At 60.9% G+C, this 55153-nt stretch carries 57 protein-coding genes (1 of these 57 cut by a window edge); 28 read left to right on the top strand and 29 right to left on the bottom strand.

Annotated features, from left to right (window positions below):
- Positions 1–407 carry the 5' portion of a sulfate transporter CysZ gene (cysZ, locus tag V3W40_RS29915; RefSeq protein ID WP_330216219.1) on the bottom strand. 346 nt of this gene lie to the left of the window's left edge, so only the first 407 of its 753 coding nucleotides appear in the window; it begins with the start codon at positions 405–407; the stop codon falls past the left edge of the window.
- 294 nt (positions 408–701) lie between these two features.
- On the opposite strand from cysZ, the gene trxB reads away from it, so the two are divergent.
- Positions 702–1664 carry a thioredoxin-disulfide reductase gene (gene trxB, locus V3W40_RS29910; RefSeq protein ID WP_025858049.1) on the top strand — a complete coding sequence of 321 codons (963 nt, stop codon included), beginning with the start codon at positions 702–704 and terminating at the stop codon, positions 1662–1664.
- Positions 1665–1760: 96 nt separating this feature from the next.
- Here trxB and V3W40_RS29905 read toward each other — a convergent pair whose 3' ends face one another.
- From V3W40_RS29905 to V3W40_RS29880, 6 genes are read right to left on the bottom strand one after another with little or no spacing between them, the layout of a single operon-like run.
- A complete protein-coding gene (locus V3W40_RS29905; RefSeq protein ID WP_065925976.1) occupies positions 1761–2102 on the bottom strand; it encodes a HopJ type III effector protein in 342 nt (113 codons plus the stop codon).
- The gene (locus V3W40_RS29900) at positions 2095–2391 is read right to left on the bottom strand and encodes a DUF1244 domain-containing protein (RefSeq protein WP_330216218.1); all 297 of its coding nucleotides are present in this window, start codon (positions 2389–2391) and stop codon (positions 2095–2097) included. The genes V3W40_RS29905 and V3W40_RS29900 overlap by 8 nt, the downstream gene beginning before the upstream one ends.
- A gap of 23 nt (positions 2392–2414) precedes the next feature.
- Complete coding sequence (folX, locus tag V3W40_RS29895) at positions 2415–2786, bottom strand: dihydroneopterin triphosphate 2'-epimerase (RefSeq protein WP_003194073.1); 372 nt, start codon at positions 2784–2786, stop codon at positions 2415–2417.
- Between the two features lie 2 nt (positions 2787–2788).
- Entirely contained in the window at positions 2789–3349 is a 561-nt protein-coding gene (folE, locus tag V3W40_RS29890; protein WP_025858052.1) for a GTP cyclohydrolase I FolE, read from the bottom strand.
- Between the two features lie 20 nt (positions 3350–3369).
- A complete protein-coding gene (gene folM / locus V3W40_RS29885) occupies positions 3370–4080 on the bottom strand; it encodes a dihydromonapterin reductase (protein ID WP_065925977.1) in 711 nt (236 codons plus the stop codon).
- A gap of 57 nt (positions 4081–4137) precedes the next feature.
- The gene (locus tag V3W40_RS29880; RefSeq protein ID WP_137212839.1) at positions 4138–4698 is read right to left on the bottom strand and encodes an antibiotic biosynthesis monooxygenase; all 561 of its coding nucleotides are present in this window, start codon (positions 4696–4698) and stop codon (positions 4138–4140) included.
- A gap of 214 nt (positions 4699–4912) precedes the next feature.
- Between V3W40_RS29880 and V3W40_RS29875 the strand changes: the two genes are divergently transcribed.
- Entirely contained in the window at positions 4913–5872 is a 960-nt protein-coding gene (locus V3W40_RS29875) for a MerR family transcriptional regulator (RefSeq protein WP_330216217.1), read from the top strand.
- Between the two features lie 2 nt (positions 5873–5874).
- On the opposite strand, the gene V3W40_RS29870 is transcribed toward V3W40_RS29875, so the two are convergent.
- A complete protein-coding gene (locus tag V3W40_RS29870) occupies positions 5875–6480 on the bottom strand; it encodes a hypothetical protein (RefSeq protein ID WP_065925980.1) in 606 nt (201 codons plus the stop codon).
- Between the two features lie 59 nt (positions 6481–6539).
- Positions 6540–7007 carry a PAS domain-containing protein gene (locus V3W40_RS29865; RefSeq protein ID WP_065925981.1) on the bottom strand — a complete coding sequence of 156 codons (468 nt, stop codon included), beginning with the start codon at positions 7005–7007 and terminating at the stop codon, positions 6540–6542.
- Positions 7008–7136: 129 nt separating this feature from the next.
- Between V3W40_RS29865 and V3W40_RS29860 the strand changes: the two genes are divergently transcribed.
- Complete coding sequence (locus tag V3W40_RS29860) at positions 7137–7592, top strand: flavodoxin (RefSeq protein WP_065925982.1); 456 nt, start codon at positions 7137–7139, stop codon at positions 7590–7592.
- Here the strand turns inward: V3W40_RS29860 and V3W40_RS29855 are convergent.
- On the bottom strand, positions 7573–8469 hold the full coding sequence (locus tag V3W40_RS29855; protein WP_065925983.1) for a LysR family transcriptional regulator: 897 nt from the start codon (positions 8467–8469) through the stop codon (positions 7573–7575). The genes V3W40_RS29860 and V3W40_RS29855 overlap by 20 nt on opposite strands.
- A gap of 98 nt (positions 8470–8567) precedes the next feature.
- Between V3W40_RS29855 and V3W40_RS29850 the strand changes: the two genes are divergently transcribed.
- From V3W40_RS29850 to V3W40_RS29815, 8 genes are all read left to right on the top strand, one after another.
- Positions 8568–8954: a CidA/LrgA family protein gene (locus V3W40_RS29850; RefSeq protein WP_065926023.1), complete on the top strand. Its 387-nt coding sequence runs from the start codon at positions 8568–8570 to the stop codon at positions 8952–8954.
- Entirely contained in the window at positions 8944–9630 is a 687-nt protein-coding gene (locus V3W40_RS29845; protein ID WP_065947207.1) for an LrgB family protein, read from the top strand. Before V3W40_RS29850 ends, V3W40_RS29845 begins: the two co-directional genes overlap by 11 nt.
- 153 nt (positions 9631–9783) lie before the next feature.
- Positions 9784–10566 (top strand): class II aldolase/adducin family protein, encoded by a 783-nt coding sequence (locus V3W40_RS29840; protein WP_330216216.1) that lies wholly within the window; start codon positions 9784–9786, stop codon positions 10564–10566.
- Positions 10566–11468: an alpha/beta fold hydrolase gene (locus V3W40_RS29835; protein ID WP_330216215.1), complete on the top strand. Its 903-nt coding sequence runs from the start codon at positions 10566–10568 to the stop codon at positions 11466–11468. The genes V3W40_RS29840 and V3W40_RS29835 overlap by 1 nt, the downstream gene beginning before the upstream one ends.
- Before the next feature lie 237 nt (positions 11469–11705).
- Positions 11706–12617 (top strand): SDR family oxidoreductase, encoded by a 912-nt coding sequence (locus tag V3W40_RS29830; RefSeq protein ID WP_330216214.1) that lies wholly within the window; start codon positions 11706–11708, stop codon positions 12615–12617.
- A gap of 482 nt (positions 12618–13099) precedes the next feature.
- Complete coding sequence (locus tag V3W40_RS29825; protein ID WP_315872546.1) at positions 13100–14881, top strand: DUF1302 domain-containing protein; 1782 nt, start codon at positions 13100–13102, stop codon at positions 14879–14881.
- A gap of 26 nt (positions 14882–14907) precedes the next feature.
- Positions 14908–16266: a DUF1329 domain-containing protein gene (locus V3W40_RS29820; RefSeq protein ID WP_027607629.1), complete on the top strand. Its 1359-nt coding sequence runs from the start codon at positions 14908–14910 to the stop codon at positions 16264–16266.
- Positions 16267–16509: 243 nt separating this feature from the next.
- Positions 16510–19011 (top strand): LuxR C-terminal-related transcriptional regulator, encoded by a 2502-nt coding sequence (locus tag V3W40_RS29815; protein ID WP_330216213.1) that lies wholly within the window; start codon positions 16510–16512, stop codon positions 19009–19011.
- Here the strand turns inward: V3W40_RS29815 and V3W40_RS29810 are convergent.
- A complete protein-coding gene (locus V3W40_RS29810; protein ID WP_330216212.1) occupies positions 19008–19880 on the bottom strand; it encodes an AraC family transcriptional regulator in 873 nt (290 codons plus the stop codon). The genes V3W40_RS29815 and V3W40_RS29810 overlap by 4 nt on opposite strands.
- Positions 19881–20018: 138 nt before the next feature.
- Here V3W40_RS29810 and V3W40_RS29805 point away from each other — a divergent pair, with 138 nt between their 5' ends.
- The gene (locus tag V3W40_RS29805) at positions 20019–20930 is read left to right on the top strand and encodes a DMT family transporter (RefSeq protein WP_065925991.1); all 912 of its coding nucleotides are present in this window, start codon (positions 20019–20021) and stop codon (positions 20928–20930) included.
- A gap of 66 nt (positions 20931–20996) precedes the next feature.
- Here V3W40_RS29805 and norR read toward each other — a convergent pair whose 3' ends face one another.
- Complete coding sequence (gene norR / locus V3W40_RS29800) at positions 20997–22541, bottom strand: nitric oxide reductase transcriptional regulator NorR (protein ID WP_074847595.1); 1545 nt, start codon at positions 22539–22541, stop codon at positions 20997–20999.
- 147 nt (positions 22542–22688) lie between these two features.
- Between norR and hmpA the strand changes: the two genes are divergently transcribed.
- The 9 genes from hmpA (at position 22689) to ptaA (ending at position 32198) form a co-directional block, all read left to right on the top strand.
- Positions 22689–23870 (top strand): NO-inducible flavohemoprotein, encoded by a 1182-nt coding sequence (hmpA, locus tag V3W40_RS29795; protein ID WP_141607255.1) that lies wholly within the window; start codon positions 22689–22691, stop codon positions 23868–23870.
- A 150-nt stretch (positions 23871–24020) separates the two neighbouring features.
- A complete protein-coding gene (locus V3W40_RS29790) occupies positions 24021–24527 on the top strand; it encodes a disulfide bond formation protein B (protein WP_027607623.1) in 507 nt (168 codons plus the stop codon).
- 792 nt (positions 24528–25319) lie between these two features.
- On the top strand, positions 25320–26261 hold the full coding sequence (cyoA, locus tag V3W40_RS29780) for a ubiquinol oxidase subunit II (protein WP_027607622.1): 942 nt from the start codon (positions 25320–25322) through the stop codon (positions 26259–26261).
- A gap of 3 nt (positions 26262–26264) precedes the next feature.
- Positions 26265–28283: a cytochrome o ubiquinol oxidase subunit I gene (cyoB, locus tag V3W40_RS29775; RefSeq protein ID WP_065925995.1), complete on the top strand. Its 2019-nt coding sequence runs from the start codon at positions 26265–26267 to the stop codon at positions 28281–28283.
- Between the two features lie 3 nt (positions 28284–28286).
- On the top strand, positions 28287–28913 hold the full coding sequence (locus tag V3W40_RS29770) for a cytochrome o ubiquinol oxidase subunit III (protein ID WP_010206435.1): 627 nt from the start codon (positions 28287–28289) through the stop codon (positions 28911–28913).
- Positions 28913–29254, top strand: a complete 342-nt coding sequence (gene cyoD / locus V3W40_RS29765) for a cytochrome o ubiquinol oxidase subunit IV (RefSeq protein ID WP_010206434.1) — start codon at positions 28913–28915, stop codon at positions 29252–29254. The genes V3W40_RS29770 and cyoD overlap by 1 nt, the downstream gene beginning before the upstream one ends.
- 11 nt (positions 29255–29265) lie before the next feature.
- Positions 29266–30153: a heme o synthase gene (cyoE, locus tag V3W40_RS29760; RefSeq protein WP_027607620.1), complete on the top strand. Its 888-nt coding sequence runs from the start codon at positions 29266–29268 to the stop codon at positions 30151–30153.
- Positions 30154–30257: 104 nt separating this feature from the next.
- Positions 30258–30956, top strand: coding sequence for a 7-cyano-7-deazaguanine synthase QueC (gene queC, locus V3W40_RS29755; protein WP_065925997.1), 699 nt, complete (start codon positions 30258–30260; stop codon positions 30954–30956).
- Positions 30957–31115: 159 nt separating this feature from the next.
- On the top strand, positions 31116–32198 hold the full coding sequence (gene ptaA, locus V3W40_RS29750) for a pyoverdine biosynthesis transaminase PtaA (RefSeq protein ID WP_330216211.1): 1083 nt from the start codon (positions 31116–31118) through the stop codon (positions 32196–32198).
- Between the two features lie 50 nt (positions 32199–32248).
- On the opposite strand, the gene V3W40_RS29745 is transcribed toward ptaA, so the two are convergent.
- The 6 genes from V3W40_RS29745 to V3W40_RS29720 all read right to left on the bottom strand — a co-directional run bounded on the left by V3W40_RS29745 (position 32249) and on the right by V3W40_RS29720 (position 38758).
- On the bottom strand, positions 32249–32965 hold the full coding sequence (locus V3W40_RS29745; RefSeq protein WP_065925999.1) for a hypothetical protein: 717 nt from the start codon (positions 32963–32965) through the stop codon (positions 32249–32251).
- Between the two features lie 101 nt (positions 32966–33066).
- On the bottom strand, positions 33067–34317 hold the full coding sequence (locus V3W40_RS29740; RefSeq protein ID WP_065947202.1) for a 2-aminoadipate transaminase: 1251 nt from the start codon (positions 34315–34317) through the stop codon (positions 33067–33069).
- 148 nt (positions 34318–34465) lie between these two features.
- Positions 34466–35479 (bottom strand): diguanylate cyclase domain-containing protein, encoded by a 1014-nt coding sequence (locus V3W40_RS29735; protein ID WP_330216210.1) that lies wholly within the window; start codon positions 35477–35479, stop codon positions 34466–34468.
- A 137-nt stretch (positions 35480–35616) separates the two neighbouring features.
- Positions 35617–37515 carry an alkaline phosphatase D family protein gene (locus V3W40_RS29730; RefSeq protein ID WP_330216209.1) on the bottom strand — a complete coding sequence of 633 codons (1899 nt, stop codon included), beginning with the start codon at positions 37513–37515 and terminating at the stop codon, positions 35617–35619.
- 123 nt (positions 37516–37638) lie between these two features.
- Positions 37639–37836: a hypothetical protein gene (locus V3W40_RS29725; RefSeq protein ID WP_065926003.1), complete on the bottom strand. Its 198-nt coding sequence runs from the start codon at positions 37834–37836 to the stop codon at positions 37639–37641.
- Positions 37837–37969: 133 nt separating this feature from the next.
- The gene (locus V3W40_RS29720; protein ID WP_137212829.1) at positions 37970–38758 is read right to left on the bottom strand and encodes an MlaA family lipoprotein; all 789 of its coding nucleotides are present in this window, start codon (positions 38756–38758) and stop codon (positions 37970–37972) included.
- A 164-nt stretch (positions 38759–38922) separates the two neighbouring features.
- Here V3W40_RS29720 and V3W40_RS29715 point away from each other — a divergent pair, with 164 nt between their 5' ends.
- Both V3W40_RS29715 and V3W40_RS29710 read left to right on the top strand, forming a co-directional pair.
- Positions 38923–39633, top strand: coding sequence for a response regulator (locus V3W40_RS29715; RefSeq protein ID WP_065926005.1), 711 nt, complete (start codon positions 38923–38925; stop codon positions 39631–39633).
- Positions 39630–40949, top strand: coding sequence for an ATP-binding protein (locus tag V3W40_RS29710; RefSeq protein WP_137212828.1), 1320 nt, complete (start codon positions 39630–39632; stop codon positions 40947–40949). Before V3W40_RS29715 ends, V3W40_RS29710 begins: the two co-directional genes overlap by 4 nt.
- A 22-nt stretch (positions 40950–40971) precedes the next feature.
- Here V3W40_RS29710 and V3W40_RS29705 read toward each other — a convergent pair whose 3' ends face one another.
- The 3 genes from V3W40_RS29705 to V3W40_RS29695 all read right to left on the bottom strand — a co-directional run bounded on the left by V3W40_RS29705 (position 40972) and on the right by V3W40_RS29695 (position 44403).
- On the bottom strand, positions 40972–43215 hold the full coding sequence (locus tag V3W40_RS29705; RefSeq protein ID WP_330216208.1) for an ATP-binding protein: 2244 nt from the start codon (positions 43213–43215) through the stop codon (positions 40972–40974).
- Positions 43212–43826, bottom strand: a complete 615-nt coding sequence (locus V3W40_RS29700; protein WP_065926008.1) for a biliverdin-producing heme oxygenase — start codon at positions 43824–43826, stop codon at positions 43212–43214. Before V3W40_RS29700 ends, V3W40_RS29705 begins: the two co-directional genes overlap by 4 nt.
- Before the next feature lie 196 nt (positions 43827–44022).
- A complete protein-coding gene (locus V3W40_RS29695) occupies positions 44023–44403 on the bottom strand; it encodes a response regulator (protein WP_065926009.1) in 381 nt (126 codons plus the stop codon).
- Between the two features lie 198 nt (positions 44404–44601).
- Between V3W40_RS29695 and V3W40_RS29690 the strand changes: the two genes are divergently transcribed.
- A complete protein-coding gene (locus tag V3W40_RS29690) occupies positions 44602–45144 on the top strand; it encodes a demethoxyubiquinone hydroxylase family protein (protein ID WP_323147325.1) in 543 nt (180 codons plus the stop codon).
- A gap of 42 nt (positions 45145–45186) precedes the next feature.
- Entirely contained in the window at positions 45187–45561 is a 375-nt protein-coding gene (locus tag V3W40_RS29685; RefSeq protein WP_065926010.1) for a c-type cytochrome, read from the top strand.
- Here V3W40_RS29685 and V3W40_RS29680 read toward each other — a convergent pair whose 3' ends face one another.
- From V3W40_RS29680 to V3W40_RS29660, 5 genes are read right to left on the bottom strand one after another with little or no spacing between them, the layout of a single operon-like run.
- Positions 45562–47583, bottom strand: a complete 2022-nt coding sequence (locus V3W40_RS29680) for an LTA synthase family protein (RefSeq protein WP_330216207.1) — start codon at positions 47581–47583, stop codon at positions 45562–45564. It lies immediately after the preceding gene.
- Entirely contained in the window at positions 47583–48182 is a 600-nt protein-coding gene (locus V3W40_RS29675; protein ID WP_330216206.1) for a hypothetical protein, read from the bottom strand. The genes V3W40_RS29680 and V3W40_RS29675 overlap by 1 nt, the downstream gene beginning before the upstream one ends.
- Entirely contained in the window at positions 48182–49450 is a 1269-nt protein-coding gene (locus V3W40_RS29670; RefSeq protein ID WP_330216205.1) for a sialidase family protein, read from the bottom strand. Before V3W40_RS29670 ends, V3W40_RS29675 begins: the two co-directional genes overlap by 1 nt.
- A 22-nt stretch (positions 49451–49472) precedes the next feature.
- The gene (locus V3W40_RS29665; RefSeq protein ID WP_330216204.1) at positions 49473–50018 is read right to left on the bottom strand and encodes a cytochrome b/b6 domain-containing protein; all 546 of its coding nucleotides are present in this window, start codon (positions 50016–50018) and stop codon (positions 49473–49475) included.
- Entirely contained in the window at positions 50018–50284 is a 267-nt protein-coding gene (locus V3W40_RS29660; RefSeq protein ID WP_065926014.1) for a PepSY domain-containing protein, read from the bottom strand. Before V3W40_RS29660 ends, V3W40_RS29665 begins: the two co-directional genes overlap by 1 nt.
- A 147-nt stretch (positions 50285–50431) precedes the next feature.
- On the opposite strand from V3W40_RS29660, the gene V3W40_RS29655 reads away from it, so the two are divergent.
- The 3 genes from V3W40_RS29655 (at position 50432) to V3W40_RS29645 (ending at position 53134) form a co-directional block, all read left to right on the top strand.
- The gene (locus V3W40_RS29655; protein WP_065926015.1) at positions 50432–51094 is read left to right on the top strand and encodes a response regulator; all 663 of its coding nucleotides are present in this window, start codon (positions 50432–50434) and stop codon (positions 51092–51094) included.
- Positions 51091–52443, top strand: a complete 1353-nt coding sequence (locus V3W40_RS29650; RefSeq protein ID WP_065947194.1) for a sensor histidine kinase — start codon at positions 51091–51093, stop codon at positions 52441–52443. The genes V3W40_RS29655 and V3W40_RS29650 overlap by 4 nt, the downstream gene beginning before the upstream one ends.
- 124 nt (positions 52444–52567) lie before the next feature.
- Complete coding sequence (locus V3W40_RS29645; protein WP_330216203.1) at positions 52568–53134, top strand: hypothetical protein; 567 nt, start codon at positions 52568–52570, stop codon at positions 53132–53134.
- A 228-nt stretch (positions 53135–53362) separates the two neighbouring features.
- On the opposite strand, the gene V3W40_RS29640 is transcribed toward V3W40_RS29645, so the two are convergent.
- The 3 genes from V3W40_RS29640 to V3W40_RS29630 form a co-directional block, all read right to left on the bottom strand.
- Positions 53363–53608 carry a colicin E3-like toxin immunity protein gene (locus V3W40_RS29640; protein ID WP_442962876.1) on the bottom strand — a complete coding sequence of 82 codons (246 nt, stop codon included), beginning with the start codon at positions 53606–53608 and terminating at the stop codon, positions 53363–53365.
- Positions 53609–54104: 496 nt separating this feature from the next.
- Positions 54105–54476 (bottom strand): PH domain-containing protein, encoded by a 372-nt coding sequence (locus V3W40_RS29635; protein WP_027607590.1) that lies wholly within the window; start codon positions 54474–54476, stop codon positions 54105–54107.
- A gap of 24 nt (positions 54477–54500) precedes the next feature.
- On the bottom strand, positions 54501–54830 hold the full coding sequence (locus V3W40_RS29630) for a hypothetical protein (protein WP_065937839.1): 330 nt from the start codon (positions 54828–54830) through the stop codon (positions 54501–54503).
- Between the last annotated feature and the right edge of the window lie 323 nt (positions 54831–55153).

Here is a 55153-nt window from a genome sequence, read left to right as displayed (position 1 = left end):
TCCCGGGCCAGGGTACGCGGAACCATTTCAATCAGTTCGCCCCAGCTGAAGGCCGGGAAGTCATCGGTACCCCGTACCACCACTTCGACTTTCTCGGAAAGAAAGCCGTTGAACGGTGCCGCGATGATATTGGCGAGCATGGTGAAGGTGAAAAACACCATCAGCACCACCAGCACCACAAACAGCGGCCATAGCAGGTAATTCAGAAAGCTCAGCCAGCCGGGCAGGGTCGGCATCAAGTGGTCGACCCACAGGCTGAACTGATGGCCGGCAAAGTAGATCAAGCCGACGAACAGCACCAGGTTGATCGCCAGCGGCAGCAACACAAACAGGCGCAGGCCGGGGCTCAGCACCAGTTTGAGGCCTTCACGCAGGTATTGCGGGCCGGAAAGAACAGGGGCGGGCATGGAGAACTCCGAGCAGGATGACGAACGCGCCGACCTTACCGGCTTTGCCTTCAAGGCGAAAGCGTGGTCGGTGTGACGACATCAACGGTAACAAAGGCGTCGATTAATCGGCCTGACTGCATAGAGACCGCCTATGAGCTGGATTGTTATTCCGTATTTCCTTAATCTTGCCCCCCTCGATACGCTGCACCCATTATTTTTCAGGGCCTGCGAGTTAAAGCCTTCCCCAAGTGCTTCGTGGTCCCTTTTTTATTCCAGCCGTCTTGTAGTCCGGGCGGTCGATAGGAGTGAGTCATGTCTGATACCCGTCATTCGCGAGTGATTATTCTCGGTTCCGGCCCTGCCGGTTACAGCGCTGCCGTCTACGCTGCCCGGGCCAACCTCAAGCCGCTGCTGATAACCGGCATGCAGGCGGGCGGTCAGTTGACCACCACCACTGAAGTCGACAACTGGCCGGGCGATGTCCACGGCCTGACCGGTCCGGTGCTGATGGAACGTATGAAAGAACACGCCGAGCGCTTTGAAACCGAGATCGTGTTTGATCACATCAACAAGGTCGACTTCTCGAAAAAACCTTACAGCCTGACCGGCGACAGCGGCGTCTACACCTGCGACGCACTGATCATCGCCACTGGCGCCAGCGCTCGTTACCTGGGCTTGCCATCGGAAGAAGCGTTCATGGGCAAGGGCGTTTCCGCTTGCGCCACCTGTGACGGGTTCTTCTACCGCAACAAGCCGGTCGCCGTGGTCGGTGGCGGCAACACGGCCGTGGAAGAGGCGCTGTACCTGGCCAACATCGCCAGCACCGTGACCCTGGTTCACCGTCGCGAGACGTTCCGCGCCGAGAAGATCCTGATCGACAAGCTGCACGCCCGTGTCGCCGAAGGCAAGATCATCCTCAAGCTCAACGCCACCCTGGATGAAGTCCTGGGCGACAACATGGGTGTGACCGGTGCTCGCCTGAAAAACAACGACGGCAGCTTCGACGAGCTGAAAGTCGACGGCGTGTTCATCGCCATCGGCCACACCCCGAACACATCGTTGTTCGAAGGCGTGCTGGAAGCCAAAGACGGTTACCTGGTGGTGCAAGGCGGTCGTGAAGGCAACGCCACCGCGACCAACATCGAAGGCATCTTCGCTGCCGGCGACGTGGCCGACCACGTCTACCGCCAGGCCATCACCTCGGCCGGCGCCGGTTGCATGGCGGCCCTGGACGCCGAGCGTTACCTCGACGGTTTGAAGGACGCTGCGTTCTAAATTGTTGAAATAAAAAAACCGGCTGCGAGGCCGGTTTTTTTATGGGTGCAATTTAAATCTGGGAGGGACAAGCCCTCTCTCACATTTGCATCTGACTCAGGATTTGCGGGTCAGTGGCTGGGCGGCGAATTTCACACCTGCCAACCCATGGGCAATCAACGCGCGGATATTGCCATGGTCACTGCCCTCAGGCGTGGCCACCACCGAGCGGTAATGCTCGCCAAACGCCAGCAGCGCTTCCTGGTCGCTCAAGCCTTCCAGCAGCGCCAGGCCCAAGGTCTTGCACGAACCTTCGTTCTGCCCGGCAGCGTTTTCCACATCGCCGTTGGTGAAGGCCTGCGGCTGGTAATCGTAACCGGCAGCGACAAACGCCAGGGTGTCGGCAAAAACGTGTGCGCCGCTGTCGAGGCTGGCGCGCAGGGTGTTCAAATCAGTCATGGGTCTTTCCTTTGGCGAACGCCGCCTGTTGTTCGGCGCTGGCTTCTTGCTGGTATTGGGCTTTCCACTCGGCGTACGGCATGCCGTACACCACTTCACGGGCGTCATCGAGGCTCAGCCCGATCTGGCGCTCGTCGGCCTCGGCCTTGTACCACTTGGACAGGCAGTTACGGCAGAAACCGGCGAGGTTCATCAGGTCGATATTCTGCACATCCTTGCGGCTGTCCAGGTGCGCCACCAGGCGGCGGAAGGCGGCGGCTTCGAGTTCGAGGCGTTGTTGATCGTTCATAGGGCTCACTGACAATTCAGGGGTTAGCGGCTGGCCGCCAGGGTAATCGACACCGACTCGGCAAAGCGCAGCGCATGGGGCTTGTCCACTTCGACTTCGGCGTACAGCACCGATTCGTTGCTCATCACCAGGTCCAGCAGTTCCTGGGTCAGGCGCTCCAGCAAGGCAAAGCGGTTGCCTTCCACGTGGGCGATGATGGCCTTGGTGATGGTGCGGTAGTTCAGCGCGTGGTCGATGTCGTTGTCGCGCACGGCTTCCTGGGCGGCATACAGGATGGTCAGGTTGATCAGCACATCCTGCTTGTTGAGGATTTCGTCCTCATTGATACCGATGAAGGTGCGCAGGCACAGGTCCTTGACCCGGATGCGCGCCATGCCTGGTTGAAGTTGTGGCATTGCTACTTGCTCCGTCCAATCAGTTGCAGGAACTCCATGCGCGTGGTGTTCGACTCGCGGAACGCGCCGAGCATCACCGAGGTGTTCATGGTTGAATTCTGTTTTTCCACGCCGCGCATCATCATGCACATGTGCTTGGCTTCGATCACCACGGCCACACCGGCGGCCTGGGTCACGTCCTGGATGGCGTCGGCGATTTGCCGGGTGAGGTTTTCCTGGATCTGCAGGCGCCGGGCGAACATGTCGACGATACGCGCCAGCTTCGACAGGCCCAGCACCTTGCCGGTCGGAATATAGGCCACGTGGGCCTTGCCGATAAAGGGCAGCAGGTGATGCTCGCACAGCGAATACAGCTCGATGTCCTTGAGGATCACCATCTCGTCGTTGTCGGAGGCGAACAGTGCGCCATTGACGATTTCCTCGAGGTTCTGTTCATAGCCATGACACAGGTACTGCATGGCCTTGGCGGCACGCTTGGGGGTGTCGAGCAAGCCTTCGCGTTCCGGGTCTTCGCCCAGGCCCTTGAGGATCTCGCGGTAATGGTGGGGCAGAGATAAGGTCATACAACATCCTCACAAACGGCTTACTTGATATGCCGCCCGCCGTTGACGGTCAGGGTGGTACCGGTGACATAGGGGTTGTCCAGCAGGTAACGCACACTCTGGTAGATCACCTCGGGACCAGGCTCGATGCCCAGGGCCGACTTGGCCAGCACCTTGGTGCGATAGGCCGCGTCGTCGCCTTCGTTGAACATCACCATCGCCGGGGCGATGCCGTTGACCTTGATCAGCGGCGCAAACTGCGTGGCGAACGACAGCGTGAGGCTCTCGAGCCCGGCCTTGGTGGCGCAGTAGGCGATGTGCTGGCGGCTGCCCTTGCGCACCACGTCATCGCTGATATGCACGATGTCGGCAGGTGTCGAGCGTTGCAGCAAGGGTGAACAATGCAGGTTGATCAGGTACGGCGCAAGCATGTGCACGCTGAACATGTCGGTAAAGGCACGGCTTTCGTCGCCCGGCGCCTCTGCGACCCAGGCCGAAGCGTTGTGGATGATCGCACGCAGGCTTTGGGTTTGGCTGTTCAGTTCAGCGATAAACGCGAGAATTCCGGCTTCGGTGGAGAAGTCGGCAAACACGCCGACTGCGCCACGCTCACGCAGGGCCTGCACGCCGGGGCGTTCGCTGCGGTAGCTGAAAATCACCGGCTGGCCTTCGTCCAGCAGGCGCTCGGCGCAATGCAGGCCGACACGCTGGCCGGCGCCGGTGATCAGGATCGGGGCGTTCGTTGCAGTCATGGGAGGCTCGCGTCGCTGGCAGGCGCAAATCATACCAGCGACGGGCCGCCCCTGTACTTACGCCGCCGCTTCGGAGGCCTTGCGAGGTGCTGGCGCTGGGTGCAGCCAGTTCGCCAGCAGGTGTGTCGACAGCGGAATGAACCAGTACACCATCAAGGGCGTGAGTGCCATTGTGCTGACCAGCACACGTGGCCCCAGCTCGAGTTCACTGAGCAGCGGCCCCAGGACGAAGTTGAACAGCAGCGACACCGGGAAAAACGCCAGCCAGATCGCCACCGCCTGCTTCCAGCGTGGCGGACGCGCACCCGCTGCGCCAAACCAGCCATCGATGCCCCGTACACGGTGCTCGGACGGGTCGGCGAACAAATCGCTGCCACGGCTCAACCACGCACTGCGTGAGGCGGAAAACTCCCAGGCGTGCAGGGTCTTCTCATCGGCGAAGCGGAAAATGATCTGGAATTCATCGTCATTGGGCGGTGGGGCCAGCACGCCGGAGCCCAGGTAACCGGGGAAGTCGGTGGCCAATTGCTCGCCTTCGCGCAGCCAGGCCATCAGTTCTTTATAGCGCCCTTTGGCCACGCGGCGCGCAACCATCAAGGTGACGGGAGAGGTAGACATTGTGTATCTCCAAATGTACGGGTGCACTGGACCGTGTAGGTGGCGCACAGACGAAGCTGCGGGGTGTTGCAGCGACGTGTAAAAAGCAGGCAAGGATTATTCCTGTTTTACCCGAATACACCAGCGACATTGGTCCGAAAAGCGGGAAACTTGAAAAAGACAGGTGTAAAGGGGTTAAATGAGCGCCCAGTTGACGTTGGTTTTTTGGTTAAAAATGCCCGTGATTACTGCTTCGCTTGATAGTGTTTCGCATCTGGATTCCACTGGTTCCGATGAGCTGTTTCCGATCCGTGAAGTCTCGAGATTGACAGGCGTCAATCCGGTCACCCTGCGTGCCTGGGAGCGCCGTTATGGGCTGATACAGCCCACGCGCACCGAAAGTGGGCATCGCCTCTATTCCAAGGTCGATATACAGGCAGTCCATCGTATTCTCGATTGGATCGAGCGCGGCGTCGCCGTGAGCAAAGTGGGCAAGATCCTCGCTCGCGACGATCAGCAGGCCGAAGCCGTTCGTGCGCAGCGCGATGCGGTCGAGGAAAGTGAATGGCCGCAGTGGCAGACGCGGTTGATGCAGGCCGTCAGCGACTTCGACGACCGTCAACTGGAGCGTGTGTATGGGCAGGTCCTGGCGACCTACCCACTCGACGTGGTGTTCCAGGACATTCTGATGCCCCTGTGGAATGAGCTGTTGCGTCATCAGGGGCGTTTTGGCCAGGCCAGCGAGTGGTTGTTCTTCGACAACTTCCTGCGAGTACGTGCCTTGGAGCGCCTGCAACTGGCGTGTGCTTCACCCGTGCCGCGGGTATTGCTGGCGGCCATGGCGGGTGAGTGCCGCAAGTTGGAGTTGCTGGTGGCGGCGCTCTTGATGAGCCGGGATGACCTGGCCGTGAAAGTGCTGGGCATGGGACAGCCGTTTGACGAGTTGACGCTGGTCTGCGAGAAGACTCACCCACAGGCGCTGATCCTCTTCTCCAATTACTCGCATAACCATGATCTTGCGGGGCGCTTGAACCGCTTGGCGTTGACCCTGGATTGCCCGCTGCTGCTTGCAGGTGCGGCGTCGGATCTTGCCGAGGACGGCCTGGCCGGCACGTCCATCGGCTGCCTGAGCAATGAAGGTCGCTTGATGCGGCGGCGCTTGCAACAGTTTCTCAGCGGCGCGCTGGATACCTGATTTCAGGCATGCATGTGCGGGTGGACCAGGCGGTGCTGGTGCAGGATGAACTGACGCAGACGCTCGGTTTCATCCACGTCGCTTTGGCTCAAGCGGTAGGCAAACAAACCCCGCGCCGTTTCCCGCTCGAATGCGCCGCGCAGCGCGATGCGTTCGTAGCCCGACGGGCTGAACCACAGGGAAAAGGTTTTTGGCGGCTTGATCCGGCCGCGAATCTCCACCAGCACACCCTTGAATGACACTTCATGCACCCGCAGGGCGCCAGCAGCGCCACGGATGTTCTCCAGCGCCACCGGCGTTTCAAGCGCCAGGCGCCACGGGCGTATCATTGGCCCGTCTTCGAAAATACTCGGCACGCCCAAACGCAGATGCACCGCATTGAACTCATCCTCTACCAGATGCAGGGGGAAGGTCAGTTGCTGGTTGTCGAACTGCGCCTGGATGGTGAGGTGGTCGTGGGCGGCCAGGCGGGTGAGCAAGTCGCGAATCTGTGCACCGCCGTTGACGGTCAGGCTCGACGAAGCATCCCGCAGGTTGAGTTGCGGGTTGTGCTGCATGCTCTGAATGAAATCCAGCTCATCCTGGGTCAGAAGCGCATTGCGTTGCATCGTGCTTGCTCAATGGAGGGGTGTTAAAGTGCCATTATCCGCTGTTATGGCCGCAGTTTCTAAATTTTGTTTAATCCGCTTGTCGCTTTGAGCGCTGCCAGCTCGGCCTTGACCTCGGCCAGTTCACTTTCCAGCTGCGCGACACGCTGCTGGGCCTTGACCTGGAGCGTGACGTCCTTTTGTACACCGACGAAATACGTCTGCTTGTCCGCGGCGTTGTAAACCGTTGAAAGGGACAGTTCGTTCCAGAAGTGGCTGCCGTCCTTGCGGTAATTACGCAGGGTTTCCCGGCAGGCACCGCCGTTCTCCAACGCGTCACGGATGGCCATCAGGGCCGGCTGGTCGCGGTCGCCGGATTGCAGGAAGCGGCAATCCTGGTAGAGGATTTCGTCGAGGGTGTAGCCGGTCAGCCGTTCGAATGCAGGGTTCACGTAGATCAGCGGCTTGTCCTTGCCTTCTCTTTCAGCGACGACGATGCCGTCGTTGGAAGCGTTGATCACCATTTGCATCAGCTTGGCGTTAATCATTGAGCGGTCCATGGCTTGTGATTGGAGTGGGCAGTTTAAGACATGCCTTGAATCTTGCACGGCGGGCGCCGAAATATTTGCGCCAGCTGCTAATATCCCAGGCTTTCGCTCAACTACAGGATCAGATTGATGAAAGTCGCCATCCTTTCCGGCTCGGTGTACGGCACGGCTGAAGAAGTCGCGCGCCACGCCGCCGACCTCCTCAACAAGGCCGGCTTTGAGGCCTGGCACAATCCCCGTGCGACCTTGGCGGATGTAATAGCCTTCAGTCCGCAAGCCTTTCTGGCGGTGACCTCCACCACCGGCATGGGCGAATTGCCCGACAACCTGCAACCCCTGTATTCAACCATTCGCGACCAACTGCCCGCCGCTTGGCGCGGCCTGCCCGGCGCAGTGATCGGCCTGGGCGATGCCAGCTACGGCGACACCTTCTGTGGCGGTGGCGAGCAAATGCGCGAGCTGTTCGGCGAGTTGGGTGTGCGTGAAGTGCTGCCGATGCTGCGCCTGGACGCCAGCGAAAGCGTCACCCCGGAAGCCGACGCCGAGCCATGGCTGGCCGAGCTGGTCACTGCACTGCGCGCTTGACCGGAAACTCGCGTAACAACGCCAGCCAGGCCTGGGCGGCTTTCGACAGGTAGGCGCCCTCACGCCAGATAAAGGCAATGTCCCAGCGCAGGTAGTCGGGCGCCTTCAACGTCAGGCGCACCACCCCAGGTCGCACCAGCCCACGGGCGACCACGCTGGGCAGCAGCACCACGCCTTGGCCGGCGGCCACCAAGGCTGCGAGGAAGTCCGCCTGGCCGCTGCGGCCGATTTCCTTCGGGGTAAAACCCAACTGCTGACACGCCTGCATCAGGCGGTCGTTAAGCACAAAGCTGCGCTGGTACATCAGGAACGGCGTGTCCGCCAATTCCTCAAGGCGCACCTGGGCGTTGTCCGCCAGGGGATGGTCAATCGGCAGCAGTGCGTCCAGGGGTTCATCGCAAAAGGCTTGCCAGGCAAACGCCGGGTCATTGGGTTTCAAGCTGCCGCCCACTTCCAGCTCACCGCTCAGGATGGCCTGTTCGATATTGCGGCTGCCACCCTCCAGCAACTGGATGATGACGTTCGGGTAGCGCCGGCGGTACTCGGCAAACAACCCGGCGAACAGCGTGTCACCCGCCAGCAGCGGCAGGCCCAGGCGCAACTCGCCGCGGGTGAGCTGCTGCATATCGTCCAGCTCGCTCAGCAGTTCGGCTTGCAGGCGCAACATGGCTTCGGCGCGTTGCAGCACGACCTGGCCGGCGGCGGTCAGGCGGATCTGCGAGCCGATACGATCGAGCAGCGGCGTGCCCAGGCTTTGCTCCAATTGCGCGACTTGCTTGCTGACGGCGGACTGGCTGATATGCAGGGTTTTCCCTGCCTGGGTAAAGCCCCCTCGGTGGATCACTTCGACAAAGCTGCGCAGCTGTTTGAATTCCATCGGCCTGATTCCAGTTTGGAATGGTTGGCAGTCTAACAATTCGCTGTGGGGATGGAAGGCCGCGCTCTAAAATGGGGGCCTGCGAGGACCCAAAGCCCATGAAACGTTTTTCCTTCAAACACCTTGGCCGTTTGCTGACTGAATTGGTTGTGCTGCTCGCGATTTATCTGCTGGGCACCCAGTTGGCGACCTGGCTGGCCTGGCCCATTCCCGGTGGCGTGGTGGGCTTGGGCCTGTTGCTGGCAACGTTCGCCAGCGGCCTGGTCAAGCCGGCGGCACTGCAATTGGGCGCCGGGGTGTTGATGGCCGAGATGCTGCTGTTCTTCATCCCGGCCCTGATGAGCCTGCTCGATTACGGCGGCCTGCTGCGCAACGATGGCTGGCGCATCCTGTTGGTGATCGGCTTGAGCACGCTGGCGGTGATGCTGGTCACGGCATTTACGGTGGAAGCCGTGTGCCGCTGGAGGTTGCGCCATGAAGCTTGAACTGATGCCGGTGTTCTGGCTCGCCTTGACCCTGGGCGCCTACGTATTCAGCCGCTGGCTCTACCGGCGTACCGGGCGCTACCTGCTGTCGCCGCTGATCCTGGTGCCGGCATTGTTGTTGGCGGTGGCCGTGCCGATGCACACCGCCTATGCCGAATACGCCACCGACACCCACTGGCTGATGCTGGTGCTGGGCCCGGTGACCGTGGCGTTTGCCGTGCCGATCTGGCAGCAGCGCCGCTTGCTGGCGCGGCACTGGCCGGCGTTGCTGCTGGGTATGGTGGCGGGCAGTGTGGCGTCGATCGCGACTTCGTTCGGCCTGGCGAAGGCACTGGCGCTGGACGGTGCGGTGACGCTGTCGCTGGTGCCGCGCTCGATCACCACACCGTTCGCCATGCCGGTGTCTTCCGACCTGGGCGGCGTGCCGGAGCTGACGGCGGTGTTCGTGATGTTCACCGGTGTGTTCGGCGCCATGCTCGGTGGTGTATTGCTCAAATGGCTGCCGCTGCGGACACCCCTGGCACGTGGCGCGTTGTTTGGCGTGGGCGCCCACGGTGCGGGTGTCAGCCGCGCCCATGAAGTGGGCGGCGAAGAGGGCTCGGTCGCCGGCCTGGTGATGGTGTTGACGGGGTTGCTCAACCTGTTTGCCGTGCCTTTTCTGGCGGCGCTTCTCTGACGCGCTTTAAACAAATTTCAACTATTCTCTGAACTGACCCGCTCGGTCATCAAGCTGGCTGCCAAGGCAACTCCGGCGGCCATGAGGTCTGACTAGACTGGCCCATCACACAAAAAAACAACAATAAGACAGTGCGCCAAGGAGGTCATCGCCGTGAGCCTAGCCCCCGTTCTATCGCCGCAGAATGTCAAAGACCAGGTCAGCGCTGCCGAATGGCAGACCCGCGTCGACCTGGCAGCCTGCTATCGCCTGGTGGCGCTGCATGGCTGGGATGACCTGATCTTCACCCATATCTCGGCCAAGGTGCCGGGCACCGATGATTTCCTGATCAACCCGTATGGGCTGATGTTCCACGAGATCACCGCGTCCAGCCTGGTCAAGGTCGATCAGGCCGGCAACAAACTGATGGACAGCCCCTACGAAATCAATCCGGCGGGCTACACCATCCACAGTGCCATCCATGAAGTGCGCCACGATGTGACGTGCGTGTTGCACACCCATACCGCCGCGGGTGTGGCCGTCGCTGCACAGAAGCAGGGCGTGTTGCCCATCAGCCAGCAATCGCTATTCGTGCTGTCGAGCCTGGCCTATCACGCCTACGAAGGCGTGGCCTTGAACCACGAAGAAAAAGCCCGCTTGCAGGCCGACCTCGGTGATAACAGTTTCCTGATGCTGCACAACCATGGCCTGCTGACCTGCGGCAGTACCATCGCCGACACCTTTCTGATGATGTTCACCTTCCAGCGCGCCTGCGATATTCAGGTGCTGGCGCAGAGCGGCGGCGCCGAATTGATCGCCATCGGGCCGCAGATTCTGGCCGGCGCCAAGGCGATGGCGGCGGCGGTCACAAAGAGCGCCCAAGGCATGGGCGGCGCGCTGGCCTGGCCGGCCTTGCTGCGCAAATTGGACCTGCAAGCCCCTGGGTATAACAGCTGATGCCACTCGCCGAGATCCCGCTCAGAGCCTGGCGCAAGCGTGGCCAGGATTTCGTCTTTCGCGGCCGTACCCTTCGCTATTGGGTGGCCGGGCAGGGCGAACCGCTGCTGCTGATCCATGGCTTCCCCACGGCCAGTTGGGACTGGCATTACCTATGGCAACCCCTGGCCCAGCGGCACTTGGTGATCGCCTGCGACATGCTCGGCTTCGGTGACTCGGCCAAGCCGCTGGACCACGATTACTGCCTGCTGGAACAGGCGGACTTGCAACAGGCCCTGCTCGAACACTTGCGAGTGGAACAGCCGGTGCATGTGTTGGCCCACGACTACGGTGATAGCGTCGCCCAGGAACTCCTGGCCCGGCACTACGAAGGCCGGTTTGAGATGGCCAGCTGTGTGTTCCTCAATGGCGGGTTGTTCCCCGAAACCCATCGCCTGGCGCTGGTGCAAAAACTCTTGCTCAGCCCCCTCGGCTGGATGATCGGCCGCACCTTCGGGCGAAGTGCCCTGTCTGACAGCTTCGGCCAGATATTCGGCCCCGACACCCGTCCCAGTGAAAGTGCCCTGGATGACTTCTGGAGCCTGATCAACTGCAACGACGGCACGCGCATCCTGCACAAATTGATCGCCTACGTCCCCCAGCGCCGTCGCCTGCGTGACCGCTGGGTCGCCGCCATGCAGCGCGGCGAAGTGCCGTTGCGGGTGATCGACGGCGAAGTTGACCCGATCTCCGGTGCGCATATGGTCGAGCGTTACCAGCAACTGGTGCCCGACGCCGACACGGTGTTGCTGGCCAATATCGGCCACTACCCGCAGATCGAGGCGCCGGTGCAGGTGCTCAGGCACTACCAGGCCTTTCGTGATCGGCTCGGGCAGCCGGCCTCGCAAGTGGCCTATTCCTGATCCCGAATCCTTTTCTGTAGGAGCGAGCTTGCTCGCGAAAATCGTCAACGATAACGCGGGAGTCCTGACACCACGCGGCGCTCTGGGATTTTTCGCGAGCAAGCTCGCTCCTACAGAGAGACGAGTCATCATCCCCCAGCCTTATCGAGCACCATTCAGCCTCCGCCGTATTTATTGTGACCGCAGGCGCGTTGCCGGACACTCGAACCATTCCCATTGTCGCCAGCGGAGTTCGGTATGAGTGAGTCAGTGCAGTTCCAGGATAAGGTCGTGATCGTTACCGGTGCCGGCGGCGGATTGGGCCGGGCCCATGCGCTGCTGTTCGCCAGGCACGGGGCCAAGGTCCTGGTCAACGACCTCGGCGGCTCTACCCAGGGCGAGGGCGCCAATGCGTCCGCCGCCGACCGAGTGGTGGCCGTGATTCGTGCTGCGGGCGGTGTCGCCGAGGCCAACCATGACTCTGTCACCGACGGTGACAAGATCGTCCAGAACGCCCTCGACGTTTTCGGTCGCATCGACGTAGTGGTCAACAACGCCGGCATCCTGCGTGACAAAACCTTCCACAAAATGGACGACGCCGACTGGGACCTGGTTTACCGCGTGCATGTCGAAGGTGCCTACAAAGTCACCCGCGCCGCCTGGCCTTACCTGCGTGAGCAAGGCTACGGCCGGGTGATCTTCACTGCGTCTACCTCGGGCATCTACGGCAATTTCGGCCAGTCCAACTACGGCATGGCCAAGCTCGGGCTGTACGGACTGACCCGCACCCTGGCCCTGGAAGGGCGCAAGAACAACATCCTGGTCAATGCGATTGCCCCTACCGGCGGTACGCGCATGACCGAAGGCCTGATCCCGCCGCAAGTGTTCGAGCGCCTCAAGCCGGAACTGGTCAGCCCGCTGGTGGTGTACCTGGGCAGCGAAGCGTGCCAGGAAACGTCCGGGCTGTTCGAGGTCGGTGGCGGCTGGATCGGCAAGACCCGCTGGGAGCGCAGCCTGGGCGTGGGCTTCGACCCTGAAGCCGGGTTCTCCCCCGATGATGTGGCGGCGCATTGGGCGCAGATCTGCGACTTTGAAGGCGCAGCCCACCCCAACGACAACATCGAAGCGTTGAAGGAGATGATGGCGAACTTGCAGAAGTACAGCCTGTGATCGTTGCTTGAAAAAGCTTGAATCCCACGGGGCGCTGATGGCGCCCCGTTTTATTTCAGGCAAAAAAAAGCCGCTGCAAACGCAGCGGCTGAAGTCAGACGTTGGATCAAGGAGCGACAAATCAACGTCAGTGAACACGGGTAACAGATTGAAAAAAGGCATCAATCCATTCGAGTCTGGCTGTTCTTCCCGATGGGGAAACGGGCTGTTTGCCCTGAAAGCGAGGCAAGAATAGTCGGTTGTTACAAAATGAGTAATCCCGATTCATGACAAGGACTGTTACTGAAAGCGCAACAGTTTGAGGGCGAGCCATCCATTCCCCTGATAACCCGCCATCCACCCAATCCATGGGCCCGCCCACACCCCGGCCAGAGCGGCTTGTCATCCTTTCGAGCGATAGAGCGAATCCCTCCTTGGTGCGCTTATCGCTCCTGATGCGCGGCAGTAGGGTGAGGCCTTCTGTCACTCACCGGGGAAGACGCATGACAAAAACAACAATGCGCGCCATCTTCACGCCACAGGCGCTGGCCGCTGCGGTTGCGTTGGGTTGCTGTGCCCAGGCACAGGCTGTTTCCTTCAACATTGGCGAGATCGAAGGGCAATTCGACTCCTCGCTGTCGGTCGGCTCGAGCTGGGGCATGCGCGATGCCGATAAAAAGCTCGTGGGCACCGTCAATGGCGGCACGGGCCAGGCTTCCACGGGGGATGACGGGCGTCTCAACTTCAAGAAGGGCGAGACCTTCTCCAAGATCTTCAAAGGCCTGCATGACCTGGAGCTGAAATACGGCGATACCGGTGTGTTCGTGCGCGGCAAATACTGGTACGACTTCGAACTCAAGGACGAAGACCGCGAGTTCAAGCAGATCAGCGACCACAACCGCAAGGAAGGCGCCAAGTCCAGCGGCGCGCAGATCCTCGATGCGTTCGTCTACCACAACTACTCCCTGGGCGACCTGCCGGGCACCGTGCGTGCCGGCAAGCAGGTGGTCAGTTGGGGCGAAAGTACCTTCATCGGCAACTCCATCAACAGCATCAACCCGATTGACGTGTCGGCGTTCCGTCGGCCCGGTGCCGAGATCAAGGAAGGGCTGATCCCGGTCAACATGCTGTTCGCGTCCCAGAGCCTGACCAACCAACTGACCGTGGAAGGCTTCTACCAGCTGGAGTGGGACCAGACGGTGCTGGATAACTGCGGCACCTTCTTTGGCAATGACGTGGCGGCGGATGGCTGCACCGGCAACTACACGGTGGGTAGTCCGGCGATTGCTCCGCTCCAACCGATCGCAGCGGCTCGCGGCCAAGGCTTTGTGGTGACCCGCGAAGGTGTGGTGGTGCAGCGTGCCGGTGATCGCGATGCACGGGACTCCGGCCAATTCGGTGCAGCCTTGCGCTGGCTGGGCGATGACACGGAGTACGGCCTGTATTTCATGAACTACCACAGCCGTACGCCGACTGTGGGCACGATTACCGCCAACACCAATCTGGCGACCATCGGTGGTATCGCGGCGGCTGCTCCGGCGGGCTTCGGTTCGGCCCTGGCCCAGAGCACCATGCTCGGCCGTGGACAGTACTACCTCGAGTACCCGGAAGACATTCGCCTGTTCGGCGCGAGCTTCTCCACAACCTTGCCTACCGGCACAGCGTGGACCGGGGAAATCAGCTACCGGCCCAATGCCCCGGTGCAGTTGAATTCCACCGACCTGACCCTGTCCCTTATCAACCCGATCGCCGGCCAACTGGCCTCGCCTATCCGCAGCAATTTCGGCAGTGACAACAAGGGCTACCGCCGCAAGGAAATCACCCAGATCCAAAGCACCATGACCCAGTTCTTCGACCAGGTACTGGGCGCTGAACGCCTGACCCTGGTGGGCGAAGCCGCCGTTGTGCATGTGGCCGGCCTGGAAGACAAATCCAAGCTGCGTTACGGCCGCGACTCGGTGTATGGCGCCTACGGTTTCCAGGGGGACACCGACGGTTTCGTCACCTCCACTTCCTGGGGCTACCGCGCACGGGCGATCCTCGACTACAACAATGCGATTGCCGGGGTGAACCTCAAGCCCAACTTGTCCTGGTCCCATGACGTGGCCGGCTACGGGCCCAACGGGATCTTCAATAAAGGCGCCAAGGCCCTCAGCGTCGGCGTGGATGCGGACTATCGCAGCACCTACACCGCCAGCCTCAGCTACACCGACTTCTTTGGCGGCGACTACAACACCCTGACCGACCGCGACTTCCTCGCCCTCAGCTTCGGCGTGAACTTCTGATTTGGCTTAAAGAAGGACAAGAATCCATGCGTAAGACAATTGCAGTATTGGCCCTCAGCCTGTTGGCTTCCCACGTGATGGCGGCGGTGTCGCCGGAAGAGGCGGCCAAGCTGGGCACCACCCTGACACCGGTCGGCGCCGAAAAAGCCGGCAACGCCGATGGCTCGATCCCGGCGTGGACCGGCGGTATCCCGAAAAACGCCGGCGCGGTGGACAGCAAGGGCTTCCTCGCCGACCCGTTCGCCAATGAAAAACCGCTGTTCGTGATCACCGCCGCCACGGTGGACAAGTACAAGGACAAACTCTCCGACGGCCAGGTGGCGATGTTCAAGCGCTACCCCGAGACCTACAAGATCCCGGTGTACCCGAGCCACCGTACGGTCAACCTGCCACCGGACATCTACGAGTCGATCAAGCGCAGCGCGCTGAACGTCAAGACGATCAACGACGGCAACGGCCTGGAAAACTTCACCGGTAACCGTTACTACGCGTTCCCGATTCCCAAGAATGGCGTGGAAGTGCTGTGGAACCACATCACCCGCTACCACGGTGGCAACCTGCGCCGCATCATCACCCAGGCCACCCCGCAGACCAATGGCAGCTACACGCCGATCCGCTTCGAGGAGGAAGTGGCGGTGCCCCAGGCGATTCCCGATATCGACCAGGCCAAGGCGGCCAACGTGCTGAGCTATTTCAAGCAATCGGTGACCGCCCCGGCACGCCTGGCGGGTAACGTGCTGCTGGTGCATGAGACCCTCGACCAGGTGAAGGAGCCGCGCCTGGCCTGGATCTACAACGCCGGCCAGCGCCGCGTGCGCCGCGCGCCGCAAGTGTCCTATGACGGCCCGGGCACCGCGTCCGACGGCCTGCGCACCACCGACAATTTCGACATGTTCTCCGGCGCCCCCGACCGCTATGACTGGAAGCTGGTGGGCAAGAAAGAGATGTACATCCCCTACAACAGCTACAAGCTCGATTCGCCGTCGCTCAAATACGACGACATCATCAAGGCCGGTCACATCAACCAGGACCTGACCCGTTACGAACTGCACCGCGTGTGGGAAGTGGTCGGCACGGTCAAACCGAGCGAGCGGCACATCTACGCCAAGCGCCACATGTACATCGACGAAGACAGCTGGCAAGTCGCGCTGGTGGATCACTACGACGGTCGTGGCCAACTGTGGCGCGTCGCCGAAGGCCATGCGCAGTTCTACTACGACCATCAGGTGCCGGCCTACACCGTCGAGACCCTGTACGACATCATTGCCGGGCGCTACATCGCACTCGGCATGAAGAACGAGGAGAAGAGCAGCTTCGTGTTCGGCTTTGCGGCCAAGGCAGCGGACTACACCCCGGCGGCGTTGAGGGCTGAAGGCGTACGCTGATCCCAATATGAAATGCAATCAAATGTGGGAGGGGGCTTGCCCCCGATGGCGGTGTATCAGTCAACCAATCCAGTGACTGACAGTCCCTCATCGGGAGCAAGCCCCCTCCCACAGTGGGTTTTGTACACATGGGGTTCTGTGCATGGCCTTCAATCACCCCGCTGAATACTTCTTCAACAACCACCCGCCACAGGACTAGGGTAAGCACCAGGTTGCATAACAATAAAAAAGCAGGATGCAGCAATGACTGCCATGACACGCTGCCTGGACCGTCCTGGATTCATGCCCCGGCTGTCCGCTCACCATCTGCTGCGCCCCCGCCTGGCCGAGCCGTTGCTGACGGACCAGGCCAGGGTCAAATTACTCTGCGCCCCCGGCGGCAGTGGCAAGAGCGCGCTGCTCGCCGAATGTGCGTTGCAGGCGCCTGCGGGTTGCCAGGTGTACTGGTTGCCGCTCAATGGCGCGGTGCTCAGCCCCCTCGACCTGTGCCTGCGGCTGGCGCAAAACCTGGGCCTGACGTTTACCGATGAAACCACCTTGCTGCTCGACCTCAGCCGCTGGCAGGCCTCGGCGTGGCTGTTCCTCGATGATTTTTGCCGCTTGCCCACGCCCGACACCGACGCCTTGCTCGACCGCCTGCTCACCGCCAGCAGCCCGGCCCTGACCTGGTGGCTGGGCGCGCGGCGGCGACCGACGTGCAACTGGCCGCGCCTGCTGCTCGACGATGAGTTGCTCGAATGTGGCGCCGAACTGGCCTTCAGCCCTGGGGAGATCCAGCATCTGCTCAGCCATGCCCCCGGGCATTCGGTCGACAGCGTGCAGCAGTTCAGCGCCGGTTGGTGTGCGGGCGTGCGCATCGCCCTGCTGGGGGATGGGCACCCCGACAAGACCTTGCTCGACTACCTGCGACACGAACTGTTCAGCACACTGCCGCCGGAGCTGGCGGAGGCCTGGCGCGTACTGGCTCATCTGCCGCGCTTCAACGCCGGCTTGTGCGAGCACTTGTTCGGCGCGGGGGACGGTGACCAGTACCTGAGGGATCTGCAGGTGCTCGGCGCCTTTATCCAGCCGTGGGAAGACACCGACTGGCTGCAGGTTTTTCCGCCCCTGGCGCAGCTGATGCAAAACGAGCCCTGGCCGGCCAAACGCTCCTGGCATCGCCGCGCCTGCCAATGGTTCTGCGCCGAACAGGACTGGCAGGCCGCCTTCGAACAGGCGCTGCTGGCCGAAGAATATGAAATGGCGGTGAGCCTGTTGCAGCATTTCAGTTTCGAGGACCTGTTCCGCCAGCAGAACGCCGTCTTGCTGTTGCACCTGCATGAGCAACATGGCGATGAGTTGATGCTCGGCTCGGCACAACTGGTGGGGCTGGTGACGGCGGCGTTGCTGTTTGCCGGGCGTTTCGAGCAGGCAGCGGTGTGCATCGATCAACTGGCCCGGTTTGCCCCGCAACCGACGGCGGCGCAACAGCGGTATTTGTTGGCGCGCTGGCAGGCGCAATGGGGCTGGCTGCTGCACCTGGGCGGCGATGCCGAGGGCTCGCGCCTGCATTTTCTGGAGGCGCTGCAAGCCTTGCCCGACAGCGCGTGGACCTCGCGGCTGATGTGCCTGTCTGGCCTGACCCAGCAAGCCTTGTTGCGCGGCGAATTGGACGTGGCCCAAAGCCTGAACCGCGAAGCGCTGTGCCTGGCGCGCGCCCATGGTTCGTTGCTGCTGGAGGCGCTGCTAGAGCTGGATCACGCTCAACTGCTGGAACAGCGCGGGGCACCGTACCGGGCCCAGAGCCTGCTGGAAAATGTACAGGCCATGTTACTTGAACAGCGGCTCAAGGCCGGCCCCTTGGTGGGGCGTATCGCCTTGCGACGCGGGCACCTGGCCTTGCGCCAGGGCCAGGACAGCCTGGCCGCCGAGTGTTTCGACACGGGCTTGAAGATGTGCCTGCACAGCCAGGACAAGCGCGTGCTCTACGGCTTTCTCGGCCTGGCGCTGTTGGCTGCCAACCGTGGCGATTACGCCCAGGCCTTTGTCCAGTTGCGTGAGGCCGAGCGGCTGATGCAGCAACGCCAGGTGCCGGACACGGTGTACCGCGCGGTGCTGCTGTTGGTCAGCGGGCACTTCTGGTTGCAGCAGGGGCGCGCCGAATTGACCGTGGAGGCGGTGCGCCGCGTGCTGCGTCACTTCCGTGGGCCCCAGGCCAAACAAGCACCGCCGGCCACCCTGGAGCTGATCCCGCGTCTTGAATACCTGTTGGTGCTGGCGGAGGTGAAGCTGGGCTGCGCCGATCAACCGCTGGAACGGCTCCACACCTTGCTGCAAGCCACCCATCAGCGCGGCATGCTGTGCCTGGAAATCGAACTGCACCTGGTGCTGGGCGAAGTCGCCTGGCAGTTGGGTGATCCGGCCTTGGCGCGCCGCTCGCTGCAAGCCGGCCTGGAACTGGCCGGGCGTTGCCAGGTGCAGCAAGCGATTCGCGAACTGCGCCTGCGCGCACCGGGATTGCTGAGTGAGCTGGGCCTGGAGCCTCAGGCATCAACCCCGGGCACGGTGGAAAACCCCTTGAGCCAGCGCGAACTGGAAGTGCTGCAACTGATCGCCCTCGGCAGTTCCAACCTGGAGATCGCCGACCGGCTGTTTATCTCCCTGCACACCGTCAAGACCCACGCGCGGCGCATTCACAGCAAGCTCGGCGTAGAGCGGCGTACCCAGGCGGTGGCCAAGGCCAAGACCTTGGGCCTGATGGTTTAGATGAGCGCCTGACGGTATTCGCCGGGCGTGGCGCCCATGGCCTGGCGGAAGCGATGGGTAAAGTGGCTGGCGCTGGAAAAACCGCACAGCAGGGCAATCTCGCCCAACGGCAGGGCGCCGCCACGCAGCAGGTTTTGCGCGCGTGTCAGCCGGCGCGCCAGCAGGTACTGATGGGGCGGCAGTCCGAAGCTTTGGCGAAACATCCGTGCGAAATGGTACTCCGACAACGCACACAACCCAGCCAGTTGCCCAAGGCTGATGGGCTCCTCCAAGTGCTGGTCGATGTAGTCCACCAGCAACCGTCGTTGGTAGGCGGCCAGCCCGCCTTTCAAGCGCAGGCCTTCGCGGGCGCCCACCTGGCTGAGCAGGGTGTGGCTGAGCATTTCATGGGCGAGGCTGCTGGTAAGCAGGCGTTCGGCGGGCTCGTGCCAGTTGAGGGCGATCAGTTGGTGGAAGCGTTGGGCCAGGCGCTGGTCTTCCAGAAAGGTACTTTCCCGCAGCTCCAGCGTGCGCGGTTCGCGGTCAAGCAGGGTGACGCAGCCCAGGGCAAATTGCTCCGGGCTGAAATACACGTGGGCCAGGCGGATCTCACCGTTGATCACCCAGGCCGATTGGTGCTCGGCAGGCAGGATGCACAGCTTGTCGGGGCCGCCCTTGGTGCCCGGCCGGTCACGCCGAAACGTGCCGGTGCCGCCACCGACATAGCAGGACAAGGTGTGATGGCTGGGCGCCTGGTAGTCCTGGGAATCATGATGGTTGCTCCACAAGGCCGCGGACAAGCCGTCACCGAGCTCGGCGCAGGCTTCCAGGCGTGCGTTGGGCGAGCGGTTAAGGGCTTGGAAGACTTGCAGGGATTCCAGGTCTGGCATGGTGTGTGTTCTCCGACGCCTTGCATCCTACTCCGCGAGGCTGGCGCTGTGATCCCATCGCCCGACAAAAGCGCAAGATTGTGCAAGAGCCTTGCCCGGGTTGAAGGCGACACTGTGGCTCAATCGATGGAGCCCGCTATGAACCTTTCCCTGTATTTACTCACCGTGCTGATCTGGGGCACCACCTGGATCGCCCTCAAATGGCAATTGGGCGTGGTGGCGATTCCCGTGTCCATCGTCTACCGCTTCGGCCTGGCGGCTCTGGTGTTGTTTGCGTTGCTGCTGGTCAGTCGCAAGTTGCAGGTGATGAATCGGCGTGGGCACCTTATCTGCCTGGCCCAGGGGTTGTGCCTGTTCTGTGTCAACTTCATGTGCTTTCTCACCGCCAGCCAATGGATCCCCAGCGGCCTGGTGGCGGTGGTGTTTTCCACGGCCACGCTGTGGAATGCGCTGAACGCCCGGGTGTTTTTCGGCCAGCGGGTGGCACGCACTGTGTTGATGGGAGGCGGCCTCGGGCTGGCGGGCTTGGGCCTGCTGTTCTGGCCGGAACTGGTGGGGCATACCGCCAGCCCGCAGACCTTGCTGGGGTTGGGGTTGGCGTTGCTGGGGACGATGTGTTTCTCGGCGGGCAATATGCTCTCGAGCCTGCAGCAGAAGGCCGGTCTGAGGCCGCTGACCACGAATGCCTGGGGCATGTTGTATGGTTCGTTGATGCTGGCGACCTACTGCGTGGTGCGCGGTATTCCGTTTGAGATGGACTGGAGCGCACGGTACATCGGTGCGTTGTGGTACCTGGTGATTCCGGGTTCGGTGATCGGGTTTACCGCGTACCTGACCTTGGTCGGGCGCATGGGGCCGGAGCGTGCAGCGTATTGCACGGTGCTGTTCCCGGTGGTGGCGCTGAATGTGTCGGCGTTTGCCGAAGGCTACCAGTGGACCGCGCCGGCGTTGGCGGGGTTGGTACTGGTGATGCTGGGGAATGTGTTGGTGTTTCGTAAGCCCAAGGTGGCTCAGCCGGTGAATCCGATCCTCCAGGCAAAGCAGGTCTAGTGTGGGAGGGGGCAAGCCCCCCTCCCACATTTCCTGCATTTCTCACATTTGACCGAGTTGTCTGGTTTATTTGAGCCCTAAACGCTTGGCCATCCGGCCGAGGTTGGCGCGGTCCAGGCCCAGTTCGCGGGCGGCGCTGGCCCAGTTGTGCTGGTGGCGTTCCAGGCAGGCGTTGATGACTTGGCGCTGGTAGTGCTCGGTGGCCTGGCGCAGGTCACCGGTGACGGCCAGGGCGGTTTCTGCCGGTGCTTCGATCACCGGCGTGCTGACGTCGGGCAAATCCAGGTCCTGGGCACTCAGGCTCAGAATCTTCGGGCGTTCGCGACAGTTACCCAGGGCTTTCAACGCACTGCGCCCGATCAAATGCTCCAGCTCCCGCACATTGCCCGGCCAGTTATAGGCCAGCAGCGCCGCCTGGGCATCGCTGGTCAGGCGCAGGCTGCCCAGGCCCATGCGTGAGCGGTTCTGCTCGAGGAAGAAGCCGGCCAGCAGCAACACATCACGCCCGCGCTCGCGCAGGGCCGGCACTTGCAGCGGGTACACGCTCAGGCGATGGTAGAAGTCGGCGCGGTAGCGGCCGTTGCGCACTTCATCGGCGAGGTCGCGGTTGGTGGCGGCGATCAAGCGCACATCCACCTGGTGTTCCTTGTCCGAGCCCAGGCGCTGCAACTGGCCGCTTTGCAGCACCCGCAGCAGCTTGGCCTGCACGCTCAGGGACAACTCGCCCACTTCGTCCAGAAACAGCGTGCCGCCATTGGCCAGCTCGAACTTGCCGCGCCGTTCATTCAGCGCGCCGGTGAAGGCGCCACGCACATGGCCGAACAACTCGCTTTCCACCAGGGTTTCCGGCAGGGCCGCGCAGTTGAGGCTGATCAGCGGTTTGTCCGCCCGGGACGACGCCGCGTGAATGGCCTGGGCCACCAGTTCCTTGCCCACCCCGGTTTCGCCGGTGATCAGCACCGTGAGGTCGCTGCCACCCACCAGCTTGATTTCCTCCACCAGGCGCTTGTGGGTTTTACTCTGGCCGATCATTTCCTTGTGCTGCTGGCCGCTGGCCTGGCGGTAGATCTCGGCGCGCTGGTGTTCGTCTTCGGCGCGCAACGCCAGGCGTTCGATACGTTCGGCCACGTTGACGGTGGCGGCGGCGAGGCTGGCGAAGGCTTGCAGGGCGTCCAGTTCCACCCGTTCGAAGCGTTCGGTGTCCAGCGCGTCCAGGGTCAACAGGCCCCAGGGCAGATCGTCGACAAACAGCGGGCAGCCCATGCAGTCGTGGACTTCCAGGTGGCCGTGCACGCCATCGACCAGGCCGTCGTAGGGATCGGGCAATTCGCTGTCACTGTCAAAGCGTGTGGGCCCAGGGCTGCTGAGCAACACGGCGAAGCGCGGATGTTCGCTGACCTTGAAGCGGCGGCCCAGGGTGTCCGCGCTCAAGCCATCCACCGCCAGCGGCACCAGCGACTCGCCGTCCAGGCGCAGCAGGGCGGCCGCATCACACGGCAACAGGGCGCGCATGGCTTGCAGCAGGCGTCGATAGCGTTCGCCTTCGGGCAGTTCCCGCGACAGGTCGGCGACCAGCGGCAGCAGGGTGGTGAGCAGCGAGTGTGCAGTCATAATGACTCCTTGTAGTCCATATGACTATAAGGTGTAGGGGGTCATACTGACTACATAATGTTCAGGTTGTTGAAATTAAAGGATTTATAAGTTGGCATGGATACTGAGTAGCTAAGGGTAATCAGTAAAGAAGCCCAGGAGGCTCCCATGCTTAGTGCCCAAGACCGTGCCATCGTCAAATCCACCGTGCCCCTGCTGGAAAGCGGCGGTGAAGCGCTGATCACCCATTTCTACCGCATGATGCTCTCCGAGTACCCTGAGGTCCGCCCGCTGTTCAACCAGGCCCACCAGGCCAGCGGTGACCAGCCCCGGGCCCTGGCCAACGGCGTATTGATGTACGCGCGGCATATCGACCAGCTCGACCAACTGGGCGACCTGGTGGCGAAGATCATCAACAAGCATGTGGCGTTGCAGATCCTGCCGGAGCATTACCCGATCGTGGGCGCTTGCCTGCTGCGGGCGATTTCCGAGGTGCTGGGCAGTGAGATCGCCACCCCTGAGGTGATGAATGCCTGGGGCGCCGCGTACGGCCAACTGGCGGACATCCTGATCGGTGCCGAGGCCGCTATTTACACAGAGAAAGCCCAGGCCCCCGGCGGCTGGCGCGGTGCGCGGGCGTTTACCCTGGTCAAGCGTGTGGAGGAGAGCGCCGAGATCACTTCCTTCTATTTCGCGCCGGCGGACAACGGGACGATCCTCGCGGCCGTGCCGGGCCAATACATCGGCATGAAGCTGGTGCTCGACGGTGAGGAGGTGCGTCGCAACTATTCACTGTCGGCGTTGAGTGATGCGGGTGAGTACCGCATCAGCGTCAAGCGCGAGGCCGGCGGGCGGGTTTCCAACTACCTGCATGACCAGTTGCAGGTCGGTGCGACGATTGACCTGTTTCCGCCGTCGGGTGAGTTCACCCTGGCGGCCAGCGATAAGCCGCTGGTGCTGATCAGCGGCGGGGTAGGGATCACGCCAACCTTGCCGATGCTGGAGGCCGCACTGGCCACCCAGCGCCCGGTGCACTTTATCCACTGCGCGCGCAATGGCGGGGTGCATGCGTTCCGTGACTGGGTCGACGGCCTGGCAGCCAAGCACCCGCAGCTCAAGCGCTTCTATTGCTATGCCGAGGACGACGGCGTGAGCCCTGCGGCGGATAAAGTCGGCCTGCTGAGCCAGGAGCAATTGGCGGCGTGGTTGCCGGAGCAGCGTGACTTGGACGCGTACTTCCTCGGCCCCAAAGGTTTCATGGCGGCGATCAAGCGCCACCTCAAGGCATTGGGCGTACCCGAGAAACAAAGCCGCTACGAGTTCTTCGGCCCGGCTGCCGCGTTGGAGTAACACGGTCGAAAATGTGGGAGGGGGTTTGCCCCCTCCCACATTTGGATCTCTGTTCCTCCCGATTAATCCCCTGTTAACCCCTCTCTGTTTAAACCACTCTCTGTGTGTAAACTTGCGGCCATTGGCACAACCAAACAAAGGGATACGGGGATGAGTGACGAATTGCGTTTAGGCAGGGAGCGGCGCTTTCTGGTGTTGCTGGGCATCATCTGCCTGGCGCTGATCGGTGGAGCGTTGTACATGCAGGTGGTGTTGGGCGAGGCGCCGTGCCCGTTGTGCATCCTGCAACGCTATGCCTTGCTGTTGATTGCGATCTTCGCGTTCATCGGTGCCGCCATGCGCACCAAGGGCGCCCTCACGCTGTTCGAAGGCCTGGTGGTACTCAGCGCTCTCGGCGGGGTGGCTGCGGCCGGTCACCATGTGTACACCCAGTTCTTCCCGCAGGTGAGCTGCGGCGTCGATGTACTGCAACCGATCGTCGACGACCTGCCCCTGGCCAAGGTCTTCCCACTGGGCTTCCAGGTCGACGGTTTCTGCAGCACCCCTTACCCGCCGGTGCTCGGCCTGTCCCTGGCGCAATGGGCGCTGGTGGCGTTCGTGCTGACGGTCATCCTGGTGCCCCTGGGCATCTATCGCAATCGCCGCCACAAAGGCTGAACCCATGAGTGAAACGCCCCGGTCTTTCTTCAAGGAAGGCCGGGGCGTTTTTGCATGTAGGCTTTTGTGAACAGAGCGTGACGCCGGACAATTTTGGGTGCGCGCAATGTGCGACATGTTGTCACACGGAAGCCGCCGCAGGACGTTTCTGACCTGCCAAACCCGCGCTTAAATTTGCAAAAAGCCTCCAGGATGTGCTGTCAGTTCGTGGTTTGGACGCCGCCACGTACCTCACGTCGTACAAGGCTTTGAGTGATGTCCGAATGCCTTGTTTTATGGGGGGTTGCATAGGTTTCGTAGGCCCTTACGGGGTGTAAGGGCTGTGACGGTTTGCCCTATAACACGGCAATTTTTGTGGTTTTTGTTGAGAATCGAACGCGATAAGATCGCGAACCATTGCAATATTGGTGAAGGATTATTGCTGTAATCGATAAAAATTATTTCTTTATAAGACATGGTTTATACATCGCTAGCTAACTACAATCGCCCGCACTGAATGTCCGGTGCTGCTCAATCTTTGAGCACTGGAGCGGTCGAGGGGCAGATGGACGGCTCTGTGCGACCCCAAGGTTCCGGCAGCCTTTCAACTATCCGCACCAAAGGGAATTGGTCTGTAACAAGGCCTTTAACCACGAAATCGAATAAGAACTCACCGCAGGCTCGTGAAGCGTACCTATATGACGTGACGGGCAGGCTCTTATTCAATCGAAGAGAAATGCCAACCCTTGGCAGGGTGAAGTGTTGGCGATCAAAACCCAACTGCATTGCGCAAGCTGCTTTAGAGGTCGTGAGATGAGTAAAAACAGGTACCCCCGATTACTAGGCTTTTTGCCGCTGCTTGGCATGATGTTAATGCTGGGAGGCTGCAAGTGGACCTTGATGGACCCAAAAGGACAGATCGGTCTGGATCAACGAAACCTGATCATCACTGCCACCCTGCTGATGCTGTTGGTCGTGGTGCCTGTGATCATCATGACCTTTGCCTTCGCCTGGAAATACCGCGCGTCGAACACCAGCGCGACCTACGCGCCTAAGTGGTCGCACTCCACCAAGATCGAAATCGCGGTGTGGCTGGTCCCGATCCTCATCATCATCGCCCTGGGTTACATCACCTATAAGTCGACCCACGAGCTGGACCCATACCGTCCGCTGGAGTCCGACGTCAAGCCGATCAACATCGAAGTGGTCGCGCTGGACTGGAAGTGGCTGTTCATCTACCCGGACCTGGGTATCGCCACGGTTAACCAGATTCGCTTCCCTGAGAACACCCCGCTTAACTTCCGGATCACCTCCGACGCTGTGATGAACTCGTTCTTCATCCCTGCCCTGGGCGGTCAGATCTACGCGATGGCAGGCATGCAGACCCGACTGCACCTGATCGCCAACGAAAAAGCTGAAATGGAAGGCATCTCCGCGAACTACAGCGGCGCTGGCTTCACCGGCATGAAATTCAAAGCGATCTCGACGAGCCAGGAAGATTTCAACGCCTGGGTAGCCGAAGTCAAGGCCGCACCTAAACAGCTTGATCAAGCTGAATACGACGCCCTGACCAAACCAAGCCAGAACAACCCTGTCGCCCTGTACTCCGCGTATGAGCCGAACCTGTTTCAGAAAATCGTCGACAAGTACGAAGGTATGAAGCCAGGTAAGCCGGTCAAGCACGAGAAGAAAGAAGTGGCCGCGGTTGAAGGTTCTGACACGGGCTCGCATTCAACTGCTGGGGCAGAGGAGTAAACGATGTTTGGTAAATTAAGTTGGGATGCGGTCCCGTTCCACGAGCCGATTGTGATGATTACCATCGCCATGATCGCGCTGGGTGGTCTGGCACTGTTTGCAGCAATCACTTATTTCAAGAAGTGGACCTACCTGTGGACCGAGTGGCTGACGTCGGTCGACCACAAGAAAATCGGCGTGATGTACATCATCGTTGCCATGGTCATGCTGCTGCGTGGTTTTGCCGACGCCATCATGATGCGTACCCAGTTGGCCATGGCCACCGAAGGTTCGCCTGGCTACCTGCCGCCTGAACACTATGACCAGATCTTCACCGCCCACGGTGTGATCATGATCATCTTCATGGCGATGCCTTTCTTCACCGGCCTGATGAACCTTGCAGTGCCGCTGCAGATCGGTGCGCGTGACGTTGCCTACCCGTTCCTGAACTCCCTGAGCTTCTGGCTGCTGGTTTCCGGCGTGGTGCTGATCAACGTGTCCCTGGGTGTCGGCGAATTCGCCAAGACCGGTTGGGTTGCGTATCCGCCATTGTCGGGCATCCAGTACAGCCCTGGCGTGGGTGTGGACTACTACATCTGGGCGCTACAGTTATCAGGACTCGGGACGACGCTGACGGGGGTCAACTTCTTGGCCACCGTCCTGAAAATGCGCGCCCCTGGCATGAAACTGATGGACATGCCGATCTTCACCTGGACCTGCACCTGGGCCAACGTCCTGATCGTGGCTTCGTTCCCGATCCTGGCCGCTACCATGGCGCTGCTGTCGCTTGACCGTTACCTGGATTTCCACATTTTCACCAATGAACTTGGTGGCAATCCAATGATGTACGTGAACCTGTTCTGGGCATGGGGTCACCCTGAGGTGTACATCCTGATCCTGCCAGCGTTCGGTATCTTCTCCGAAGTGATCTCGACCTTTACCGGCAAGCGCCTGTTCGGTCACCACTCGATGGTCTACGCATCGGGCGCAATCTCCGTACTGGGCTTCATGGTGTGGCTGCACCACTTCTTCACCATGGGTTCGGGGGCCAGCGTCAACGCCTTCTTCGGCCTGGCGACGATGCTGATTTCCATCCCGACGGGGGTGAAGCTATTCAACTGGCTGTTCACCATCTACCACGGCCGTCTGCGTATCACCAGCCAGGTCCTGTGGACCCTGGGCTTCATGGTGACCTTCGCCATCGGCGGCATGACCGGCGTACTGCTGGCCATCCCGGGTGCTGACTTCGTACTGCACAACAGCCTGTTCGTGATCGCTCACTTCCACAACGTGATCATCGGTGGTGCTGTATTCGGCTACATCGCTGGTTTCAGCTTCTACTTCCCGAAAGCGTTCGGCTTCAAGCTGCACGAAGGTTGGGGCAAGGCTGCGTTCTGGTTCTGGATCTCGGGCTTCTTCGTTGCGTTCATGCCGCTCTATGCACTGGGCTTCATGGGCATGACCCGTCGTCTGAACGCCACTACCAACCCTGAGTGGGTGCCGTACCTGTACGTCGCCATGTTCGGTGCAATCATGATCGCTGTGGGTATCGCCTGCCAGTTGATCCAACTGTACGTGAGCATCCGTGACCGTAAGCAGAACGCTTGCGAATCCGGCGACCCATGGAATGGCCACACCCTGGAATGGTCGACCTCGTCGCCACCACCGTTCTACAACTTCGCGGTGATCCCGACTGCGAACACCATCGATGCGTTCACCGAAGCCAAGGAAGACGGTACTGCGTACCAGCAACCTAAGCACTACGAACCGATCCACATGCCAAGCAACACCGCCACTGGCGTGGTGATGGGTGCGCTGTTGACCGTGTTCGGTTTCGCGATGATCTGGCACATCTGGTGGCTGGCAATCGTGAGCCTGGTGGGCACCATCGGCTACTTCATTGTCCACGCAGCACGTGATGATCAAGGCTACATGGTGCCGGTCGAAACGATCGAGCGCATCGAAGCCGAGCAGCACGCTCGCCTGGTCGCCGAGAAGAAAATCCCGGCCAACCGTGTAGAAACCTCGTTGGAACAGGCTTAAACCATGTCGAACTTAGTGACCAATGCTGGACACGCCCATGTCGATGACCATGGGCACGATGACCATCACCACGACTCGGGGCCGATGACCGTTTTCGGTTTCTGGCTCTACCTGATGACCGACTGCATCTTGTTTGCGTCGATCTTCGCGGTGTACGCGGTACTGGTAAACAACGTAGCGGGTGGCCCGTCGGGCCACGACATCTTCGAACTGCCTTACGTGCTCGGCGAAACCGCCTTGCTGTTGTTCAGTTCGATCACCTACGGCTTCGCCATGTTGGCCTTCTACAAGGGCAACAAGAAAGGCGTCCTGAGCTGGTTGGCACTGACCTTCCTGTTCGGCCTGGGCTTCATCGGCATGGAGATCAACGAGTTCCACCTGCTGATCTCCGAAGGCTACGGCCCGCACCGTTCCGGCTTCCTGTCGGCGTTCTTCACGCTGGTAGGTACCCACGGTCTGCACGTAACGGCCGGCCTGCTGTGGATGGCGGTGATGATGTATCAGGTCAATAAACACGGCCTGACCAACACCAACAAGACTCGCCTGAGCTGCCTGAGCCTGTTCTGGCACTTCCTGGACGTGGTCTGGATCTGCGTCTTCACCGTTGTTTACCTGATGGGGACTCTGTAATGGCTAATGCACACTCCCATGACCATGACAGCCATGATGCGAGCCACGGCAGCGTTAAGTCGTACGCCATCGGCTTCATCCTGTCGGTAATCCTGACGCTTATCCCGTTCGGTCTGGTGATGTACCCGACCCTGCCGAAGTCGATCACCTTGATGATCGTGTTGGCGTTCGCAGTGATTCAGGTGCTGGTTCACCTGGTGTACTTCCTGCACCTGGATCGCTCGAAAGAGCAGCGCGATAACGTGATTGCGTTTGTGTTCGCAGGTCTTGTGATCCTGCTGCTGGTTGGCCTGTCGATATGGATCATGTTCAGCATCCATACGTTCATGATGGCGAAGTGAGGTAAGACCCGATGTCGCTTAAGCACTTTATCCAAATCACCAAACCGGGGATCATTTTCGGTAACGTGCTTTCTGTGGCGGGCGGTTTCTTCCTGGCCTCCAAGGGACATGTCGATCTGGCCATCTTCCTGGCTGCGATGATCGGTACGTCCCTGGTGGTAGCTTCCGGTTGTGTGTTCAACAACTGCATCGACCGTGACATCGATATCAAGATGGAGCGCACCAAGAATCGCGTGCTGGTCCAGGGCCTGATCTCCCTGAAACTGGCGCTGATCTTCGCGACCGTCCTGGGTGTTGCCGGTGTGGCCCTGTTGTACCAGGTGGCCAACCCGTTGGCGGCGTTGTTTGCCGTGATCGGTTTTGTCATCTACGTCGGCCTCTACAGCCTGTACCTCAAGCGCAAGTCGGTGCACGGCACGCTGGTGGGCAGTCTGTCGGGGGCGATGCCGCCGGTGATTGGTTATGTGGCTGTGACCAATAGCTTCGACATGGCTGCGCTGGTGCTGCTGGTGATGTTCAGCCTGTGGCAGATGCCGCATTCCTACGCCATCGCGATCTTCCGCTTCAACGACTACCTGGCTGCTTCGATTCCGGTGTTGCCGGTCAAGCGTGGCATCCAGGTCGCCAAGAAGCACATCCTGCTCTACATCCTGGCCTTCCTCGTGGCGACCTTGATGTTGACCTTCAGTGGCTACGCCGGCATGAGCTACCTTGCCGTCGCCGCCGCCATGGGCATGTACTGGTTGTACATGGCCTGGACCGGCTACAAGGCGGTGGACGACACCGTCTGGGCGCGCAAGCTGTTCGTGTTCTCGATCTTCACCATCACCGCGCTGAGCGTGATGATGTCCCTGGATTTCCAAGTGCCGAAAGAGCTGTTGCTGACCTACGCCCACTGAGTGTCTGAGTAATAAAAAGGCCCCGCCTTCGAAAGAAGCGCGGGGTTTTTTATTGAGTGACCTTTAAACTACGACCAAACCCTACCCCTGCAGGAAGCAAAGTGATGAGTAAAAAAGCCGTTATGGTGTTCAGTGGCGGTCAGGATTCGACCACCTGCCTGATCCAGGCGCTGCCGCTGTATGACGAAGTGCACTGCATCACCTTCGATTACGGTCAGCGCCATGTCGCGGAAATCGAAGTCGCCCGGAAGCTGGCCAAGCAACTGGGGGCCACCGTTCACAAAGTGATGGACGTGTCGCTGCTCAACGAACTGGCGATCAGCAGCCTGACCCGCGACAACATTCCAGTGCCGACCGTGAACAGCTCCGGCGAAAGCCTGCCGAGCACCTTCGTGCCGGGCCGCAATATTCTGTTTTTAACCCTGGCGGCTATCTACGCGTATCAGGTCAAGGCCGGGACGGTCATCACCGGCGTGTGTGAAACCGACTTCTCCGGCTACCCCGATTGCCGCGATGAGTTCGTCAAAGCCTTGAACCAGGCGCTCAAGCTGGGCATGGAGTACGACGTACGCCTGGAAACCCCGTTGATGTGGCTGAACAAGGCTGAGACCTGGGCACTGGCGGATTACCACCGGCAACTGGACCTGGTCCGCGAGCAGACACTGACCTGCTACAACGGCATTATCGGCACCGGCTGTGGCGAATGCGATGCGTGCAACCTGCGTGCACGTGGCTTGAATGACTACCTGCAGAACAAGGCAGTGGTCATGCAGAGCCTGAAGCAGAAATTGCAGCTGAACTGACCCCAATACGTAGCAGACCCTGGCCAGAAAAAAGCCCCGTCTTCGCAAGTCGTACGGGTTTTTTTATGGCGGGTCGGTTAAATCATTTGTTCCTTGTCTCGTCATACCCTTCTATACGAGCTGTGCGAATTCCTCACCCGTCTACAAGGAGTAGTCACCATGGTCAGCGTTAGTCGTCGATCCCTTCTCGCTCTTGGCGCCGCCCTGCCTTTGCTCGGGCGCCTGGATTGGGCGCTCGCCGCACCCGCGCCGACCAAGGCTGACAAGGTACTGCTCAACTACAACGAAAGCCCCTACGGGCCTTCGACGGCGGCCCGCGAAGCGATGCAGCGCGGCATCGCGACAGCCGGGCGGTATCCGTACAAACATATGTACGCCTTGGCCGGCTTGTTTGCCCAGCAGCACGGGATTGCCGAAGAGCAGGTGGCGGTGTTCGCCGGCTCCATGGCCGCGTTGCGCTACGCGGTGCTGGCGTTCACCAGCGAAACCCGCGGCCTGGTGATGGCCACGCCGTCCTACGAAGTACCGCGCCAGGCCGCCGAGTCCCGTAAGGCGCCGGTGCGCGAAGTGGACCTTGACGCCGATCACGCCCACGACGTTCCCGCCATGCTCGCCGCCGATCCCCAGGCGGGGATGCTCTATGTCTGCAATCCCAACAATCCGACGGGCACCATCACCTCCACCGAGGCTATTCGCCAGGCGCTGGCGAACAAGCCCAAAGGCAGCGTATTGGTGGTGGACGAGGCCTACATCGACTTCGCCGACACCCCAAGCGTGGTGAGCTGGGTCAAGGACCATGACGACCTGTTGGTGTTGCGCACCTTCTCGAAAATCTACGGTATGGCCGGCGCCCGTCTGGGCCTGGCGATCGGCCACCCGGCGCTGCTGGAACGGCTGGCGGTGTTCGGCGGTGACAATGTCCCGGCGGGTTCCTCCCTGCTCGGCGGCATCGCCAGCCTGGAAGACGTGAAGCTGCTGCCACAACGCAAGACGCTCAATGCCCAGCTGCGCGATGAAACAATCACCTGGCTCAAGGGCCGTGGCTTCACCTGCACGGCGTCCCAGGCCAACTGCTTCATGATCGATGTGAAGCAACCGGCCGAGCAGGTCATCGACAAGCTTGCCGCACAGGGGGTGTTCATCGGGCGGGTGTGGAAAAACTGGCCGCAGTGGGTGCGCGTGACGGTGGGGAACAAGCGGGAGATGGAGCGGTTTCGCGAGGTGTTTGCGGCGACGGTCTAGCGCCGATGTGGGAGGGGGGCTTTCTCCCTCCCACATTCAGTTCAGGGGTGTCACTGCTGCGCGATGCTGTAGCCCTCAAACGCCGTCTGCTGTTGCAGCGCAGTAATCACGCTCTTGCGGCTCAGCGGCTGTTCGACGCCGGCGTTATCCACAAAGCTTTCAACCTCCAACTCGGCTTCGTCGCCTTCGCCTACAAAGCTGAAGCCCAGGAACTCAAACGCCTCACGGTCGACGTTCAACCGCGAGCGTGGCGTGCGCAGCGGCAGGGTGACGCTGATGCCGTCCTTGCTGATCACAAACACTTCGGCTTCTTTCTTGGGGCGAGCGGCCTTACCTTTGCCGGCGCTTGGGTTGCTGATGGCCTGGTGAGACTGGTTCAGCACTTTGAGGGCCAGCCCGTAGACCAGCTCCTGAAACTCTGGATCATCCTTGAAGCTCGACAGGATGCGGCTGATGGAGAACTTGCCGCTCAGGTCTTCAAGGGCGAGGTTGTCAGCGGCTTCGGCGTCCTTGAGCTGCTTGAGCTGGCCCATCAGGTCGTAGGCCTTGTCGTCGTCGAAGGCGTCGTGGGCCTGACGAATGGCCACGCGCAGTTCGCGGATCTGGTCGCTTTCCTTGGAGGTGTGAAAGGCGTCCAGCACCATCTCGCTGATGATCTTGGCGGCTGGCACATGCTGTGAAAGATTGATGGCGTTTTCGTATTCAGCCTTGGCGTGCAAGGCGACTACGGATTCTTCGGCGGAGTGTTCGGTGTAAGAATCGGACATTGAAATTTCACTACTTCAGTAAACGGAAGACAAAAAAGCGTCGCGCATTTTCAGCGGGGAGGGGGATCAGGTCAAGGCTGCCGACCGGCGAATGCAGGGCGTCAAACCAACTGCTTCAGGCACGCCTGGAGAATATCCAGTCCTTCTTCCAGCACCGCAGGCTCGATGGTCAGCGGTGCCAGCAAGCGCACGATGTGCCGCGACTTGCCGCTGGGCATCAACAACAGCCCGGCGTCTCGCGCCAGGCTCAGCAATTGGCTCAGTTGCCGGGGCGCGGGCGTGCCGTCGGCGTTGGCCAGTTCGATGCCGCGCATGGCACCGACGCCGGTCAGGCGGCCCAGGTACGGCGACAGGTGCTGCGAACGCCAGGCGGCATAGCGGCCAACGATCGCTTCTTCCTGTTGCGAGCCCCAGACCTGCAAGTGTTCATCCGTCATCGCATCGAGGGTGGCCAATGCTGCCGCGCAAGCGATGGGGTTACCCGAGTAAGTACCACCGAGGCCGCCTTTGGGCAGGTTGTCCATCAAGGCCTTGCGCCCGACCACCGCGCCCAGCGGCACGCCGCCGGCGATGCTTTTGCCCAGCAGGATCAGATCCGGTTCGATGCCCAGGCGTGAGAAGGCGAAACGCTGTCCGGTGCGACCGAAGCCCGACTGGATTTCATCGGCAATCAACAGGATGTTGTGTTCATCGCAAAAGCGCCGCAGGGCGTGGGCAAACTCGATATCCAGCGCCAGGAAACCGCCTTCGCCCTGCACCGGCTCGATGATGAAACAGGCGACGTCACCGACGTCGATTTCCACGCTGAACAAGCGGTCCATGGCTTTCAGCGCTTCAGCGCAGCCCACGCCGTTATCGGCGCTGGGGTAGGGCAGGTGATACACCGGGCCGGGCAGGACGCCGACCTTCTGTTTGTAGGGCGCCACCTTGCCATTGAGGTTGAGGGTGGCCAGGGTGCGGCCGTGGAAGGCTCCGTCAAAGGCGATCACCGCCGTGCGGCCGGTGGCGCCGCGCACGATCTTCAAGGCGTTTTCTGCCGCTTCCGCACCGCTGTTGGTGAGCATGCCGCTGACGGGGTAGTCCACCGGGATAAACCCGGCCAGGCGATCCATCAGTTCGATGTAGGGTGTGTGCGGTGCAGCGTTGAACGCATAGTGGGTCAACTTCGTCGCCTGTTCACGAATCGCCGCCACCACGCCCGGGTGGCAATGGCCAAGGTTGAGCACGCCGATCCCGCCGACAAAATCGATATAGCGTTTGCCCGTGGTGTCCCAGACCTCGGCGTTGCTGCCATGGCTGAGGCTGATGGGATGAACGATGGAAATCGACTGGCTGATGGTTTCGCGGCTCATGAATCTCGGACTCGGCAGTGGCGGGCGTGCTTTTATCTAAGCCGTGGGCCAGGCCCTGCCGCAAACGAAATAAAGTCGCCGGGTCATTCCAAATCGGAAGAGCTGTTGCCAAAAGCTCGTTTTTGGCAACGCCGTAGCCCCGTCGATGCTACGCCGACACCCCATCCTTGCCCGCCGCCTTGGCGCGATACAACGCCTGGTCGGCACGCGCCATCAGGGCGCTGGGGGACTCATCCATACGGCGCTCGGCCACGCCCACGCTGAGGGTGACGTGGAGGCCGCCGCGCATCGGGATCTTGCGCATCTTTTGGCAGATTTTCTCGGCCAGCTCCCTGGCGGTTTCCAGTGCGCTTTTGGGCAGGACCGCGATGAACTCATCGCCACCCCAGCGGGCGAGCAGATCGCCTGGGCGCAGGCAGCTTTCCAGGCATTCCACTACCTGCAAAAGGGTTTGGTCGCCCACGCCGTGACCATGCTGGTCATTGATCGGCTTGAAATCATCGATATCCATCGCGATCAATGCCAGCGGCAGGCGAAAACGCTGGGCGCGGTCGCACTCTTCCAGCAGGACTTTTTCCAGGCGATAGCGGTTGGCGACGAGGGTCAGGGCATCCCGTTCGGCCAGGGAGCGGTTTTCGTCCAGCTGCAATTGCAGCTGCTGGTTGACCCGTGACAATTCGCGCGTGCGCTCGGCCACCAGCGCCTCAAGGGATTGGTTGCGCCGCTCCAGCTGTTCGACGGAGCACTTGCGCATATGAATATCGCGATGGGCGCCCACCATCCGCGCCACCGAGCCGTCGGGGTTGCGCGCAATCACGTAGCCCCGGTCTTCGATCCACAGGTAACTGCCATCTTTTTTGCGGCAACGGTATTCGATTTGATAATGGGGGGCGCGACGGTGGATGTAGTCATCGAACAGCGTCATCACGTGGGGGTAGTCTTCCGGGTGGATGACGGTCTCCCAGGTGAACACGCTGTTTTCCAGGGAGTGGCGGGGGTAGCCCAGCATTTCGTACCAGCCTGGGTTGCGGTAGACGAACCCGGTATTGGCGTTCCAGTCCCAGATCCCGTCGCTGACCAGCTCCAGCACGGTATGCAGCATGTCGGCATTGAGGTGAGAGAAATCACCCGTCAGGTTGTTGTCGTCGGAAATATCGTCCATCTGCGCGCTCCTTGCATGGGCTGGCGTCCAGGGCCAACCATGTTGATGCCGATACTCCGTGGCTGGCGCTACTGTACATCGGAGCTTGTGCGCTTTGAATAGAACGAATGGGCGACTATAGGAGGGCTGGCAATGGGCTATTGCTTCGGCGCGATCATCCTTGTACGTGTCCTCCCATCAGCGTTGTGCTGGTAAATCGTGTCAGGCTGCCCCCGCTCGTTGAAGAACACTTGGCCGATGCCTGCCGAATTCCATAACCGTTCACCGGCCTCGGCATGTTCCGGGATATGCGGCACCACCTGCATGGTGCGGCGGCGAGTGAACCAGTTGAGGGGCGAACGTGGCGAGTACAGCCAGCGATTGAGGCGGTCGAACCATTCCAGCAATCGCGGTGGAAATTCGTTCTTGATGCCGCTGCTGGTGATCTGCCAGATCCTGGGACCGGCGTTGCGATGGCGGATCAGTACTTCATAGACGAACGAGTAGTGCACGTCGCCCGAGAGGATCACGTAGTTACCGGGTGTGCGCGAGTGGCGAAAAATATTGAGGATCACCTGCGCCGCGCCGCGATGGGCCATCCAGTTTTCCGCGTCCACCAGCAAAGGGTGCCCGCACCAACTGAAGATCTTCTGCACGGTCTCGATCAGCTTGACGCCAAACACAGGCGCAGGGGAGACGATGATGGCCGAGGGGTGGTCGAGCAGTTCCTGTTGCAGTTCGCTCAAGGCTTCCCAGTCCAGCAGGCCGGAGGGTTGCTTGAGGTTGAATTCGCTGCGCCAGCGCCGGGTGCGGGTGTCGAGCACTACCAGGGCCGGCGTGGTGGGCAGCACGTAGTGCCACTGCTGGAACTTCAGCAGCGCCGCGAGCAAAGCATCCTGTGCCTGGGCGTCCAAGTGATTGCTCTGCGCCTGGCTGGCCAGTGCCTGGGTGTAGCCCACCAGCTTATCAAAGGCGTCCGGGTTATTGCCCCAGCCCTGGCACAGCAGGTACGCCAGCAGGGCGTTACCGATGATGCGTCTGGAGAACGGATGGCCGTAGGCGGTTTCTTCCCATTGCGCGCTGAGGTTCCAGTCGTCGGTGATGTCGTGATCGTCAAAGATCATCAAGGTGGGTAGATGGGCGAATACCCGCGCCACGCCCGGCAGGCCGTCGCGAAATTTATCCACCTGCACCTGTTCGCGGGCATAGCGCGCAGCTTCATCGGCGCTCAGTTGCGGTGGCTGTACGGTGAGCAGGGACCAGGGGATGGGCGACCACACCAGCAGGTACATCGCCATGACTTCGGCGAACGTCACCAGGTGATTGTCGGCGGTGCTGCTGGTGAAAATCGGCTTTTTCACGCCGCCAAAGAAACGTTCGCGCAGGGTCTCATTGCTGTCCAGCGCGGGTAGCAGGTCTGCGCGGTGGTAGTAGCTGGCGTGATGCCCGTAGAGGCTGGCGCTGTCGTCTACCACCGCGCCTTCCAGGTACTCATCGAACAGGCCCAGGCGCGCAATCAGCCCATGGATCGCCCGCAACATCGGCCCGGCCACATCGTCGGCGTACACCTGGTCGCCGCTCATCATCAGCAAGGCTGGGCGGTCGGCCGGGGTCTGTGCATCGGCCAGCAGCCGATCGACGCAGAGCAGGCCTTCGTCGGCGCTGTGGTGAGGTTTGCGGCAGGAGCCGTGTACCAGCTGATGGATGTGGCTGTGCAGTACGAAACTTGGGCAGTGTGTGTCGGTGTACAGCAGGTGCGGTGCCCATTCGGCAATGCCGGCATCGTCGACCAGCAGATCATAGTGGATGACTACGTCCTGGGGCAGCGCCTCGTCCAGGCGTACATCAATCAGATGGATGTACGCCTGGCGCCCCACTGGCACGACCTGGCACCGGTCCTGGCCCAGCGGTATGTCCAGGCACTGGTCGGCACAGTGCAGTTTCAGGCTCAGGGGCAATGCCCGGCTCCCCACCAGCCACAGCACCAGGCGCCGGGGTTCCAGGCGCCGCAGCAGAGGGCCGGCGAGTACGGCGGGCAAGGTGTCGGGATGTGGCATGCGGTAACAGGCTCCGGCCAGGGTTGAACCGGCAAGGTTAGCGCAACGGATGTCAGTGTTTTGTTAAGGCGGGGCGGTCTGTAAAAAAGAAGAAGGGCAATACGCTGCCCTTCTTCCTGCGGTTCAGAGCAAGTTCCCCTTGCCCAGGCTATCCAGGCCGCCACTTCTGGGGCGGTTGCGCGATGAACCGTCAGCTTCCTGAGGCTCCAGTTGCAACTGAGGGTCTTCAATGCTGCGTTTCTTGCGTTGCAGGGCTGTGTCGTCCTGCGGCGTAGTGGGGGGAGGAGGGGGGAGCGGTGTCGCGTTGATGGAGCTGAGCATGGCAGTGTCCTTTTATCTATTAGTCGAGTGTTACTTCACCCCTTGGAGCGAAGTGCCGCCAAACTTATAGAGCAGGGCGCTGGCGAGCTATAAACGTCCTGCTGCAAGATATGACGACCTTTGGCTACTCGGCTCAGAAGTCATCAGCGGCGCCGTTCGCGCAACCCCCGGTCGCGGGAGTGGTCGCGCCGTCCTTGCCATCCAGCACAAACGCCGCACGGTTTTGTGCCACGACATTACGTATTGCGCTGTAATAGTCCGGCAATTTTTGCAGGCTGTCGGTGAGCGGCAACAGTGATGCCCGGGTATCCACGGTGCCACCTACCAGGCTGAGGGTGCCTAGGGTCTGTACGGTGTCACTGTCTCCCAACGGCGAGACCAGGAAACTCAAGACTTTGCCTGCCGCATCGCGGCTGTTGCTGGTGCCCAGCAGTGGCAGTTCGACAATCGGCCCGTTGCCGATGCCCCACACGCCGAATGTCTGGCCGAAGTCGGCGCTATGGCGCGGGATGCCCACGCGGTCTGATACATCGATCAGCCCCACCACGCCCACTGTGGTATTCAGCGCAAAACGGCCAAGGGTATTGACCGAGCGCCTTGGGTTGCCTTGCAACAGGTCATTGATAAACACCTTCGGCTCGCTGAAGTTGCTCGCAAAGTTATGCACACCCTGCTGGAAAAAATCCGGCAGGTAGCGGTAGCCACGTGCTACCGGCGCCAGGGCGTAGTTATCCACCGTCCGGTTGAAGGCAAACACCCCGCGATTGAGCGATTCGGCCGGGTCATACACCGGGTAATTCACCTGTGCGCAGCGGGTGGTGGTGCCCGAGGGGGCCGGGCTGGCGCAGCCCGTGAGGTAAGACACGGTCAACAACAGCACGACCTGGCGAGCCAGGTGCCGGGGATAGGTCAGCGAGCGCATAAGCACGGTCTCCGCAAAAGGGAGGCCGATGCTGGCAGCCGTCCCTTGCGCAAAGATGTCTGGTTTATTGCGGCGCTGACGCTTTATTGCACGATTGAAATATATGACGGGCTGCGTCGAATGGTTTTAGATGGCGCATCGACAACACCCAGTGATGCCCGCCTGTGAGCAACCTTTTGATCGTGGACGATGACCTTGAAGTCCTCGCGCTGCTGAAGAAATTCTTTATGCAACATGGCTATGCGGTCGAGACCGTCGCCGGTGGCACCGAGCTGTGGGCCGCCATGGAGCGTCATCCCGCCGACCTGATCATTCTTGACCTGATGCTGCCGGGGGAGAACGGCTTGTTGCTGTGCCAGCGCCTGCGCCAGCAGTACGCAACACCGGTGATCATGCTCACCGCCATGGGCGAACTCAGTGACCGCGTGGTAGGCCTGGAAATGGGCGCCGACGATTACCTGAGCAAACCCTTCGACGCCCGTGAACTGCTGGCGCGGGTGCGTGCGGTATTGCGTCGGGCAGGCGAGGGGCGGCCGGTGTTGGGCGAGTCTGCCCGTCCCTTGATTCGCTTTGCGGGCTGGCAACTGGACGTTACGCGCCGTGAACTGCGCTCCCCCGACGAGGTGATGATCCCGCTGTCATCCGGTGAGTTCGACCTGCTGCTGGTCTTCGTCGAACACCCCCAGCGCGTGCTGACCCGCGAACAACTGCTGAACCTGGCGCGGGGCCATAGCCATGACGCGTTCGACCGCAGCATCGACGTGCAGGTCAGCCGCCTGCGCCGCAAGCTGGAGTTCGATACCAAGCGCCCGGCCATGATCCGCACCGTGCGCAATGGCGGTTATCAATTCACCGCCAGCGTGAGCCGTTCATGAGCCGCCGCCCGCGTGACACGGTGGCCCGCTGGATCGCCCTGACCATCCTGGTGGCGATGCTGACTGCGTTGGCGTTCAACGCCCTGTTTGTGCAATTGGCGGGCGTGTGGGCGCGGCCGCCGTTGACCGAAACCGGGCTGCTGGAAAAAATCGCCGTGGTGGTGCGCGTGGTTGAAGGTTCGCAACCTGCGCAACGCGCGCACCTTGCGCAGGTTGTAGGCGACGAATCCTTCAGTGTGACGTGGGCGGCGCAGCGGGAAGCCTTTGAGCTGCCTGTGCTCGCCGACCCGGATTTTCATTCGGGCGAACAGGCCTTCAAGAACCTGCTCCAGGGGCCGGTGCGTCCCATGGAAGCCTACGAACCCTCCGATTGGCCGGGCGGCGATGGCCACTATGTGCTGCTGATGCAACTGGCCGATCAGTCCTGGCTGATGTTCAGCGCCCGTGCCCGCAGTTGGGGGCTGGACGAGGGCGCGCGCAGCGTGATTGTGGTGCTGCTGGTGCTGATCTCGACTGCGCTGGTTACCCTGGTCGCGACCCGTCGCCTGGCTCGCCCCCTGCAACACTTCGCCCAGGGCGCGCGGCGCTTTGGCGCCGACTTCCGCGCGCCGCCCATCGAGCCGGTCGGGCCCCACGAAATCCGCCAGGCGATCCTCGCGTTCAACGGCATGCAGGCGCAGTTGCGGCACTTTATCCAGGACCGCACGCAAATGCTCGCGGCCATCTCCCACGACCTGCGTGCGCCCCTGACCCGCCTGCGCCTGCGCGGTGAATTCATCGAAGATGCCGACCAGCAACGCCGGCTGTTCAATGATGTCGATGAAATGCAGGCCATGATCAACACGGCCCTGGCGTTCTTCCGCGACGACGCACGCCTGGAGCAGGCCACCCAGCTGGACCTGGCGGAACTGCTGCAAACCCTGATCGACGACTACCGCGACCAGGCGATTGAACTGGCTTTCAGCGGACCGCCGCGCCTGGTGTACTTTGGCCGGCCCTTGGGCCTCAAGCGGGTGATGACCAACCTGATGGACAATGCCATCCACTACGGTCGGGCGCCGGAAATCGAACTGCAACAAGGGCCGGCCGAAGTGGTGATCCGCGTGCTGGATCGCGGCCCGGGGATTGCGGCGCAGTATCGCGAACAGGTGTTCCTGCCGTTCTACCGCCTCGAAAATTCACGCAACAAGAGCACCGGCGGCGTCGGACTTGGGCTGTCTACCGCCCGTGCGATTGTGCTGGAACACGGCGGCACACTCACCCTGTCGGAGCGCCAGGGTGGCGGGTTAGAGGCGGTGGTGGTATTGCCGGTGTAACCGGTGCTCGCCACAGAGGCGGTCAGGTATGGGAGTCCTCAATCACCTTCGGCACCGTAAACCGGAACTCACTGCCACGCCCCACTTCACTTTCAGCCATGATCTTGCCGCCATGGGCGTGGACAATCCCTTGGGTGATATACAGCCCCAGGCCGGTGCCGGTGGGATTGTTTTCCGACTGGGTCCAGTAGCGATCAAACACGTGGGGCAGTTGATCAGGCGCAATACCTTCGCCTGAGTCACGCACCGAAAACACGATCTCTTCACCATTGGTCATCGCACTGATGCCGATATTGCCCTGGCGCGGAGTGAACTTGATGGCATTGCCGATCAGGTTCGACAGCACCTGGAACAGCCGCTCCGGGTCGCCGTTGATCTGCAGGCCAGGCTCGGCGTTGAACGACAGGTCGATGCCTTTTTCCATCGCCAACGGCGCGAGCAGGGAATAGGCCTCTTCGAACATTTGGCTGACGTCCAGGGCAACGGGTTTGACCACGTAGCGCCCGGCCTCGATTTTCGAGGTGTCGAGCAAGTCTTCCAGCAAGACGTTCATGCGTCCGGCGGCCTGTTGCATGGTGTCGATGGCCGAGGAAATGCGTCGCGAGGTGTGCGGGCCGTCGGAGCTGAAGGCCTTTTGCATCATGCCGCAGAGCATGGAGATCACCGTCATCGGGTTGCGCAGGTCGTGGGACACCACCGCCACCAGGTCATCACGGGCGCGCACGGCCTGTTGCTCGCGCAGCACCTGGCGAGCCAGGTCGTTTTCCAGGGCAGAACGACGCAGGTCGTTGGCGGCGAACAGGTCGCCATGGCTCCACTTGGTGGAAATACCGGCCATCTCCACCTTCCAGATTTCAAACGAGGTACGCGGGCGAAGGCGCAGGCCGGCGTCGGAGTTTTCCAGGTCGAGCGGCTTTTTCGGGTCACCACTCCAGTTAATGTTTTCTTTCACTTCCGGGCGGAACCACAGTACGCCGTTATCCACAGGCTTTGGCAGGCTCAAGGCCAGGACACCGCTGGCTACCTGTTGGAACTCGGCGCCTGGCGGGTAGATCGACACCAGGTTATGGCTGGAGAACACCGGCTCGCCGCTGTCCTGCAGCCACTTGTGCAAGGCCCGGATCTGCGCCGGTTCCGGGCAGTTGCCGTAGCGGTGCAGTTGCTTGTCTTCGATGATCGCCACGCCGCCGGACAAGGTCAGGTCCATCAGCACCTGGCCGCGCTGGGCCAGGCCGTCGAACACGTTTTCTTCGGAGGCCTTCATGGCTTTATCCAGCAACGCCAGGGCCTCGACTTTTTCTTCTCGCTGACGGCTCAGGTCCAGGGCTTCCATGGCGCTGATCTGCAATGACAGCACCTGACCGATGGTCTGGCAGGTGATACGCAGGTCATTGGGCACCAGCAGCGGCTCGCGGTTGCCGCAACTGATCAGGCCCCAGAGCTTGTCGCCCTTCATCAGCGAAATGCTCATGGACGACAGCACGCCCATGTTTTGCATGTACTGGCAGTGAATCGGCGACACGCTGCGCAGGGTGGCAAAGCTCAAATCCAGCGGCTCACCGGTATCCGGGCGCAGCTTGGGCAGCAGGGGCACCGGCTCGTAGGCAGCATTCGGGATGATGCGCAGCCAGTTGGTGCGATACAGCTCGCGGGCCTGCTCCGGGATATCGGACGCGGGGAAGAACAGTCCGTTGAACAGCTCCATGGACGGTGCCGACGCTTCCGCGATCACCTGGCCATGGCCTTCTTCTTCGAAACGGTAGATCAACACCCGGTCGTAACCGGTCATGGCCTGGATTTCAGTCACGCTGATTTCGTACAGCGCTTGCAGGGTTTTCGCTGATTGCAAACGTTGCAGCATCTTGCCCAAGTCACTGCTGCGGCCTTTCAGGGCCCGTGGCCGGAAGTCCTTGAGCCGCGGTTCGAATTCCAGCACCAGCACGTCCTGATGGCGGTGCAACAGGCCTTCGAACTCGGCGCCGTTGAGGGTGACGTGCAAAGGCGGCGCATCAAGGAAGCTGTTGTGTTCGGCCATGGCCTGCACGGCCTGGGCGTGCTCGGCACCGATCAGCGCGTGCAGTGGCTGGCCCAGCAACGACTCGGGGGCGCGGTTGAACAGGCTGGCGACGTTAGTGCTGACTTGAATGATGTTCAGGTCGGGCTCCGACAGCGTCAGCAGCACACCGTGGGGTTGGATCGCCCCCGGAAAGCGGATGGGCTCGTCGGCACAGTTGGCAAGCAGCTCTTCAAAATCGTCGGGTTTCATAGCAGTACCTCCTGGCTGTCGAGCCATTGCTCAAAGCAGCTGAATGTCGAGCGGGCCGCGTGCACCGCGCGCTGTTTGGCTGGCGTGTCCAGCGGCAGGCGGCCCAGGTAGTCGAGAAAATCTTTCCAGCGCCGACCGGTTTCGGCACCGTACACATCGAGGAACGCCCCTCCGTTGTCGGCGTCCAGCGCCAGGCGTCGAGCCATTTCCCGACGCAGTACCTGGCCGCCCAGGGTTGCGCCTTCAAGCACATACAAGGCGCCGAGGCAGGCGGCGGGGGTATCGAAAGCGGGCAATTGCACACAGTGCGGCAAGGCGTTGATCGCGGAGGCGTCCAGACCAAGGGCGTGAAGATCGTTGATCAGCGTCGGCGTTTTCATACGCAGCGTCGGGTCGAAGCCTTCAGGGATAAACTCACAGCCGTACAGCGCTGCTTCAATCGGCCGGTAAAACCCGTAATACGCCTGGATCAGGCGCTGATACCAGCCGGCATCCAAATGTTCGGAAAAAAACGGCAGTCGTTTTTCCAACGCCACGTGCAATAGGCCGGTGCCTGCGCGCAACGCGTCCAGCAATGAGGGCGCACCACCTTCATGGGCCTGTGAATGCATTCAATGAGCTCGAACTGTGGGCCTTTCGGCCATGAATGACGCGTTGAAAAAGGCGACGATTCTACACAACACATAAGCATCAGCTGAACGCACAAGGCGAAAAGGCTGACCAGCGGATCAGAAAAGTCGCTCCCTGCTTAAGTAAGTGACCATAAGGGCTGCTGCGAAGTTCGGCATCAATGATATCGCGACGCTATCAATGCATGGACGCCCCCTGCTGGGTCAATGCCGTTTGCACGCACTCAAGTAAATGCTCGGTGCTCCACGGTTTGGGCAGGAACCGCACGGAGCCACCCAATTGCTCCGCGAGTCTGGCGTTGCCCGAGGTGAGCAGCACCGGCACTGATGGCCAACGGTGCGCCACCACCCGGCTCAAGTCATAGCCGTTGAGCAACCCCGGCATCTGCACATCGCTGACAATCAAGTCCACCGGATCATCGCCGCGTTCCAGGTAAATCATTCCTTCATCGGCTGAAGGAAAAGACGTCACAACCGCGCCGAAATCCTCCAGTACATCCACCATCAACGACCGAATGATCTCGTCGTCTTCCAATACCAAAATCGATGGCTGAGCCATGATCCTTACTCCACCATCAGGGTTCAGTAAGGTGGAGTGGAACGGGGCCGGTTAGGTTCGATTGGATGCGTATGGGGCGATGGGTGGTCAGTTTCGAAGGTCTAGGTTGCGCATTTGCGCGGAGGTACGGCAGGATACCGGCGCTCTGCAATCAGGATCGGCCCGAATCCCGTGGGCCCTCGCACAAGGTCGTCAACCGTGAACGCTTCCGCAGCCCCCTTGATCGACCCTGACCTGGGCAATCGCATGATCAAAGTCGACCACGCCGGCGAGCATGGCGCGATCTGTATCTACAGCGGCCAGCTGTTTATGGCGCGATTGTTTGTACCCGGCATGGTGGGTGAGCTCGAGGAATTCCTGTCCCACGAACGTCGCCATCGCGCGGTGTTCCAGGCCGAGTTGCAACGACGGGGTTACCGACGCTGCCGCAGCTACTGGCTTTGCGGCCTTGGCGGGCTGGTGCTGGGCCTGCTCACCGGGGTGTGCGGGCGCAAGGCTATTGTTGTCACCACCGTCGCGGTGGAAAGCGTGGTGCTCAAGCACCTGGCTCATCAGCTTCATGCGTTACGCGAAATCGACCCACTGGCCGTGACGGCCATTGCTTCCATCGTTGAAGAAGAGCAACACCACCATGACCACTCGGCTGCGCAGATCGATGTGCAGGATCCCTGGTTTCGTGCGCTGACGCCGGTGGTTACGGCGTGGACCGAAGCGGTGATCTGGATGGGCATGCGCTCCTGACAAACAGGCATAATCGCCGCCAACACCGATGTGGAGTCACCCATGAAGTACGTCCTGCTGACCCTTGCGCTGATTCTCAACACCAGCGCCGCCAATGCCGCCGGCGATGCCGAGGCCGGCGGCAAACTCTTCACCAAGACCTGCGGCGGCTGCCACAGCGTCGGCGAAGGCGCACGCGGTGGCTTTGGCCCGGAGCTCAACGGCATCATCGGCCGACCTGCCGGCACCACCGCCGACTATCAATATTCGGACGCGATGAAAAACTCCGGTGTGGTCTGGACCCGCGACAAGCTCGCGGCCTACATCGAAGCGCCCAAAAAGGTGGTGAGTGGTACGCGCATGATTTTCTGGGGCATCAGCGACCCGGAAAAAATCGACAATATCCTGGCGTACCTCGAGACATTCCAATCCAAGTAATCACTCACGCACATTCCTGAACAGCATCAATCGCGCACTCTCGTGCAGCCCACGGGTCAGTGCCTGCAGGCGCTGGAATTCCTCGGGGTGCTGCGCGGCCACATCGTCACGCGGGGTGAGTGATGCCAGGTCATGCAAGGTGGGTGAGCTGCCGTCGTGCTGCATCTGCAGCAAAAAGTGCCGGGTCACGCCGCCGATGATCGGGAAGGTGCCTTCGCGCAATACCAGCGGCACCACGCGTTCGCCCTCGGGCGCCGGTTGCTGGATGTCCCGGCCCATCGCACCGTTGCGAAACGGTACGCCTGCCATGCCGGCCACGGTGGGCAGCAGGTCGGCCAGCCCTACAGCTTCCTCGATCACCCGAGGCGCAAGGCCGGGAGCGTGGATCAGCAGCGGCACGTTGTTACTTTCCAGGCCCAGCTGTTCGAAGGCCGGCGCCATGTGCGGGATCTGGCTGATGCGGGTGTTGTGGTCGCCGAAGAACACAAAGATGCTGTTGTCGTAGTAGCCACCGGACTTGGCGATTTCCATCAGCCGGCCGATGTTGTAGTCCAGCAGGCGTACGGCGTTGTACTGCTCGACACTGCGGGAGCCGGCGGCCTGGGCCTGTTCCAGCGTCACGTGGCTGATCTGGAAGCCATCGTTGTGTTTGGGGATGGTGAAGGGGCGATGGTTGCCGGAGGTTTGCAGGTAGGCAAAGAACGGTTGGTCCTTGGGAAGCGTGCTCAACAGATCGTCAGCTTCCTTGAACAGGTCCAGGTCGGAAATCCCCCACACGTCTACCCGTGGCGATTGCCAGTCGCTCTCCTCGAACAGTTGCACATCGTCGATGCTCTGGCGGATCAGTGCATTGATATTCGCCCAGCCGGCGTTGCCGCCGATCATGTAGAACTTCTGGTAGCCCTCGAATGCATTGATCAACGTGTGTTGCCGCGTGATCAACGGGTTGCGCGTGGCGGTCTCCTGGCGGGTGACGTCGGGCACGCCGGTGATGCTGGCCCACACGGTTTTCGCGGTGCCGGTGACGGGGACGTAGAAGTGTTTGAAGAACCAGCTTTGCGTCGCCAGTTTGTCCAGGTTCGGCGTGGGGTTGAGCGGGTTGCCATAGGCACCCACGGCACTGGTGCCGAGGGATTCGAGCATCACGAAAATCACGTTGGGCGGGCGCTCGCCGGCCAGTCGATAGGGCTGCACGCCTTGTTCGCGGATGAAGTCCAGGGACTGGGCATCGGGTTGGGGCACGCCCAGGTATTCGGCGACTTGCGGGTAATACTGGCGGACCTGGGCCTCATCGAACTGCGATTGGCCGACCTTGAGCGTGTCATACAAAAATAGCACCGGGTTCAGGCCCACGGCGGCCAGTTGGCTGTTGCCGGCAAAGAAGGCATCGCTCCAGCGCAGGGGCACCGGGTTTTCCAGGTTGAGATGGGCGACACGGCCCAGCAGGGCCAGCAGCACCGCGACGACGCCCATCACACTCACCAGCGCCAGTGCCGGTTTGCTGATGGCGGTGGGCGCTCGATCCAGGGTCAACCGCTCCAGGCAGACCAACGCCCAGACCCAAAGCGCCACCGCCGCGAGCCAGCAGGCGGTTATCCACAGTACCGGGTAGGTTTCCCACACCATCTGCTGGGAAATCTGCGCATCCTGCAGGTAACGCAGCACCGTCGCATTGATACGCACGCCGAGGTAGGCGTAGTGGCCGAAGTCGATGATGTACACCAGCCCCACCCCCGCCAGCGCGATGACCAGATAACCGCGCGCCAGCCAGCGCAGGGCCGGCAGGGTGGTGAGGTTCCAGCGCGGCAACCACGCCAGCACGGCCAGCGGCAGCAGGATCAACACCGCCAGGCGCAGGTCGAAACGCAGGCCGATTCCCAGGGTTTCCAGCAGCGCCGGGGTGTTCAAGTCCAGGCCGGAAAAAACCAGCACAAACACCAGCCGCAACGCAGCCAGCAACACAAATACCAACCCGATCGCGCCCAGGCCGTAGCGCAGGCGGCGTGATTGCAACGCACTCATCATTGACCCCGGTGCCATTTCAAAAGAGGGCGCCAGGCGGCGCTGATCAGCAGCCCCGCGACGGCGATCAGGCAGTAACCGGTCAGCAACGGGTCGACCAGATAATCCCAATAGTTTTCCGACGCCTTGAGCCGTAACGCAAAAGCCAACGTGCCCATCGCCAGCATCCACACCGCCAGCGTATTACGCAGCCACAGCATCAACAGTGCGGCCGCCGCCATCAGGGCGATCATCGGTCGCGGGTTGAAGCCCCAACGGTACGGGTCGAAGTAGGTCAGGCCCAACGTGGCCGGGTACAGCACCAGGCTCAGCAGGCCAAACAGCAGCAACGTCTGCACTTGATGCCGACGAGCGAGCGGTTGCACTAAGCCCAGGCGGCTGAGCATGACCCACGCCAACAGCACCAATGTGCAGATGGCCAGGTCATCGGTAAAACTGCGCACATACGCCGCCAGCGGCAGCTCGTTGACCGGGATAAAACTGACCGCTACCAGCACCGGCAGCAGCCATGGCCGCCAGGGAGCGGTAAACCTGAGCGCGCTCAACAGCACAAACCCCAGCAGCACAAAACTCAAATGGGCCTGCCACACAGAAACCATCACAGACGCTCCGCCAGCCAGGCTTCGTTGAAGCTGACATGTTTGATGAAGGTGTTATTCCACGAGTACACCACGTGGTACATGCCGTCCGGACTGCGGCTGAAGTACGGGTACTCGTATTCGAAATCGCAGCCTTGGGGTTTGCATACGCGGTAATCGAGGTTGCTGAGAAAGCGCTGTTCCAGCGGCAGGCGTTTGGCGCCGCTGGAGGCGCGGAAGCCTTCGCCGATGATTGCTTTATAGGCCTCGGGGGAGAACGGTTGGCCGAGCGGGTCGGGTGACTCATCCAGTTGCACCACGGTGCGCCATTGGCTGAGCTGGGCGTCGGTGCCGTAGAGGCTGAGCTTGAAGCGGCCGTCCTGCAGGTCGTTGAGGGCCACGAGCAGCCCGTCGTCCTCGGTACCCACCGCCGCCAACGATGAATTGGGATTTGCCGGTTCCAGCGGGTACGGCTCGCTCCAAGTTTGCCCCGCATCTTCGGTGCGGCTGGCCAGGACGCGGTGGTGGGTGTCGCCGGCGTAGCGCAACATCGCCACCGCGCGCTTGCCATCCAGCGGCACGATAGTGGGTTGCAGGGAATTCTTGCCGCGGCTGATGCGGAATTTGTCGATTACCGCGCCGTCGGCACTCAAGTACAGGTACTCGGCAAACTTGCCCATGAACTCGTGGTACACCGGCAGGCCGATGGAGCCGTCGGCGTGGAACACCGGCGCGGCGCGTACCAGGGTACTGATGTTGAAAAACGGTGAGGTCACCAACTGTCGGGGCGCGGACCAGTTGGCGCCGAGGTCGTCGGACACCATCAGGTTGATCGCACTGGTGGCCCAGCCACCGACCGACACCGACACATAAAACATCCACAGGCGTTTATCCGGCCCCAGGGCGATCACCGGATTGCCGAGCTTGCGGATATAACGCTGGGTGCCGTCGCGTGTGCTTTCCCGCGTGGCCAGCACCTGCTCGGCACCCCATTCGCCGCTGCGCGCATCGAAGCGTGCGGTGCGCACCTGTACATCGGCGGCGCCTTCACGGGAACCGGCAAACCACACGGCGATCAAGTCGCCACCGGGCAGGGCGGTGACCGAGGACGCGTGGACAAAGTCAGTGAGCTGCGAGGACACAAAACGGCTGGTGTATTGCGGGGCCGCCGCCACCTTCGAGGTGTTCGGCGCCACTTGGGCAAAGTGTGCCAGTACATGGGGCGGATGGCTTAGCCATGCGGCCAGGAACACGCCGAGCAGGCTGCAGATCAGTAAGGCGGAGCGCATAGAGAACCTGTCGAGAAAAGGATTACTGCGCAGGCTCATCCGGCAGGCGCTTCCTGCGACCGGTGAGCATGGATAACGGCAGGTTGTCCCGCACCTGGATACTTTCAAACACCGCGGCCAGCACATGGATGCACACCAGGCCCAACAGCACATTGGCGGCGGTCTCATGGATTTGCAGGGGCCAATCGGCGCCCCACAGGGCATCCACTTCCTGCATCAAAAAGCCGCTGATGCCGACGACCAGCAACGCCAGCAACATCAACAGCATCACCAGCGCGCCGAGGGACGAGTGGCCCAGGCGATGCTGCGGGCGGCGGTTGAGCAGCGAGCGCAGATGGTTTTTCAAGCGTTTCGGGGTCGGCCAGAAATCCGCCCAACGTGCACTGCGCGGCCCGATGAATCCCCACACCACGCGCACCAGCAGCCAGGCCATGGCGTAATAGCCCAGCCAGACATGCCAGTCGTCGCCTGCTTCGTTAAAGAAGTAATTGGCGACAAAGACCCCGGCGATCGACAGATGAAACAGCCTCACCAGCGGGTCCCACAGGCGTAGGGATTCGACTGGCATCAGCCTTTGATCTCAGTCTTCACGGCCTTGCCGGTGACCGGATCGTGGTAGATCTCTACCTTGCGCTTGTCCTTGTCGAAACCGTAGATTTCGTAGCAGTTGCCGTCGGTGACCTTGAACTTGCTGATCTCGTAGCCTTCGGCCTTGAGCTTGTCCTGGAAGGCTTTTTCGTCTTGCCATTGCGAGCGTTCGGCGGTGGTGCATTGCGGACCGGCAAGGGCCAGGGGGCTGGCGATAATCAGGGACAGCAGGAGAATTTTGCGCATGGAAAAGCTCTCAGCAGATGTGGGAGATTTCACAGTGCAAAATCAACCTTAGCGCAACCTTAGTTGGCAACGCGCGGTAACATCTTTGCCGAAATAGCCTCGGCCAGAACCCGGCATGATGCCGCCGATTCCTACAGAGGTTTTGCTATGCGCCTACTCCTTGTCGAAGATGATCGTGCCCTTGGCCAAGGGATTCGCGTGGCATTGGGCGTTGAAGGCTACACCCTGGATTGGTTGCAGGATGGCGTTGCGGCCCTGCATGCCCTGCGCATGGAAAGCTTCGACCTGTTGCTGCTCGACCTCGGCCTGCCGCGCCTCGATGGCCTGGACCTGTTGCAGCAACTGCGCGCCGAGCAGCACGACCTGCCGGTGCTGATCCTCACTGCCCGCGACGGCACCGCCGAGCGCATCGCCGGCCTGGACGCCGGTGCCGACGACTACCTGGTCAAACCCTTCGATGTGGAAGAACTCAAGGCCCGCGTGCGCGCCTTGTTGCGCCGCAGTCAGGGCCGCGCGCAACCGATGCTGGAACATGCCGGCGTCAGCCTCGATCCAGCTACCCAGCAAGTGCGGTACCTGGACGCGGACATCATCGTCACCCCGATGGAATACCAATTGCTGCACCAACTGATGGTACGCCCCGGCAAAGTGGTGACCCGCGAGCGCCTGTCCCGCGCGTTGTATGGCTGGCAGGACCGGGTCGAGAGCAACACCTTGGAAGTGTTGATCCACAACCTGCGTAAAAAGTTATCCACCGAGCTGATCCGCACCGTGCGCGGCGTTGGCTATGTACTGGCGCTTAAACCATGACCTCGGTTCGCGCGCGCATCCTCATCCCTGTCCTGGTGCTGATCCTGTTGGGCGACGCCCTGATCAGTTGGCTGGTGCTGCGCGATAGCCACCACGAAATCGAAGAAGTCTACGACGCCCAGCTCGCCCAAAGCGCGCGCCTGTTGCAAGGCGTGCTGCGCCAACGCGACCCCGGCGAGGCTGATTGGGACCGTCTGTACCAGGCCTTCGACCAGGCCATGAGCCGTGTCGGCGAAGACGGCGTTGCCCACCCTTATGAAACCCGGTTGACCTTCCAGGTGTGGCGCAGCGACGGCCAATTACTCGTACGCTCCGCCGAAGCGCCAGTGTTGGCCGCACCGCCGGCTACCCTGGGCTCCCACGACATCATGGACAACGGCAACGACTGGTGCGCCTTCCTCCTTGCCGACCCGCAGCAAGGCCTGCTGATCTGGGTGGGCGAGCGCGACGATATTCGTCAGGACGTGATCCAGCGCATCATGCGCCACACCCTCTGGCCCACCTTGATCGGCGTGCCGTTGCTCACGGTGTTGATCTGGCTGGTGATCGGCTGGGGCCTCAAACCCTTGCGCGCCATGGCCCGTAAAATTCGCGGGCGAACCGCCGAGACTTTGCAACCGCTGCACCTCAAGCCGCTGCCCAGTGACCTGGAGCCGATGCAAACCGCGCTCAACCGGCTACTGGTCCAGGTGGATGATCTATTGGAACGCGAACGCCGTTTTATCGCCGACGCCGCCCACGAACTGCGCACCCCCCTGGCGATCCTGCGCATCCACGCGCAGAACGCCCAAAGCGCCGGTACCGAGGCCCAGCGGCGCGAAGCGTTGGACTTCCTGGTCAACGGCGTCGACCGCGCCACCCGCATTGGCAGCCAACTGCTGACCATGGCGCGTATCGAACCGCAGTTGAACAATCCCAAGCGCAGCCGCGTACAACTCACCGAGCTGGTGCGCGAAGAACTCGCCGAACTGACACCGCTGGCCATGGAAAAAGGCGTGGAGTTGGTGTTGGAAGGGGATGAAGACTGCTGGATCGAAACCGAGCCTGTAGCACTGGCCATCGCCCTGCAAAACCTGGTGACCAACGCCCTCAACTTCTCCCCGCCGGGCAGCGAAGTGAAAGTGGTGATTGGTGCCCATTGCCTTAGCGTGGAGGACCAGGGGCCGGGCATTGATGAGGCGGAAATGGGGCGTTTGTTCGAGCGGTTCTACAGCCGTGGCAATGCCAATGGCGCAGGGCTGGGGCTGGCGATTGTGGAGATGATCGTGGGCAAGATCGGCAGCCGGTTGGCGTTGCATAACCGTGAGCAGGGCGGGTTGTGCGCGCGGTTGGTGTTCAGCGAGGCCTGAAGCGATCACGGCTCAAATGTGGGCGCTGTCGAGCCCCTGCATCGCGGTCGCTCCACTGCGGAACATTCTGTTTAATCACTGGTCCAGTCATCATCATCTGTCACCCTGATAAGGACATCCTCCCGTGAAGCGAATCGCACTGCTCTCCCTGGCCCTGGCGCTGTGTGCCTGCCAATCCAACCAACGTGACTCATCGCCCAGCCTGCTCAAGGACGGCATCCAGCTGCGCCAGAAAACCGTGGCTGTCGATGCTGAGCACGCCAAAGTCATCATGAAAGCCTACGGCGGCACCGCTCCCGTCGAGTTCTCGATACGTCGCGAAGGCGACCCCGATCAACGCATGGAAACCCTGGGCACGGTGATGGATACAGGTGAGGGCCGCGTCTTCAACTGGATTGCAAAGCTCAACCAGACGGTGGCCAGCGCTGGGTTCAAGCGCTTCCCGCAGTTGGAGATCCAGGCAGATCCTGGCAAGAAGTTGACCGTTGCCAGTTCGTCCACCGACTCACGCCCTGGCATCTACGCCATTTGCGGGCCTCTGCTAAGTAGCTTCCAGCCTGAAAAGGGCAAGGTGTATCTGGTGGAGTTCCAGTTCAAACCTTCGGCGTGTGCGCAGCAGGTGTTTGATATTACGGATCCGGGGAAACGGGTTCTGATTGGGGGGGAGGGGAGTGAGGCGAAAGAGGGTTAGTTGGACGGCCGAACAAATGCGGATGCTGCGCTTGGAAGGACCTGAAGGTTTGATACTTCCAGCGCTCTCCGCCAGGGTCTTCATCGGTCGTGCTGACTTCGCCGAAGTACCAATGCTCTGATTCGAAAACGTTTCCTTTTCCGTCCTCGTGGATGAAGTGAAAGCCAACTTCGTGGAGGCCTGCCTGAACGACAGTCTGCGCATGAAGATGAATTCTCTAAGTCTGTGTTATTCGTTTGCACCTTCGTAATCAAACGCGATGAAGTAGTCGCTTTCTGAAAGAGCAATTTCATGAGAGAAGTGTGTCTGTATCTGTGATAGCCATTCCCGCCGCAGTTCAAACATACCGTTATTGACGTCCTCGTCTATCGACAGTCCAAGTTTAGAAATCACGGAGTAGTCGTTTCCTAGGTCCGCTGAGTCCTCCGTTCCGCGTAGCCACTCTGTGGTTCTGTCGAACCATTCCAATCTCATTTTTAGTCCCATGTGTCCAATCGGCTTAATTCGTTGGCTAGTGTCGGAAAAGTAGACTGATGTTTGAGTCAGTCGCGCTGCTTCGATTATTTCGATTTTCGTTTGTTTCGTTTAGTGACTCAAATGTGGGAATTGTCTGTGAAGGCCGAGTTTTCAACTGGCATGACACTCACCGTATCCATGTCGACGAGAAGCCAGGCAGCAGGCAGCAGGTAGTGGTGGCGAGTGTGGCCAGGTAAGGCACGCGGCGATTTGCTCGCCGCATGGTTCAACGTTGCATCGGCGCGAAATCGAATGACCATAGGCCGCTGGCACGGTTTACTGTCACGTTCACTTCAGTGTCGGTGAAGCGTCAGCTGTTGACTGGGGGCTCCATTTATTTGATGAGGTTGCGTGTAGTCAGCGTCGGTTTACTTTTAGGTGATCGGGCTCGGTTCAACAGCGTGGGTGACGATCAATAGGCGTCATCGGTGATGCTCTGAAGCATGCCTGCTGATCAGCTCAGCAAGTGCTTGGAGATCAAGCGCGAGATTTCAACAATCGAGGTCTTGCCGGTGAATTCAAATTTCACTTTCCCCAACGACGAAAAGTAAATCTCCAGTTCCGAATCCAGATCAAACGTGCCGGACGTTTCCACCGAGTACGCGACGATGTTCTTGTACGGCAGCGAGGTGAAGTCCTTCTTGCTGCCTGTTATGCCTTGTACGTTCACTGCGATGATGCGTTTGGTGGTGAATACCACGCCGTCGCGCATGGCTTTGTAGGCGTCGATGACTTCTTCTCCGTCCAGCAGCAGGGCCGCGACGCGTTCGGCGTATTCGTTGTTTTGCTTGAGTTTGAAGAAGCCTTTGTTATTGAAGTCGATCATGTGAAGGTCCTTGTGGTGAGTCCGTTATTGAATGGCTTTAAGGTAGTCCTTCAGTGTCGCGAGCAGTGGCTTGAGTTCCTCCAGCGTGGAGGCTTGCTGTACGTCGGTAGACAACCGCTGCAGCTCACGTCCCAATACCGTATCGGCCCCACCCAAAGCGACCAATGCCTGCAGCACACACTCATCTATCTTCAACAGAATTCCCGGCAGATCTCCCTGTCGCACCAGCAACCCGAACACCTCCCGCTCATACCTATCCATCACCAGGTCGTCCCTCAACACCGGGCTGCCGCCGTCCTCCTCATGCACGAGCTTGAGTGCAAAGAGCGCAACAGCTTCCAGCGTCAATTCCATGGTCTCGGTTCCTCTGGGGTTGGGGGAGGGCGATGATCCCTGTTCTGGGCGTGAAAACAAAGACCCGATGCGTACCGGGCTCTCTTGCGGTATTAAAGAGTCGCCTGACTTCACGGGGACACCGGAGTGATCCTTGGCAGTCGCATCCCCTATTGGCCAAGTACCCCTTCTATCTATATAGACGCAACGACGCGCTTCTTTTAAAGGCGGGCGTCGTTGCGTCGCGGTGTGGGTTCTTTGTTAAGGAAAAGATTTTCCAGAAGAGGGGTTGACCAGGTAATTCAATACTGTATTATTCGCCTCCCGCTAACGAGAGATCGGAG

This window comes from Pseudomonas sp. AM8, from assembly GCF_036346475.1.
GTDB classification, from domain to species: Bacteria; Pseudomonadota; Gammaproteobacteria; order Pseudomonadales; family Pseudomonadaceae; genus Aquipseudomonas; species Aquipseudomonas marginalis.
The sequence above is the reverse complement of the archived record's forward strand: the minus strand, read 5'-3'. Positions and strand labels throughout refer to the sequence as shown.

Bases quoted from the DNA above. Each gene is read 5' to 3' on its own strand.
- trxB (WP_025858049.1), top strand. From the start codon at position 702: ATGTCTGATACCCGTCATTCGCGAGTGATTATTCTCGGTTCCGGCCCT.
- V3W40_RS29905 (WP_065925976.1), bottom strand. From the start codon at position 2,102: ATGACTGATTTGAACACCCTGCGCGCCAGCCTCGACAGCGGCGCACAC.
- V3W40_RS29900 (WP_330216218.1), bottom strand. From the start codon at position 2,391: ATGAACGATCAACAACGCCTCGAACTCGAAGCCGCCGCCTTCCGCCGC.
- folX (WP_003194073.1), bottom strand. From the start codon at position 2,786: ATGCCACAACTTCAACCAGGCATGGCGCGCATCCGGGTCAAGGACCTG.
- folE (WP_025858052.1), bottom strand. From the start codon at position 3,349: ATGACCTTATCTCTGCCCCACCATTACCGCGAGATCCTCAAGGGCCTG.
- folM (WP_065925977.1), bottom strand. From the start codon at position 4,080: ATGACTGCAACGAACGCCCCGATCCTGATCACCGGCGCCGGCCAGCGT.
- V3W40_RS29880 (WP_137212839.1), bottom strand. From the start codon at position 4,698: ATGTCTACCTCTCCCGTCACCTTGATGGTTGCGCGCCGCGTGGCCAAA.
- V3W40_RS29875 (WP_330216217.1), top strand. From the start codon at position 4,913: ATGCCCGTGATTACTGCTTCGCTTGATAGTGTTTCGCATCTGGATTCC.
- V3W40_RS29870 (WP_065925980.1), bottom strand. From the start codon at position 6,480: ATGCAACGCAATGCGCTTCTGACCCAGGATGAGCTGGATTTCATTCAG.
- V3W40_RS29865 (WP_065925981.1), bottom strand. From the start codon at position 7,007: ATGATTAACGCCAAGCTGATGCAAATGGTGATCAACGCTTCCAACGAC.
- V3W40_RS29860 (WP_065925982.1), top strand. From the start codon at position 7,137: ATGAAAGTCGCCATCCTTTCCGGCTCGGTGTACGGCACGGCTGAAGAA.
- V3W40_RS29855 (WP_065925983.1), bottom strand. From the start codon at position 8,469: ATGGAATTCAAACAGCTGCGCAGCTTTGTCGAAGTGATCCACCGAGGG.
- V3W40_RS29850 (WP_065926023.1), top strand. From the start codon at position 8,568: ATGAAACGTTTTTCCTTCAAACACCTTGGCCGTTTGCTGACTGAATTG.
- V3W40_RS29845 (WP_065947207.1), top strand. From the start codon at position 8,944: ATGAAGCTTGAACTGATGCCGGTGTTCTGGCTCGCCTTGACCCTGGGC.
- V3W40_RS29835 (WP_330216215.1), top strand. From the start codon at position 10,566: ATGCCACTCGCCGAGATCCCGCTCAGAGCCTGGCGCAAGCGTGGCCAG.
- V3W40_RS29830 (WP_330216214.1), top strand. From the start codon at position 11,706: ATGAGTGAGTCAGTGCAGTTCCAGGATAAGGTCGTGATCGTTACCGGT.
- V3W40_RS29825 (WP_315872546.1), top strand. From the start codon at position 13,100: ATGACAAAAACAACAATGCGCGCCATCTTCACGCCACAGGCGCTGGCC.
- V3W40_RS29820 (WP_027607629.1), top strand. From the start codon at position 14,908: ATGCGTAAGACAATTGCAGTATTGGCCCTCAGCCTGTTGGCTTCCCAC.
- V3W40_RS29815 (WP_330216213.1), top strand. From the start codon at position 16,510: ATGACTGCCATGACACGCTGCCTGGACCGTCCTGGATTCATGCCCCGG.
- V3W40_RS29810 (WP_330216212.1), bottom strand. From the start codon at position 19,880: ATGCCAGACCTGGAATCCCTGCAAGTCTTCCAAGCCCTTAACCGCTCG.
- V3W40_RS29805 (WP_065925991.1), top strand. From the start codon at position 20,019: ATGAACCTTTCCCTGTATTTACTCACCGTGCTGATCTGGGGCACCACC.
- norR (WP_074847595.1), bottom strand. From the start codon at position 22,541: ATGACTGCACACTCGCTGCTCACCACCCTGCTGCCGCTGGTCGCCGAC.
- hmpA (WP_141607255.1), top strand. From the start codon at position 22,689: ATGCTTAGTGCCCAAGACCGTGCCATCGTCAAATCCACCGTGCCCCTG.
- V3W40_RS29790 (WP_027607623.1), top strand. From the start codon at position 24,021: ATGAGTGACGAATTGCGTTTAGGCAGGGAGCGGCGCTTTCTGGTGTTG.
- cyoA (WP_027607622.1), top strand. From the start codon at position 25,320: ATGAGTAAAAACAGGTACCCCCGATTACTAGGCTTTTTGCCGCTGCTT.
- cyoB (WP_065925995.1), top strand. From the start codon at position 26,265: ATGTTTGGTAAATTAAGTTGGGATGCGGTCCCGTTCCACGAGCCGATT.
- V3W40_RS29770 (WP_010206435.1), top strand. From the start codon at position 28,287: ATGTCGAACTTAGTGACCAATGCTGGACACGCCCATGTCGATGACCAT.
- cyoD (WP_010206434.1), top strand. From the start codon at position 28,913: ATGGCTAATGCACACTCCCATGACCATGACAGCCATGATGCGAGCCAC.
- cyoE (WP_027607620.1), top strand. From the start codon at position 29,266: ATGTCGCTTAAGCACTTTATCCAAATCACCAAACCGGGGATCATTTTC.
- queC (WP_065925997.1), top strand. From the start codon at position 30,258: ATGAGTAAAAAAGCCGTTATGGTGTTCAGTGGCGGTCAGGATTCGACC.
- ptaA (WP_330216211.1), top strand. From the start codon at position 31,116: ATGGTCAGCGTTAGTCGTCGATCCCTTCTCGCTCTTGGCGCCGCCCTG.
- V3W40_RS29745 (WP_065925999.1), bottom strand. From the start codon at position 32,965: ATGTCCGATTCTTACACCGAACACTCCGCCGAAGAATCCGTAGTCGCC.
- V3W40_RS29740 (WP_065947202.1), bottom strand. From the start codon at position 34,317: ATGAGCCGCGAAACCATCAGCCAGTCGATTTCCATCGTTCATCCCATC.
- V3W40_RS29735 (WP_330216210.1), bottom strand. From the start codon at position 35,479: ATGGACGATATTTCCGACGACAACAACCTGACGGGTGATTTCTCTCAC.
- V3W40_RS29730 (WP_330216209.1), bottom strand. From the start codon at position 37,515: ATGCCACATCCCGACACCTTGCCCGCCGTACTCGCCGGCCCTCTGCTG.
- V3W40_RS29725 (WP_065926003.1), bottom strand. From the start codon at position 37,836: ATGCTCAGCTCCATCAACGCGACACCGCTCCCCCCTCCTCCCCCCACT.
- V3W40_RS29720 (WP_137212829.1), bottom strand. From the start codon at position 38,758: ATGCGCTCGCTGACCTATCCCCGGCACCTGGCTCGCCAGGTCGTGCTG.
- V3W40_RS29710 (WP_137212828.1), top strand. From the start codon at position 39,630: ATGAGCCGCCGCCCGCGTGACACGGTGGCCCGCTGGATCGCCCTGACC.
- V3W40_RS29705 (WP_330216208.1), bottom strand. From the start codon at position 43,215: ATGAAACCCGACGATTTTGAAGAGCTGCTTGCCAACTGTGCCGACGAG.
- V3W40_RS29700 (WP_065926008.1), bottom strand. From the start codon at position 43,826: ATGCATTCACAGGCCCATGAAGGTGGTGCGCCCTCATTGCTGGACGCG.
- V3W40_RS29695 (WP_065926009.1), bottom strand. From the start codon at position 44,403: ATGGCTCAGCCATCGATTTTGGTATTGGAAGACGACGAGATCATTCGG.
- V3W40_RS29685 (WP_065926010.1), top strand. From the start codon at position 45,187: ATGAAGTACGTCCTGCTGACCCTTGCGCTGATTCTCAACACCAGCGCC.
- V3W40_RS29680 (WP_330216207.1), bottom strand. From the start codon at position 47,583: ATGAGTGCGTTGCAATCACGCCGCCTGCGCTACGGCCTGGGCGCGATC.
- V3W40_RS29675 (WP_330216206.1), bottom strand. From the start codon at position 48,182: ATGGTTTCTGTGTGGCAGGCCCATTTGAGTTTTGTGCTGCTGGGGTTT.
- V3W40_RS29670 (WP_330216205.1), bottom strand. From the start codon at position 49,450: ATGCGCTCCGCCTTACTGATCTGCAGCCTGCTCGGCGTGTTCCTGGCC.
- V3W40_RS29665 (WP_330216204.1), bottom strand. From the start codon at position 50,018: ATGCCAGTCGAATCCCTACGCCTGTGGGACCCGCTGGTGAGGCTGTTT.
- V3W40_RS29660 (WP_065926014.1), bottom strand. From the start codon at position 50,284: ATGCGCAAAATTCTCCTGCTGTCCCTGATTATCGCCAGCCCCCTGGCC.
- V3W40_RS29655 (WP_065926015.1), top strand. From the start codon at position 50,432: ATGCGCCTACTCCTTGTCGAAGATGATCGTGCCCTTGGCCAAGGGATT.
- V3W40_RS29650 (WP_065947194.1), top strand. From the start codon at position 51,091: ATGACCTCGGTTCGCGCGCGCATCCTCATCCCTGTCCTGGTGCTGATC.
- V3W40_RS29640 (WP_442962876.1), bottom strand. From the start codon at position 53,608: ATGAGATTGGAATGGTTCGACAGAACCACAGAGTGGCTACGCGGAACG.
- V3W40_RS29635 (WP_027607590.1), bottom strand. From the start codon at position 54,476: ATGATCGACTTCAATAACAAAGGCTTCTTCAAACTCAAGCAAAACAAC.
- V3W40_RS29630 (WP_065937839.1), bottom strand. From the start codon at position 54,830: ATGGAATTGACGCTGGAAGCTGTTGCGCTCTTTGCACTCAAGCTCGTG.